General features: G+C 46.2%; 48 protein-coding genes, 1 tRNA gene and 1 pseudogene (2 of these 50 running past the window's edge). 22 read left to right on the forward strand and 28 right to left on the reverse strand.

Going from position 1 to position 57,671, the window contains the following annotated elements; all coding sequences use genetic code 11:
• The 6 genes from ITJ87_RS18275 to ITJ87_RS18300 all read right to left on the reverse strand — a co-directional run.
• Positions 1 to 529, reverse strand: partial view of an SDR family oxidoreductase gene (locus ITJ87_RS18275; protein ID WP_117964109.1) — the 5' portion only. The gene continues 311 nt to the left of window position 1, outside the view; 529 of the gene's 840 nt are visible here — the first part of the coding sequence; the start codon lies at positions 527 to 529; the stop codon falls past the left edge of the window.
• 36 nt (positions 530 to 565) lie between these two features.
• Entirely contained in the window at positions 566 to 1,789 is a 1,224-nt protein-coding gene (locus ITJ87_RS18280; RefSeq protein ID WP_117600026.1) for an NADH:flavin oxidoreductase, read from the reverse strand.
• Positions 1,790 to 1,854: 65 nt separating this feature from the next.
• Positions 1,855 to 2,625 carry a DUF1295 domain-containing protein gene (locus tag ITJ87_RS18285; protein ID WP_005827144.1) on the reverse strand — a complete coding sequence of 257 codons (771 nt, stop codon included), beginning with the start codon at positions 2,623 to 2,625 and terminating at the stop codon, positions 1,855 to 1,857.
• Between the two features lie 246 nt (positions 2,626 to 2,871).
• Positions 2,872 to 4,215 (reverse strand): citrate/2-methylcitrate synthase, encoded by a 1,344-nt coding sequence (locus ITJ87_RS18290; RefSeq protein ID WP_057097550.1) that lies wholly within the window; start codon positions 4,213 to 4,215, stop codon positions 2,872 to 2,874.
• Between the two features lie 12 nt (positions 4,216 to 4,227).
• The gene (gene icd, locus ITJ87_RS18295) at positions 4,228 to 5,388 is read right to left on the reverse strand and encodes an NADP-dependent isocitrate dehydrogenase (protein WP_117600023.1); all 1,161 of its coding nucleotides are present in this window, start codon (positions 5,386 to 5,388) and stop codon (positions 4,228 to 4,230) included.
• A 3-nt stretch (positions 5,389 to 5,391) separates the two neighbouring features.
• Positions 5,392 to 7,635 (reverse strand): aconitate hydratase, encoded by a 2,244-nt coding sequence (locus tag ITJ87_RS18300; RefSeq protein ID WP_117964108.1) that lies wholly within the window; start codon positions 7,633 to 7,635, stop codon positions 5,392 to 5,394.
• A 132-nt stretch (positions 7,636 to 7,767) separates the two neighbouring features.
• On the opposite strand from ITJ87_RS18300, the gene ITJ87_RS18305 reads away from it, so the two are divergent.
• A complete protein-coding gene (locus ITJ87_RS18305; RefSeq protein ID WP_117964234.1) occupies positions 7,768 to 9,663 on the forward strand; it encodes an AAA domain-containing protein in 1,896 nt (631 codons plus the stop codon).
• 61 nt (positions 9,664 to 9,724) lie between these two features.
• On the opposite strand, the gene ilvC is transcribed toward ITJ87_RS18305, so the two are convergent.
• From ilvC to ilvD, 5 genes are all read right to left on the reverse strand, one after another.
• Positions 9,725 to 10,768 (reverse strand): ketol-acid reductoisomerase, encoded by a 1,044-nt coding sequence (gene ilvC, locus ITJ87_RS18310; protein ID WP_005833131.1) that lies wholly within the window; start codon positions 10,766 to 10,768, stop codon positions 9,725 to 9,727.
• A gap of 50 nt (positions 10,769 to 10,818) precedes the next feature.
• On the reverse strand, positions 10,819 to 11,568 hold the full coding sequence (locus ITJ87_RS18315; protein WP_034523242.1) for an acyl-[acyl-carrier-protein] thioesterase: 750 nt from the start codon (positions 11,566 to 11,568) through the stop codon (positions 10,819 to 10,821).
• A complete protein-coding gene (gene ilvN / locus ITJ87_RS18320; protein ID WP_005833135.1) occupies positions 11,568 to 12,128 on the reverse strand; it encodes an acetolactate synthase small subunit in 561 nt (186 codons plus the stop codon). Before ilvN ends, ITJ87_RS18315 begins: the two co-directional genes overlap by 1 nt.
• A 32-nt stretch (positions 12,129 to 12,160) precedes the next feature.
• Positions 12,161 to 13,912 carry a biosynthetic-type acetolactate synthase large subunit gene (gene ilvB / locus ITJ87_RS18325; RefSeq protein ID WP_117964107.1) on the reverse strand — a complete coding sequence of 584 codons (1,752 nt, stop codon included), beginning with the start codon at positions 13,910 to 13,912 and terminating at the stop codon, positions 12,161 to 12,163.
• A gap of 84 nt (positions 13,913 to 13,996) precedes the next feature.
• Entirely contained in the window at positions 13,997 to 15,799 is a 1,803-nt protein-coding gene (ilvD, locus tag ITJ87_RS18330; protein WP_117964106.1) for a dihydroxy-acid dehydratase, read from the reverse strand.
• A 490-nt stretch (positions 15,800 to 16,289) separates the two neighbouring features.
• On the opposite strand from ilvD, the gene ITJ87_RS18335 reads away from it, so the two are divergent.
• Complete coding sequence (locus tag ITJ87_RS18335) at positions 16,290 to 16,862, forward strand: peptidylprolyl isomerase (RefSeq protein WP_117600018.1); 573 nt, start codon at positions 16,290 to 16,292, stop codon at positions 16,860 to 16,862.
• Positions 16,863 to 16,962: 100 nt separating this feature from the next.
• Here the strand turns inward: ITJ87_RS18335 and ITJ87_RS18340 are convergent, their stop codons facing one another.
• Together ITJ87_RS18340 and ITJ87_RS18345 are read right to left on the reverse strand one after the other, a co-directional pair.
• Entirely contained in the window at positions 16,963 to 18,243 is a 1,281-nt protein-coding gene (locus ITJ87_RS18340) for a serine dehydratase subunit alpha family protein (RefSeq protein ID WP_117964105.1), read from the reverse strand.
• 121 nt (positions 18,244 to 18,364) lie between these two features.
• A complete protein-coding gene (locus ITJ87_RS18345) occupies positions 18,365 to 19,717 on the reverse strand; it encodes a DUF4925 domain-containing protein (protein ID WP_117964104.1) in 1,353 nt (450 codons plus the stop codon).
• A 373-nt stretch (positions 19,718 to 20,090) separates the two neighbouring features.
• Here ITJ87_RS18345 and aroC point away from each other — a divergent pair, with 373 nt between their 5' ends.
• From aroC to ITJ87_RS18365, 4 genes are read left to right on the forward strand one after another with little or no spacing between them, the layout of a single operon-like run.
• A complete protein-coding gene (gene aroC, locus ITJ87_RS18350) occupies positions 20,091 to 21,167 on the forward strand; it encodes a chorismate synthase (RefSeq protein WP_117600015.1) in 1,077 nt (358 codons plus the stop codon).
• 9 nt (positions 21,168 to 21,176) lie between these two features.
• A complete protein-coding gene (locus tag ITJ87_RS18355; RefSeq protein ID WP_117964103.1) occupies positions 21,177 to 22,532 on the forward strand; it encodes a dipeptidase in 1,356 nt (451 codons plus the stop codon).
• A 15-nt stretch (positions 22,533 to 22,547) separates the two neighbouring features.
• On the forward strand, positions 22,548 to 23,627 hold the full coding sequence (locus ITJ87_RS18360) for an anhydro-N-acetylmuramic acid kinase (protein WP_117964102.1): 1,080 nt from the start codon (positions 22,548 to 22,550) through the stop codon (positions 23,625 to 23,627).
• A gap of 14 nt (positions 23,628 to 23,641) precedes the next feature.
• Positions 23,642 to 24,196, forward strand: coding sequence for an NUDIX hydrolase (locus tag ITJ87_RS18365; protein WP_005827192.1), 555 nt, complete (start codon positions 23,642 to 23,644; stop codon positions 24,194 to 24,196).
• An 11-nt stretch (positions 24,197 to 24,207) separates the two neighbouring features.
• Here the strand turns inward: ITJ87_RS18365 and ITJ87_RS18370 are convergent, their stop codons facing one another.
• The 3 genes from ITJ87_RS18370 to mutA form a co-directional block, all read right to left on the reverse strand.
• Entirely contained in the window at positions 24,208 to 26,397 is a 2,190-nt protein-coding gene (locus ITJ87_RS18370) for a DNA topoisomerase 3 (protein WP_117964101.1), read from the reverse strand.
• Between the two features lie 314 nt (positions 26,398 to 26,711).
• Positions 26,712 to 28,859 carry a methylmalonyl-CoA mutase gene (gene scpA / locus ITJ87_RS18375; protein ID WP_117964100.1) on the reverse strand — a complete coding sequence of 716 codons (2,148 nt, stop codon included), beginning with the start codon at positions 28,857 to 28,859 and terminating at the stop codon, positions 26,712 to 26,714.
• 1 nt (position 28,860) lies between these two features.
• Entirely contained in the window at positions 28,861 to 30,759 is a 1,899-nt protein-coding gene (gene mutA, locus ITJ87_RS18380; RefSeq protein ID WP_044467850.1) for a methylmalonyl-CoA mutase small subunit, read from the reverse strand.
• A gap of 270 nt (positions 30,760 to 31,029) precedes the next feature.
• Between mutA and ITJ87_RS18385 the strand changes: the two genes are divergently transcribed.
• Entirely contained in the window at positions 31,030 to 32,691 is a 1,662-nt protein-coding gene (locus tag ITJ87_RS18385) for a putative transporter (protein WP_044467851.1), read from the forward strand.
• A 77-nt stretch (positions 32,692 to 32,768) separates the two neighbouring features.
• Here ITJ87_RS18385 and ITJ87_RS18390 read toward each other — a convergent pair whose 3' ends face one another.
• Positions 32,769 to 33,398 carry an AAA family ATPase gene (locus ITJ87_RS18390; RefSeq protein ID WP_044467857.1) on the reverse strand — a complete coding sequence of 210 codons (630 nt, stop codon included), beginning with the start codon at positions 33,396 to 33,398 and terminating at the stop codon, positions 32,769 to 32,771.
• A 103-nt stretch (positions 33,399 to 33,501) separates the two neighbouring features.
• Positions 33,502 to 34,854, reverse strand: a complete 1,353-nt coding sequence (locus ITJ87_RS18395) for an MATE family efflux transporter (protein ID WP_044467852.1) — start codon at positions 34,852 to 34,854, stop codon at positions 33,502 to 33,504.
• A gap of 257 nt (positions 34,855 to 35,111) precedes the next feature.
• On the opposite strand from ITJ87_RS18395, the gene ITJ87_RS18400 reads away from it, so the two are divergent.
• The 5 genes from ITJ87_RS18400 (at position 35,112) to ITJ87_RS18420 (ending at position 40,711) form a co-directional block, all read left to right on the forward strand.
• Complete coding sequence (locus ITJ87_RS18400) at positions 35,112 to 35,519, forward strand: HU family DNA-binding protein (RefSeq protein WP_117600009.1); 408 nt, start codon at positions 35,112 to 35,114, stop codon at positions 35,517 to 35,519.
• Between the two features lie 93 nt (positions 35,520 to 35,612).
• A complete protein-coding gene (gene lysS, locus ITJ87_RS18405; protein ID WP_117974281.1) occupies positions 35,613 to 37,343 on the forward strand; it encodes a lysine--tRNA ligase in 1,731 nt (576 codons plus the stop codon).
• Between the two features lie 100 nt (positions 37,344 to 37,443).
• Complete coding sequence (locus ITJ87_RS18410; RefSeq protein WP_044467854.1) at positions 37,444 to 38,439, forward strand: NAD(P)H-dependent glycerol-3-phosphate dehydrogenase; 996 nt, start codon at positions 37,444 to 37,446, stop codon at positions 38,437 to 38,439.
• A gap of 48 nt (positions 38,440 to 38,487) precedes the next feature.
• Positions 38,488 to 39,825 carry a glucose-6-phosphate isomerase gene (locus ITJ87_RS18415; protein ID WP_117600007.1) on the forward strand — a complete coding sequence of 446 codons (1,338 nt, stop codon included), beginning with the start codon at positions 38,488 to 38,490 and terminating at the stop codon, positions 39,823 to 39,825.
• 130 nt (positions 39,826 to 39,955) lie between these two features.
• Positions 39,956 to 40,711 (forward strand): HAD family hydrolase, encoded by a 756-nt coding sequence (locus ITJ87_RS18420; protein WP_117964099.1) that lies wholly within the window; start codon positions 39,956 to 39,958, stop codon positions 40,709 to 40,711.
• A 138-nt stretch (positions 40,712 to 40,849) separates the two neighbouring features.
• On the opposite strand, the gene ITJ87_RS18425 is transcribed toward ITJ87_RS18420, so the two are convergent.
• Positions 40,850 to 41,476, reverse strand: coding sequence for a hypothetical protein (locus ITJ87_RS18425; RefSeq protein ID WP_117964232.1), 627 nt, complete (start codon positions 41,474 to 41,476; stop codon positions 40,850 to 40,852).
• Between the two features lie 203 nt (positions 41,477 to 41,679).
• Between ITJ87_RS18425 and ITJ87_RS18430 the strand changes: the two genes are divergently transcribed.
• Complete coding sequence (locus ITJ87_RS18430) at positions 41,680 to 42,117, forward strand: PepSY-like domain-containing protein (RefSeq protein ID WP_005833165.1); 438 nt, start codon at positions 41,680 to 41,682, stop codon at positions 42,115 to 42,117.
• 404 nt (positions 42,118 to 42,521) lie between these two features.
• Here the strand turns inward: ITJ87_RS18430 and ITJ87_RS18435 are convergent, their stop codons facing one another.
• From ITJ87_RS18435 to ITJ87_RS18455, 5 genes are all read right to left on the reverse strand, one after another.
• Positions 42,522 to 43,403 (reverse strand): alpha/beta hydrolase, encoded by an 882-nt coding sequence (locus tag ITJ87_RS18435; protein WP_117964098.1) that lies wholly within the window; start codon positions 43,401 to 43,403, stop codon positions 42,522 to 42,524.
• Between the two features lie 108 nt (positions 43,404 to 43,511).
• On the reverse strand, positions 43,512 to 44,342 hold the full coding sequence (locus tag ITJ87_RS18440) for a MerR family transcriptional regulator (protein WP_196096300.1): 831 nt from the start codon (positions 44,340 to 44,342) through the stop codon (positions 43,512 to 43,514).
• Positions 44,343 to 44,433: 91 nt separating this feature from the next.
• Positions 44,434 to 44,907 (reverse strand): low molecular weight phosphatase family protein, encoded by a 474-nt coding sequence (locus ITJ87_RS18445; RefSeq protein ID WP_117964096.1) that lies wholly within the window; start codon positions 44,905 to 44,907, stop codon positions 44,434 to 44,436.
• Between the two features lie 6 nt (positions 44,908 to 44,913).
• Positions 44,914 to 45,555: a peptide-methionine (S)-S-oxide reductase MsrA gene (gene msrA / locus ITJ87_RS18450; RefSeq protein ID WP_117964095.1), complete on the reverse strand. Its 642-nt coding sequence runs from the start codon at positions 45,553 to 45,555 to the stop codon at positions 44,914 to 44,916.
• 121 nt (positions 45,556 to 45,676) lie between these two features.
• A tRNA-Arg gene (locus tag ITJ87_RS18455) sits at positions 45,677 to 45,749 on the reverse strand.
• A gap of 212 nt (positions 45,750 to 45,961) precedes the next feature.
• Between ITJ87_RS18455 and asnA the strand changes: the two genes are divergently transcribed.
• Together asnA and ung are read left to right on the forward strand one after the other, a co-directional pair.
• Positions 45,962 to 46,999, forward strand: coding sequence for an aspartate--ammonia ligase (asnA, locus tag ITJ87_RS18460; protein ID WP_117600003.1), 1,038 nt, complete (start codon positions 45,962 to 45,964; stop codon positions 46,997 to 46,999).
• Positions 47,000 to 47,102: 103 nt separating this feature from the next.
• Positions 47,103 to 47,765: a uracil-DNA glycosylase gene (gene ung, locus ITJ87_RS18465; RefSeq protein ID WP_117600002.1), complete on the forward strand. Its 663-nt coding sequence runs from the start codon at positions 47,103 to 47,105 to the stop codon at positions 47,763 to 47,765.
• 3 nt (positions 47,766 to 47,768) lie between these two features.
• On the opposite strand, the gene ITJ87_RS18470 is transcribed toward ung, so the two are convergent.
• From ITJ87_RS18470 to ITJ87_RS18480, 3 genes are all read right to left on the reverse strand, one after another.
• Positions 47,769 to 50,546 (reverse strand): putative LPS assembly protein LptD, encoded by a 2,778-nt coding sequence (locus tag ITJ87_RS18470; RefSeq protein WP_117600001.1) that lies wholly within the window; start codon positions 50,544 to 50,546, stop codon positions 47,769 to 47,771.
• A gap of 79 nt (positions 50,547 to 50,625) precedes the next feature.
• A complete protein-coding gene (locus ITJ87_RS18475; RefSeq protein ID WP_117964094.1) occupies positions 50,626 to 51,162 on the reverse strand; it encodes an HD domain-containing protein in 537 nt (178 codons plus the stop codon).
• A gap of 20 nt (positions 51,163 to 51,182) precedes the next feature.
• Positions 51,183 to 52,910: a glycosyltransferase family 39 protein gene (locus ITJ87_RS18480; protein WP_117964093.1), complete on the reverse strand. Its 1,728-nt coding sequence runs from the start codon at positions 52,908 to 52,910 to the stop codon at positions 51,183 to 51,185.
• A 187-nt stretch (positions 52,911 to 53,097) separates the two neighbouring features.
• Here ITJ87_RS18480 and ITJ87_RS18485 point away from each other — a divergent pair, with 187 nt between their 5' ends.
• The 7 genes and pseudogenes from ITJ87_RS18485 (at position 53,098) to ITJ87_RS18510 (ending at position 57,269) form a co-directional block, all read left to right on the forward strand.
• Entirely contained in the window at positions 53,098 to 53,475 is a 378-nt protein-coding gene (locus tag ITJ87_RS18485) for a GtrA family protein (protein ID WP_005833184.1), read from the forward strand.
• A gap of 51 nt (positions 53,476 to 53,526) precedes the next feature.
• Entirely contained in the window at positions 53,527 to 54,498 is a 972-nt protein-coding gene (locus ITJ87_RS18490) for a glycosyltransferase family 2 protein (protein ID WP_022401421.1), read from the forward strand.
• Between the two features lie 358 nt (positions 54,499 to 54,856).
• Entirely contained in the window at positions 54,857 to 55,144 is a 288-nt protein-coding gene (locus ITJ87_RS18495) for a hypothetical protein (RefSeq protein ID WP_005833188.1), read from the forward strand.
• Positions 55,145 to 55,400: 256 nt separating this feature from the next.
• A complete protein-coding gene (locus tag ITJ87_RS18500; RefSeq protein ID WP_035449346.1) occupies positions 55,401 to 55,883 on the forward strand; it encodes a GNAT family N-acetyltransferase in 483 nt (160 codons plus the stop codon).
• Positions 55,880 to 56,236, forward strand: a complete 357-nt coding sequence (locus ITJ87_RS18505) for a DUF3795 domain-containing protein (protein ID WP_005827267.1) — start codon at positions 55,880 to 55,882, stop codon at positions 56,234 to 56,236. The genes ITJ87_RS18500 and ITJ87_RS18505 overlap by 4 nt, the downstream gene beginning before the upstream one ends.
• A gap of 34 nt (positions 56,237 to 56,270) precedes the next feature.
• Positions 56,271 to 56,850 (forward strand): annotated as a pseudogene (locus ITJ87_RS19040) (Crp/Fnr family transcriptional regulator).
• A gap of 143 nt (positions 56,851 to 56,993) precedes the next feature.
• Positions 56,994 to 57,269: a hypothetical protein gene (locus tag ITJ87_RS18510; protein ID WP_022401417.1), complete on the forward strand. Its 276-nt coding sequence runs from the start codon at positions 56,994 to 56,996 to the stop codon at positions 57,267 to 57,269.
• 12 nt (positions 57,270 to 57,281) lie between these two features.
• Here the strand turns inward: ITJ87_RS18510 and ITJ87_RS18515 are convergent, their stop codons facing one another.
• Positions 57,282 to 57,671 carry the 3' end of a transporter gene (locus ITJ87_RS18515; RefSeq protein WP_035449132.1) on the reverse strand. The gene runs 564 nt beyond the window's last position, so 390 of the gene's 954 nt are visible here — the last part of the coding sequence; its start codon lies beyond the right edge, outside the window — the gene reads right to left on this strand; the stop codon is at positions 57,282 to 57,284.

The following is a 57,671-nucleotide window of genomic DNA, read 5'->3' on the forward strand; positions in this document are numbered from 1 at the left end:
AGTCGATGGTGAACAGAGTCAATGCCAGCTTCGTGTTGCTATATATAGGAATGCGCCAAAAGCCACCCTTCTTTCCCCGGAGGAAAAAATCCGGAAAGTCAAGATGACCGATGGCATACGTACAAGATACCATATTCACAATACGGCTCCCCTCTCCCATCAATGGCAGCAGCTTGCGGGTCAGCAGGTAAGGCCCTACATAATTGACACTCACCGTCCGTTCCAGTCCGTCTTCGGTAATGCGGCGTTCCGTTTCCATAGTTCCGGCATTGTTCATCAGCAATGCCAACGGCTCTCCCCGCTTCAACAGATGCTCTGCAAATGCGGCCACTGAAGCCAGAGATGCCAAATCAACGGGAGCAATCTCAATACGCGGATTACCGGTTTCACGCATCAGCAGTTGCCGCTTGGGTTCGGCAGTTTGAGGGTCACGGCATGCCATGATGACCTGATAGCCGGCAGTTGCCACTGCGCGGGTAATTTCCATGCCCATGCCACCGTCTGCCCCGGTTATAACAGCTAAATTCACTTTAATAATTAAAAATTGAAAATTAAAAACTAAAAATCAGCCTTTCGCTTCGATTTTCTCTATCTCCTTTTTCAGACAAGGTGGAAGCTCCTCCTTCAAATGCTGATGGCATGCCATCTCGATGGAATACATCCGGGCAATGCAGTAATTACTATGCCGGCAGTTGCAACGTGCATTCTCTTCGGCACGCATGCGGTTGACGAACCCTGGCTCATTGAGCAGAGCGCGCGCCATTTGCACCGCCTCGAAGCCGTCATCCAGCACCTCATCTATCTTATCCCTGGAAACCAGGCCACCCACATAAACCAACGGTATCTTCAAGGCGGCACGGAATTTCAAGGCATCTTCCAGGAAATAAGCTTCCTTAAACGGTACGCTCGGTATCATCCATTTGCCTACCATGCGTACACCGTATTTCAACCACCAGCAGGTCATGTAATGCGTCATGCTGCGGATAGGCATTTCGCCCCGCATGACATACATCGGCGCCTTACTGACGAACCCACCGCTCAAGACCAGCGCATGTGCTCCCGACTGCTCCAGCCTCCGGGCCACCTGCATCGTCTCGTCCAGTTCCATCCCTCCACGGAAGCCATCGCGCATGTTCATCTTCACCAGCACAGCCATATCACTGCCGGCAGCCTCCATCACTTCTTCCATCACCATATCCATAAAACGCATACGGTTCTGCAACGAGCCTCCGAACTCGTCTTTCCGATGGTTGGTGGACGGGGATAAGAACTGGCTGATGAGATAGCCATGCCCTGCATGAATCTCTACAGAATCAAATCCGGCCTCCCGTGCCAGATTCACCGAACGTCCATAAGCACGCGCCATCTCCGGCAGCTCATCGGCACGCAGTCCGCGCACAAAGGTAGGAGAATAAAGATTGAAACCGGAAGATGCGCCGACGGGCATACAACCGCAAATGCTCTTATGGGACATGTTGCCACAGTGTCCCAATTGGATGCCTGCCGCAGCCCCCTCCGCATGTATGGCATCAGTCAGCCTACGGAGTCCGGGGATAATTTCAGGACGCATCCACAACTGGCGGTCAAAAGACAAACCGCTCTGAGTAACTGCCGCATAGGCAACAGTAGTCATACCTATACCTCCCGCCGCTACCGACCGATGATAGTCGAGCAACATGTCCGACGGAGCGTTTCCGGGACACATGCTCTCGAAAGCAGCCGAACGGATGGTACGGTTACGCAAGGTCAACGGTCCGAAAGTGACGGGGGTGAATAACTTGGATTCCATCGTTATGAGTTATGAGTTATAAGTTATGAATTATTCATTTTCCATTTTCAACTCTCCATTTTCCATTAATAAAGAAATGGAATGATGCGTTTGCGCTTTCCTACCGCCTCATCACCAAACTCCTCCCGATAACGGCGGTGAATGGCATCGGCACGGGGAACAAGGTTGGCAAACGTCCACCAGACGAACACCCAGGCGGCGGGAGAAGCTGTGAGTATGGCAAACCCCGTCCATTCCACCAGCTCACCGAAATAATTGGCAGAAGTGACGTATCGGTAAAGCCCTTTTCCGGGAAGATAATGCTTCGTATCACCCGGCCTGCGCAGATGACGTATCACATAGTCGGAATGCAAATTGACGAACATACCCGCAAAAAACAGAATGATTCCCAACAAGGCATGAGGTTTCAGCAAATAGGCCCAGCCATCGGCATACAAGCCTTCGGGAGCAAAATAGAACAAACCGCCCGCCTGCATCATCCCGTTCAAAAGGTTGAAGACGATACCCATCGCCATAATAGCTACCGGCATCCGGCTTTTACCTTTCAGCAGGAACGGAAAAATAAAGGCCCGCTGAAGATAGTGCAACTGAAACAGCAGGAAAAAGAAATATACCGGCACGGCAAATCCCGCTCCACTCTTCCCCCACAACCCAAACATGACGATGAATACCGGCGCTTCCATAAGCACCCACGCCAGTTTATTATTGATGGAGATTCCCCACGAGGCAGTACGGAACATGCCATAACCCGCTTTGACAAAATAGAGCGCAATAAAGACAACCAATGCCACAGCACTCATTACCCACAGAAATATCTGAAAAGTTTCCTGATTCATAGTTCTTTATTTATGCGAAGCAAAGATAAAGAAAACTCACAACAAACAAATCGTTTTCCCCGGATAATTGTTTTTTCATGCAAAAACCAGTGTTTTTTACTGAGAAGATTAAGCAGTAGAGATACAAAAATCTAATCGTTCCATCATGGAGTAAATTTCATTCCACCATGGAGAAAAAATCGTTCCACCATGGTGGAACGATTTTTCCCCCGTGATGGAACGATTTAAAAGATACAAGTCTAATCCTTACCGTTTCTTAATGGGCACATAAGTCACCTCATCCAAAACATTCTTATAGGCAGGACGGATAATACGCTTACCTTCAAAGTTCAATTCTTCATTGCGATGTGCACACCAACCGACAATACGTGCCATAGCAAACAAAGGCGTGAAGATTTCCTGCGGCAGTCCAATCATCTCGTAGACAAAGCCCGAATAGAAATCCACATTGCTCGAAACCGTCTTTCCATTATTCTTCACACGGCCAAACACATCAATGGCGCGCTCCTCGAGCAGTTCAAGGAAAGCGAACTCACGTTCTTTCCCTTTTTCGCGGGCAAGGTCGCGGGCAAGCTCCTTCAGCAGAATGGCGCGCGGGTCGGAAATGGTATAGACGGCATGTCCGATACCATATATCAAACCGGTCTTGTTATAGACTTCCTTGTTGAGCATGCGGGTGAAGTAAGTATCAATCTCATCCACGTTCGTCCAGTCCTGAATGTTTTCCTGCAGATGGTGGAACATATCGGCAACCTGAATATTGGCACCTCCATGAAGCGGCCCTTTCAAGGAACCGATACCTGCCGCTATCGAAGAGTAAGTATCCGTCCCGGTAGAAGAAGTGACACGTACGGTAAAAGTGGAGTTGTTACCACCACCGTGCTCGGCCTGAAGAACCAACAGCAGGTCGAGTGTGCGGGCATCCAGCTCCGTGTAGTCCTTCTTCAGCATATAGAGGAAATTCTCGGCAATGGAAAGGTTTTCCTGCGGATGGCGGATATGCAATGAACGGCCATGGGTGGCATGGCGAAGCATGTTATAGGCATACGCAATGATGGTCGGGAATTTCGAAATAAGCTCAATGCTCTGCCGCATCAGATTATCGCGGGAAGTGTCATCTGCATCAGGGTCAAAACGATACATCTCGAGCACGCTGCGCGCCAGGATGTTCATAATGTTGTTTCCTTCAAGTTCAATGATATTCATCTTGGTCTTCTGTTCCAGCGGCATGTTGTCGTTGATGAGCTCACGGAAAGAAGAGAGTTCTTCCTTGTCGGGCAGGCGACCGGAAAGCAACAAGTAGGCAATTTCCTCAAAACCGAAACGCTTCTCTTTGATGATGGCGTGTGCCAAGTCATCCACATCATAACCGCGGTAGAACAATTTGCCGGGAATAGGCTTCAGCCCTCCACCGGGGATGCGTTCATAGCCGACCACATTGCCTATTTTGGTCAACCCCACCAAGACTCCCGTGCCGTCCTCATTACGCAAACCGCGCTTCACATCAAACTTCCTGAACAGTTCATTCTCAATCCGGGTAGCTTCCTTCAAATCTTCGGAAAGCTTGTAAATCAGATACTCCTTCTTCATAATCGTTTCGTTTTATTCGTTATTCCCATTTTCTATTCTCCTTACAATCTCCCGGGTGAAAGCCGAAGTGGACAGCGAGACGCCACCCGGCATAAAACGGGCCAAGTCGGCAGTAGCACGGGCTTCTGTGAAACTTTGCTCCAAGGCGTTCTCTATAAGAGAGGCTGCTTCCTTCCAACCCAGATATTCAAGCATCATCACAGCGGAAAGGATGATGGAACAGGGATTCACAATGTCTTTCCCGGCAATGTTCGGAGCCGTCCCGTGAGTAGCCTCAAAAATGGCATGCCCCGTTTTATAGTTGATATTCGCACCCGGTGCAATGCCGATGCCGCCTACCATGGCAGCCAGTTGGTCGGACACATAATCGCCGTTCAGATTCAACGTGGCAATCACGGAATATTCTTCGGGGATAAGCAACGTGTTCTGCAAGAATGCATCGGCAATGCAGTCCTTGATGACCAGACGCCCTTCTGCCAGTTCTTTACCAAACTCACGTTCTGCCAGTTCGTACCCCCACTTCTTGAAGCCGCCTTCCGTAAATTTCATGATGTTTCCTTTGTGTACCAACGTCACGGAAGGCAGATGATGCTCAAGGGCGTATTGGCAGGCGGCACGCACCAAGCGCTCTGTTCCTTCTCTTGAAACGGGCTTCACGCCAAACGAGGAAGTTTCGGGAAAACGGACTTTTGTCACCCCCATGTCATCACGGAGAAAACGATAGAACTTTTCAGCCTCCGGAGTTCCGGCTTCCCATTCGATGCCTGCATAAATATCCTCGGTATTCTCACGGAATACGCACATATCCACCTTCTGTGGCTCTTTGAGTGGAGAAACAATGCCCTTATACCAACGTACCGGACGTTGGCAGACATACAAATCGAGCGTCTGACGCAAGGCTACGTTCAAGGAACGGATACCTCCACCGACGGGAGTTGTCAAAGGACCTTTGATGCCCACCTTATAGGTGCGGAAGGCTTCCATGGTTTCGTCCGGCAACCAGGAGCCGGTTTCGTGGAAAGCACGTTCTCCTGCCAGCACTTCTTTCCATTCAATGCCACGCCGGTCACCATAGGATTTCTTGACAGCGGCATTCACGACAGCCTGCATGGATGGGGTCACTTCTGCTCCCACTCCATCGCCGGTAATAAAAGGTACAGTAATTTTTTCCATATTCTATCTTGCATTAAGTGCAGAACCGGCCCGGAACCAGGCTATCTGCTGTTCGTTATACGTATGTTGTACTTCAAAACTTTCTTTACTCCCGTCCTCGTGATGAAGAACCACCTTCAACGTACGTCCCGAAGCAAAATCTTTCAACCCCATGACAGAAATCAGGTCGCGTTCCCGAATCTTGTCATAATCGGCCTTATCCGTAAAGGTCAGCGCCAACATGCCTTGTTTCTTTAAATTCGTCTCATGGATACGGGCAAAGCTTTTCGCCAAAATGGCGTGTACATTCAGGAAGCGTGGTTCCATGGCAGCATGCTCACGGCTGGAACCTTCACCATAATTCTCTTCGGCAACGACAATGGAAGGGATGCCTTCTGATTTATACAGCTTCGCAGTGCCTGACACTGTTCCATAAGTATTGGTGGAGCGGTTCCAAACCTTGTTCGTCTCTCCATTGAAAGCATTGACAGCCCCCATCAGCATATTGTCCGAAATATTCTCCAAATGTCCCCGGAAACGGAGCCATGGCCCCGCCATAGAGATGTGGTCGGTGGTACATTTCCCTTGCACTTTAATCAATAAAGGCATATTCAGCAAGTCCATGCCATCCCAGGCAGGGAAGGGAGTCAGCAGTTGCAAGCGCTGTGAATGAGGATTGACCGTAATTTCCGTCTGTCCTTTGCCTGGAGCAATGTATCCTTCCTTTCCTCCTATAAACCCGTGTGCCGGCAGTTCTTCACCGACCGGTTCGGACAGTTTCACAACCTCTCCTTTGGCATTGACCAGCGTATCCCTCAACGGGTCGAAACAAAGGTCACCGGCAATGGTCAGCGCCATCGTTATCTCCGGGGAAGCGACGTAAGCAAAAGTGTTGGGATTTCCATCGGCACGTTTGGCAAAATTACGGTTAAAAGAGGTGACGATGGAATTTTTGCGTTCGGGGTCATCAGTATGGCGCTTCCACTGGCCAATACAAGGTCCGCAGGCATTCGCCATTATCGTTGCGCCAATATCTTCGAAAGCGGCAATCATGCCGTCGCGTTCAGCAGTGGCACGTATCTGCTCCGAACCGGGGTTGACAATCAGCGGAGAAGCAACCTTCAAATTCTTTTCCTTTACCTGCCGGGCAAGGGAGGCTGCGCGGCTCAAATCCTGATAGGACGAATTGGTGCACGACCCTATCAGGCCGACTTCCATCCGGCGGGGATAGTTATTGGTTATCACTACCTCGGCAAATTTCGATATCGGTGTTGCTGCATCCGGCGTAAAGGGCCCATTGACATACGGTTCCAACAGCGAGAGGTCTATTTCAATGATGCGGTCGTAATATTTTTCCGGATTTGCCAGCACTTCGTCGTCGGCGCGAAGGTCGGCAGCTACGGAAGCAGCCATTTTTGCCACTTCTTCACGTCCGGTAGCCTTCAAATAAGTACCCATGCGCTCATCGTAAGGGAAAAGGGAGGTAGTCGCCCCCACCTCTGCCCCCATATTGCAGATGGTAGCCTTTCCAGTGGCAGACAACGAAGCGGTTCCCGGTCCAAAATATTCAATGATGGCATTGGTTCCCCCTTTTACAGTAAGAATACCCGCCAACTTCAGAATAACGTCTTTGGGAGCTACCCAGCCACTCAATTTACCCTTCAAGTGTACGCCTATCAGACGCGGCATTTTCAGTTCCCATTCCATGCCGGTCATCACATCCACCGCATCGGCACCACCCACACCAATGGCCACCATGCCCAAACCTCCGGCATTGGGCGTATGAGAGTCCGTACCTACCATCATTCCACCCGGAAATGCGTAGTTCTCCAATACCACCTGGTGAATAATGCCTGCCCCCGGCTGCCAAAAACCTATACCATAGCGGGAAGAAACATCACGGAGAAAATTATAGACCTCCTCGTTGGTCTTCGTAGCAGTCGCAACATCTTCTTTTGCACCTTTATATGCTTGAATCAAATGGTCACAATGCACAGTGGAAGGCACGGCAACCTGCTCACGGCCTGCATTCATAAATTGCAATAAGGCCATTTGAGCCGTTGCATCCTGCATGGCCACACGGTCGGGACGGAAATTCACATAGTCTTCTCCCCGTCTGTAGTTCTTCACTTTATCCCCATCATACAAATGAGCATACAAAATTTTCTCCGCTAAAGTCATCGGACGCCGCAGTACGTTCCGTACGCGTTCTATCTTCTCCGAATAAGCAGCATAAAACGTTTTGAGCATCGTTAAATCATATACCATAACCACTATTTTTTAGTTTTTCATTATTGTAAAGATTACAAATTAATATCATAAACAAATAAAAAGGCTGAATAGTTTAACAAAATAAAGCATTTTTTCCGTCGGAAGCGAAGAATGATTACCTTTGCAACCATGAAGGAACAAGATTCAAATAGTCCTATTATTCACCTCCAACAGCAGCAACTTTTGCTGCGCATGGAATACGAATACGAAAAAGAGGAATTCAAACGCCAAACCGAAAACATGGGGATTGCCCGGAAAGTGAAACGGGGACTTTGCTGGTATCCTGCCACTCCGGGACGAAGTTACTATAATTCACTGAATCAATTAGTAATAGAAATTACACACACAGAAAATACCGATATAGAACATAATTTTGAGTTCGGCCGTCCCGTATGTTTTTTCCGCCAGTCTGCCGATGGAAAAATAACCTATATGAACTTCACCGCTACCGTAAGCTATGCCGACGAGACACGGATGGTAGCGATAATGCCCGGAGCCGGTGCCGTTATGGAAGTGCAGGAAACGGACAACCTCGGCGTGCAACTTTATTTCGACGAAACATCCTATCGGACCATGTTCGAAGCCTTGGAAGATACGTTACGCTCCAAAGGCAACCGCCTGGCCGAATTGCGGGACATATTGCTGGGAACCTCGAAAGCCGGTTTCCGAGAGCTCTACCCCGTACGGTTTCCCTGGTTGAACTCCACGCAGGAGACAGCTGTAAACAAAGTGCTGTGTGCCCGCGACGTGGCCATTGTACATGGTCCTCCGGGAACCGGAAAAACGACCACCTTAGTGGAAGCCATCTACGAAACCCTGCATCGGGAACCGCAGGTACTGGTATGTGCCCAAAGCAATACCGCCGTCGACTGGATTTCGGAAAAACTTGTGGACCGTGGCGTCAATGTCCTGCGTATCGGCAATCCGACCCGTGTCAACGACAAGATGCTTTCCTTTACCTACGAGCGTCGTTTCGAGAACCATCCGCTTTATCCGGAGCTGTGGAGCATCCGGAAAAATCTCCGTGAACTGGGCAGCCGTGCCCGCCGTGGCAGCTATGACGAACGCGAAGGAGTACGCAGCCGTATGAGCCGCCTGCGCGACCGCGCCACCGCATTGGAAATACAAATCAATGCAGAGCTTTTTGATGGGGCACATGTCATAGCCTCCACGCTAGTAAGCAGCAATCACCGGCTGCTGAACGGACGCCGTTTCGGCACCCTTTTCATTGATGAAGCAGCCCAGGCCTTAGAAGCTGCCTGCTGGATAGCTATCCGAAAAGCAGACCGCGTGGTGTTGGCGGGTGACCACTGCCAACTTCCGCCCACTATAAAATGCTACGAAGCTGCCCGTGGAGGTCTGGAACGAACATTGATGGAGAAAGTGGTGTCCAACAAACCTGCCGTTGTCTCTTTGCTGAAAGTACAATACCGCATGCACGAGGAAATCATGAAATTTCCTTCCCAATGGTTTTATAATGGCGAGTTGGAAGCCGCTCCCGAAGTGCGTTACCGGGGCATCCTGGACTGGGATACCCCCATCCACTGGATTGACACCTCCGAAATGGATTTCAAAGAAGAATTTGTGGGAGAGACTTTCGGGCGCATTAATAAGGCGGAAGCGGACCTGCTCCTATCAGAACTGAAAATCTACATCAACCGTATCAGTGGCAACCGCATTCTGGAAGAAAAAATAGACTTCGGCATCATCTCCCCTTACAAGGCACAAGTGCAATATCTCCGCAACAAGATAAAGGCAGACGCTTCACTCAAGCCTTATCGCAGCTTGTTCACTGTAAATACGGTGGATGGCTTCCAAGGGCAAGAGCGCGATGTTATCTTCATCAGCCTTGTCCGTGCCAACGAAGAAGGGCAGATAGGATTCCTGAATGATTTAAGGAGAATGAATGTAGCCATCACCCGGGCACGTATGAAGCTGGTGATATTGGGAGAGGCAGAGACGCTGAAACATCACGGTTTTTACCGGAAGCTATTGGAGTTTATTCAAAATATAGGGAATCAATAATAAAGAAATACCCCCTCCGGTAACACCGAAGAGGGTATTTCACCTATTTATATAAAGCTGATTAATTGTTTTCCGGACGAAGTTTACGAACTGTAACAGCTGTCTGCCACATTTCGCTTTCACGCAAGGCTTTCAATTCTGCATTCAGCTTCTCACGATAATCGGGTTTGGAGTTACTGTCGATAGAAATCTGAGCTTCGTTGCCCGACTTCACACTTGCATACAATTTCTGTACAACCGGCTTGATGGCATCATGGAACGGGGTCATCCAATCCAGCGCACCACGCTGTGCCGTAGTAGAACAGTTGGCATACATCCAGTCCATACCGTTCTTGGCAAACAATGGCATCAAAGATTGAGTCAACTCTTCCACTGTTTCATTGAATGCTTCAGAAGGAGTATGGCCGTTTTCGCGCAATACTTCATACTGAGCCAACAGCAATCCCTGGATAGCACCCATCAATGAACCGCGTTCACCGGTCAAGTCGGAAGTGGCTTCGCGGATGAAAGTTGTCTCGAACAAATATCCCGAACCGATACCGATACCCAGTGCAATCGTCTTGTCAAAAGCCTTACCCGTAGCATCCTGATAGACGGCATATGATGAGTTCAAGCCACGCCCTTCGAGGAACATGGTACGAAGTGAAGTACCGGAACCTTTGGGAGCAACCATAATAACATCAATATCTTTAGGAGGAACCACGCCGGTACGGTCGTTCCAGGTAATAGCAAAACCATGAGAGAAGTAAAGAGCCTTTCCGGGAGTCAAATAAGGTTTGATAGTCGGCCATACAGACATTACAGCTGCGTCAGACAACAGACACATGACGATAGTACCTTTCTGACAAGCCTCTTCGATGCCGAACAAAGTCTCACCCGGTACCCATCCGTCAGCCACAGCCTTTTCGTATGTCTTACCCGGACGTTGTCCTACAATCACATTGAAACCGTTATCACGCAAGTTGCAAGCCTGGCCCGGGCCTTGTACGCCATAACCGATTACTGCAATTGTTTCATCTTTCAAAATCTCACGTGCTTTTTCCAAAGGAAATTCTTCGCGGGTCATTACATTCTCAATAACACCGCCAAAATTCAATTGTGCCATTTTTTGTTTTAATTTTTATTTGTGGCTTACGCCAACGTTGATAAATTTATTTATTTCTCTGTAAATATCACTTTAGAGCGACAGACCACTTCGCTGCCATTCTTTTTCACCTCCACATCGTAAACGCCCTCACCGGCATCATCCATGAACAAAGTCAACTCATCCCCATAATAGCTTTCGGCTACATATGCCATTTCAAAACGACGGATGCGCTTCTCCTTATACATCTCTATCGGGAACAAATCAAGGATATGCTCGATGTAACGGATGCTGTTCACATGCCCGTTAATGTCAATATCACTGTATTTGGCTACCAAAGCAGCAACCGGTTCCTTTGAGGCCACCTTTATCCGCGAAGGTTTTTCTATCGGGCAAGGCTCATCGCAAACATAATCTACAATGCTGCCACTATGAAGAGCCAGCAAATCTGCCGGCTTACGGGTATTCATGCTAATCATCGCCCAAACGGAACGTGCATACCCAATCTTCTTACCCTCCTTATCGATGATAGCGAAATTACGGTCTGTAAAAAGGCGATAGACATTCTCCACCCAAGTCTGAATGGAGAAATCTTCGTACTGATAAGGCATTTCATCCAGTTCGACAGCCAGACGGGACAATACCCAAGTATAATTGTCCTCGTTTAGAGTCGCGATGCCAAAACCGCGGTCGCTGGCATGGAAACCCGCACAATTCAACAAATGGTTGCCCAATACTCCCATTGTCAGCCGTCCGGTAAAGTCGACATGAAACGGTTCGGCAACAAACTTGTAGGTACCTATCTTATTGTTCTCGCTCATCATGATTCCTGGTGTTTACTTTGACGATATTTTGCTTCACGGTCTGCCAGATATTCATTGACACGCTCAAAGCAGCTGGTCGTAATGGCTACGCGACCCGAACGGACGAACTGAAGTACGCAATCCAACTGGCGCAACTCCTCATAAAGATTGGTTATTTCCTCACTCATGCCATTCTTCTCAACAATGGCAAATACAGCATTCACCTCCACAATACGGGCATTGTACTTACGGATTACTTTGGACACCTCCGGTTTTTCTTCCAGCGTAGGGGTCGTTATTTTATAAAGGGCAATCTCGTGCTGATAGATTTCATCATCCGTGAAATAATGGGCTTGCAGCACATCTATTTTCTTGGTAATCTGCTTGGTCACCTTTTCAATGGTATCCTTGTCCGTCCAAGCGGTAATGGTATATTTATGTACCCCCTTGATGGAGGAGGCCGATACATTCAAACTCTCGATGTTTATCTGCCGGCGGGTAAACACAGCCGTCACCTGATTCAGCAAACCGGCAAAGTTTTCCGAATGAACAATGATTGTATATAGTTTTTTATCCATAGATAGAGTAAATTCTTTAATTTCGCATGACTTCAGCATTCCAACAACATCTGATTGACCGAACCGCCCGGAGGTGTCATCGGCATTACATTTCCTTCTTCCTCCACACAAGCTTCGAGCAGGAACGGTCCGTCAGTCGCTATCATCTCGTCAATCGCTTTTGCCAGCTCCTCGCGGGTCATTACCCTGCGTGCAGGAATATCATATGCCGAAGCAATCTTCATATAATCCGGATTCATCATCGGAGTAAACGAATAACGACGATTGAAGAACATCGCCTGCCATTGACGAACATTGCCCAAGAAGTTATTGTTCAACAGAATCATCTTCACCGGAGCCTTTTGTTCCATGATGGTACCCAGTTCCTGCAGGTTCATCTGCAAGCCGCCGTCTCCCATGAATACGCATACCGTGCGGTCCGGACGTCCAAAAGTGGCACCGATAGCTGCCGGAAGGCCGAAGCCCATAGTACCCAGGCCACCGGAAGTAACAATGCTACGTTCCTTGCTGTATTTGAAATAACGGGCGGACATCATCTGATTCTGGCCGACATCAGTCACCAATATCGCCTCGTTATGGGTAGCCTCACTCACAGCACGCACCACCTCACCCATGCTTAGCGCTTTTCCTGCCGGATGTAATTCCGGACGGATTACCTTTTCCTCTTCCACTTCCTCGTATTGCCGGAAACTGTCAATCCATTCCTGATGGTTGGCGGGTTCCAGCAATTGGGTAACGGCAGCCAGTGTCTCTTTGCAATCGCCCAGGACAGCAACATCGGTCTTTACATTCTTATCTATTTCGGCAGGGTCAATATCAAAGTGGATAATCTTCGCCTGCTTGGCATATGTTTCCAATTTACCCGTCACACGGTCATCAAAGCGCATGCCTACGGCGATAAGGACATCACATTTATTGGTATTGATATTGGGTCCCAGGTTACCGTGCATACCAAGCATTCCTTTGTTCAACGGATGGTCCGTAGGCAATGCGGAAAGTCCCAATAAAGTGCATCCGGCAGGCATTCCGGCTTTCTCAATGAAAGCACGAAGCTCTTGCTGGGCTTCTCCCAGCTCCACGCCTTGTCCTACCAGCACCAAAGGCCGTTCCGCACCATTTATTAATTCAGCAGCCTGCCGTATGGCCTCCGGCTCCATTTCGGGAACGGGAAGATAGCTACGGACATAGTCCACCTTAGTAGGCGCATATTCTGTTTTCTCCACTTGGGCGTTTTTAGCAAAATCCAGCACGACCGGTCCCGGACGTCCGCTCTTTGCCACATAGAAAGCACGTGCCACTGCCCAGGCCACATCTTCTGCACGACGAATCTGGTAACTCCATTTCGTGATAGGCTGAGTAATGCCTACCAAGTCCACTTCCTGAAATGCATCCGTACCCAAGAAGTTCGTCCCTACCTGGCCGGCAATGACAACGATAGGCGTACTGTCAATCATGGCATCTGCAATGCCCGTGATAGTATTGGTAGCACCCGGTCCACTGGTAACCAGACAAACGCCAACCTCGCCTGATACACGTGCAAAGCCTTGTGCCGCATGGGTTGCTCCTTGTTCATGGCGAACCAAGATGTGGTTCAATTCCTTCCGGTGGTCGTATAAGGCATCGAATACCGGCATGATGCTCCCTCCCGGATAGCCGAAAATGGTCTTTACCCCCTGATGCTCCAGAGAACGCATCAATGCTTCTGCGCCTGTTATTAGAGCCTCACCCCGCCCCTCTCCTAGGGAGAGGGAGGAAAAGTTACTCTTTTTATTATTATCAGCCATACTTTATCTTTTTATTAAAAACTTCGGAAATTTGTATCATTCCCTCCTCCCCTCTCTTTCGGAGAGGGGTCGGGGGTGAGGCCTTTAATCAATCAGCCTCACAGCCCCTTTGTCAGCGGAACTCACCATACTGGCATATGCTTTCAATGCTTTGGAGACTTCACGGTTACGGGTTACCGGAGTCATAGGGCGTGCTGCAAGCTCTTCATCCGTCAACTTCACATTGATAGAACGGTTCGGTATATCAATTTCGATAATGTCCCCATCCTTAATCTTACCGATATTACCACCGGCAGCCGCTTCGGGAGAAACATGTCCGATACTTAGTCCGGAAGTACCACCACTGAAACGCCCGTCGGTAATCAATGCACACTCCTTACCCAGATGGCGGGATTTGATATAAGAAGTAGGATAAAGCATCTCTTGCATACCCGGTCCACCTTTCGGCCCTTCGTGAGTGATGACGACGACGTCTCCACTGATCACCTTTCCACCCAGAATACCGTCGCAAGCCGCATCTTGTGAGTCGAAGACTTTCGCCGGCCCCGTAAATTTCCAGATACTCTCGTCTACACCGGCAGTCTTGACAACGCAACCGTCCTGAGCTATATTTCCCTTCAAAACCGCCAGACCGCCATCCTTGCTGTATGCATGTTCCAAATCACGGATACAACCGGTCGCACGGTCCGTATCGAGTTCCTTATAAGACGCATTTTGTGAACCAAGTACCAGATTGAACTTTCCGGCTGCCGCACTGGAGTATTTCTTGATTGCCTCTTTACATACATCAGGGCTGGTAATACTATACCGGTCGATTGCCTCTGCCAACGTCATTCCATCCACACGGCGGACATTTGTATCGACCAATCCGCCCTTGGCTAGCTCATCCATGATGGCAATGATGCCACCGGCACGGTTAACGTCTTGTACATGATACTTTTGGGTATTGGGAGCCACCTTGCATAAGCAGGGGGTCTTGCGGGAGAGCATGTCAATGTCGTCCATCTTAAAATCCGCTCCGGCTTCGTGAGCCACAGCCAACAAATGAAGTACCGTATTAGTGGAACCGCCCATCGCAATATCCAGCGTCATGGCATTCAAAAATGCCTCGCGGGTAGCAATACTGCGCGGGAGTACACTCTCATCCCCTTCTTCATAATATCTAAAGGCATTCTCTACAATCAACCTGGCTGCATCCTCAAATAGTTTCTTGCGATTTTCGTGAGTGGCTACAATCGTGCCGTTACCGGGCAGTGCCAATCCAATCGCTTCATTCAAGCAATTCATGGAATTAGCGGTAAACATGCCTGAGCAGCATCCGCAAGTGGGGCAGGCATGTTGCTCAATCTGTGCCACCTCTTTATCGCCCACACTTTCATCAGCAGATTTAATCATGGCATCAATCAAATCCAAATGCTGTCCGTTCCATTCCCCGGCTTCCATCGGACCGCCTGAAACAAACACAGTCGGTATATTCAGCCTCATAGCCGCCATCAGCATCCCCGGAGTAATCTTGTCACAGTTACTGATACAAACCATAGCATCTGCCTTATGGGCATTTACCATATACTCCACACTATCGGCAATGATATCCCTTGAAGGCAGGGAATAAAGCATTCCGTCGTGCCCCATAGCGATACCGTCGTCAATGGCAATCGTATTGAACTCCGCAGCAAAACATCCCCGCTTTTCAATCTCTTCCTTTACAAACTGGCCTATTTCGTGCAGGTGTACATGCCCGGGGACGAATTGTGTAAAGGAATTGACTATAGCTATAATGGGCTTACCCATCTGTTCTTTCTTCATACCATTCGCCGTCCACAATGCACGGGCTCCCGCCATGCGACGACCTTGTGTGCTGAACGAGCTGCGTAACTGATGCTTCATTTTCAAATCTCCTTTTAATGAAAAAGCCTCTCCCACTATAGTGAGAAAGGCTTAATAAATTATCTTCTAACATACGAATACATACATAACCTTTCTCACGCTCTTGATGCCACCACCACGACGCGAATAATATGCAGGACTGCCAGGTTAATAGATGTATGTAAATTCATAACTTAATTCTTCTTTTTTGTTTCAAATGTGCTGCAAAGGTAAGGGCTTTTTTATAATCTCCAAACAAATTGAATAAAAAAATAAGATAAATATGAATAATCGTAAGAAAATATCGTCCTAAAATCCTATTTTATCACTTAACAGTTCTAAATAGAACCATTCGGACAGCCAATGTAAATGTATTGCCAATCATTGAAACCATTTAATAATCTGAAAATTACCAAAGGCTCTCTACATCCCGAAACAAATAATTCGTATCTTTGTCTCTTCAAATACTCAAAAAAACAGTATTTACTAATTAAATAAAGATAGAAAATTAATGGAAACAGTAGAAAACAAGTACATCACCGTAGCATATAAGCTGTACTCAATCGAAAACGGAGAAAAAGATTTCGAAGAAGAAGCACCCGTAGAGCATCCTTTTCAGTTTATCTCAGGGCTGGGAATGACACTCGAACCCTTTGAAGCCCAGATAAAAGACTTGCAGATAGGCGATAAATTCGACTTTACCATTCCGGCATCAGAAGCTTATGGTGAATATGACGACGACCATGTTATTGACCTCCCCAAAGAAATCTTTATGATAGAAGGGAAATTCGACAGCGATCGTGTAGTAGAAGGTGCCGTTATCCCCTTGATGACTTCTGAAGGTCAACGCATCAACGGAAGTGTGGTAGAAGTGAAGGAAGATATCGTCGTAATGGATATGAACCATCCGCTCGCAGGTTGTGACTTGAACTTCACTGGAGAAGTAGTGGAAAGCCGCCTGGCTACAAACGAAGAACTTGCCGAAGTCGCCCGTATGATGGGTGGCGGTTGCGGCAGCTGCGGTTGTGGTGACTGTGGCGATGGATGCGGCGACCATGAATGTGGAGGCGGATGCTGCCACTAAAGAATTAAAAATTAAAGAATTAGAAATTAAGGAACCAAGCTACACTGTATTAAGCATGCCGCATGGTAATTCTTTAATTTTTAATTCTTTAATTTCTATATTATTTACTTGTCATTATTTCCAATACCAACTTATCCGTTTCATTCATTCCTTTGGAACCTATTTTTGTCAGATTGCGGATACTCTGATCCACATCCTCATCAATAATACCTTCTACGGAAGTTACACAACGGTTTTCCATGGCCATGATGGCTGAAAGCACTGCGGTTGAAACTCCGGTAGTTACTTTCAAGGCACAACTGGGTTTGGCACCATCACAAATCATTCCGGTAAGATTGGCAATCATGTTCTGCACAGCATATGCCACTTGTTCATAAGTTCCTCCCATTAGCCAGGTTATACCGCAACTGGAACCCGTGGCAGCAACCACACAACCGCATAAGGCGGATAACCGTCCCAAACTCTGCTTGATATAGATTACTGTCAAATGGCTCAACATCAAGGCACGTATCAATTCTTCTTCTGATTTCCCGTTTTCTTCGGCATAGACTAGTACGGGAAGGGTAGCGGATATCCCTTGATTACCACTGCCGGAATTACTCATCACTGGAATCATAGCTCCTGCCATACGGGCATCACATGCTCCCGAAGTGTAAGAAAGGATATGAGAGAAGACACTGTCGCCCATAATCCGGTGTTCGTAAGTGCCACGTAGGATTTTACCCAGACCATGACCGTATTCACCTTCGAAGGAACGTTCAGCGGCAGTCTTGTTCAGTCGTGCCGTATCAAGAATAAAACGGATGTCGTCTAATGGGGTTGTCATGGCGAAGTCATACACTTTGCGTAAAGTCAAGTCCAATACATCCTCCTCCTCTTCGAAGCAAGAAGCGGTTTGTTTGTCCAGCAGGATGTCCCCGTTGTGCGTTATATAAGTAAAGCAAGTATGTCCACCAGCAATAATGGCGGTTGCCTTGTCCGTATCGGCTTCACAGCAGACTTCTATATAAAGTTTCTCTTCTATATCGTCTTTTAAGGATATATGGATACGCTTTTCTTCTATGAAACGCTTTCCTGCCTCCACTGCATCAGGGGTACTGTCTTTCAAAACCTCCAATTGATATGCCGACTTGCCTATTAAAGCGCCAAGTGCCACAGCAATCGGTAATCCAATCATCCCCGTACCAGGAATACCCACTCCCATTGCATTCTTCAGAATATTGGCACTCAGCAATACGGTTATCTTTTCGGGACGCTTATTCAACACTTCCACAGCCTTTGCTACACACAATGCTACAGCTATAGGTTCTGTACAACCAATGGCAGGGACGACCTCGTTCTTGACAAGGGTAATGATTTGCAGTCTTTCCGTTTCAGTCATATTTATTCAAATTTGATGCAGGCAAAGATAATGTATTTTATTCTATAATAAAACGAACAAAAAAATAAAAAAGAGGATTCCAAGCACAGAACCCTCTTTATAGATAAAGAAAAATCTTTTCTTATTTTTTATAAGAATTGTCACCAAGACTTATACCTAAATTGAATCTGGTAGTAACATTCCAAATTTCTTCTATTTCAGTCATTGAGTTCAAGGCTGTCAGCATCTGGATCATATTCCACAAAGGTATACTCTGTCCCCAGAATTCAATGTTCGTGTTCTTTAACAACATATCTACATCAGGTAACATCGGATAGAGAGCAGGCATAAAAATATCAAATAAATCCTTATCCAGATAGATAGAGAGATCATTTACCGTTCTTACGAGCTCTTCCTCGTTCTTTATCTCCAATTGGGTAGTTCTATAGTTCAAGGGGAAACCATCGATTACATAGCCAATCAGTTTTTCAATATCACTATCGGAAATTTTAGAAATATCTAACTTTTTCAGCATATTATCATCTTCAAGTCCAGCCAACAACTGACCCAACAGATTCTTGATGTCAGCTCCACTCATGCTCTTCACCATTTCTATAATCTGCAAAATAGCTTCCGGAGTCACTTGAGAATCCTCAGCATCTTTCAATGCTTCGGTTACAATGGCAGGAATATTCAGCACAACATAGATATGCTCACCCTTCACATACCAATAAGCCAGATTTGCAGGAGAAGATTTCCAAACAATGCCGTCCGTTGAAGGGAGCTGTCCCATACCGGCCATAATCATCTGATCCATAGTAATGTTTATTTCTTCTGCATAGCTGGCTACAATAGAACCGTCAGCTTTGAACTCCACATCTTTCAAAAGCTGTATCATAGCCGCAGATAGGACATTTGTCCCTACTGTCGAGATATTATCCGCTGCAATCCCTGCATTACCACCTTCTCCATAAGGCGATACCCAAGTCAATCTTCCCGGAGCATAAATATTGGTTCTATCTTTAGAATCAGCATAATAAACAGCATCACACAACTGATATTTCTTCACGATATCTCCTACAAACTCCGTAGAAACCGTAACTGCAGCTTTCCCTTCTAATGTGATAGTACCCGAAACTTTCACATTCGTAGAGCTAAGCAGCACCCAAGCCGCCTTAGTAGCAGGCGTTACACTTTTCTCGCCTTGAAACTTAAAAGTACCGTCTGTCTGTTCAACAACAGTCACATTAATTTCTATTTCATCTGCACCTCTAACCACTTTATTCAACGTCAAAATACCATTCTGCGCATCGGTCATCGCTAATTTCATACTAGCATCAGAACTTGTTGGAATATTAGTTTCCAGTTCCAGATTTTCAGCTGTAATAATCTGATTAGGCACTTTCTTCCAATTTTCATCGTCATCATCACTACAAGCCGTGAATAAACTCATTGAACAGATCAATGCAAATAAATAAAATAAATTCTTTTTCATACTTTTTTGAGTACTTGTTTAGTTAATAAAAAGCTTCCCAAGGGAGCTATTAATTTCCCATTTTAAATTAAAGGTGCAAAGTAACACTTTTTAAGGTTACAGTACAAGGTCTTTTCTAAAAAATAGATGTTCCTTTTTTCATCATTACGAGTGAAATTCCGATGTATATTTCATAAAGAGTAAGCCATTTTTATAAAGAACAAACCATTAGCCAAACTCTGGTAAAGGCAGGCAACTTTATACGGAAAGGATTTTTTATCTTATTTCCTTAAACGTTTTATGAAAAAAGTTGTTATCTTTATAAAGTCAAAAGCATTTCCTATAAAGCGTATTGGCACATTAACCTCATATATAAACCTTTAAAGCATTTGATATGTTCAACTCATTTGGAAATATTCTCCGTCTTACCAGTTTTGGGGAATCACACGGTAAGGGTGTGGGAGGAGTGATAGACGGATTCCCTGCAGGAATAGCCATTGATATGGATTTCGTCCAGGCAGAGCTCGACCGACGCCGCCCCGGACAGTCACGTATCACTACTGCTCGGAAAGAGGGTGACAAAGTGGAGTTCCTCTCCGGCATCTTCGAAGGAAAATCCACAGGCTGCCCCATAGGATTCATTGTATGGAACCAAAACCAGCATTCTGACGATTACAATAATCTGAAAGAAGTCTACCGCCCGTCACATGCCGACTATACTTATAAGGTAAAATACGGCATCCGAGACCATCGCGGAGGCGGACGTTCATCGGCCCGTGAAACAATCTCGCGTGTAGTGGCGGGCGCCTTGGCCAAATTGGCACTAAAGCAGTTGGGTATACACATCACGGCATACACTTCACAAGTAGGCTCTATCCGCCTTGAAGAGAACTATACCGCATACGACCTCGACCTGATAGAGACCAATCCGGTCCGCTGCCCCGACCCGGCGAAGGCGAAAGAAATGGAAGAACTCATCTTCAAGATAAAGGGAGAAGGAGATACTATCGGAGGAGTGGTGACCTGTGTCATCAAAGGATGCCCCATCGGACTGGGACAACCCGTATTCGGCAAGCTCCATGCGGCACTCGGAGCAGCCATGCTCAGCATCAATGCAGCAAAAGCATTCGAGTATGGAGACGGTTTCAAGGGATTAAAGCAAAAAGGCTCAGAGCAGAATGACGTGTTCTACAACAACAACGGACGTATCGAGACCCGCACCAATCATTCGGGCGGTATACAAGGTGGAATCAGCAACGGACAAGACATCTATTTCCGTGTAGCCTTCAAACCCGTGGCAACCGTACTGATGGAGCAACACACCGTGAACATTGACGGTGTAGACACCACCCTGAAAGCCCGCGGACGCCATGATCCGTGCGTATTGCCACGCGCAGTACCCATCGTGGAAGCAATGACAGCAATGACATTGCTGGATTATTACCTGATTGACAGAACAACTCAGCTATAATATTCACCTATGGAAATAAAGAAATATATTACAGAGAACGAGTCTAAAATGCTGGAAGACTTGTTCAGCCTCATCCGTATTCCAAGCATCAGTGCCAAACCCGAGTATCACGACGATATGCTTGCCTGCGCCAAACGCTGGGCACAACTGTTGCTCGAAGCCGGAGCAGACGAAGCTCTGGTAATGCCTTCAAAAGGAAATCCAATTGTTTTTGGACAGAAAATCGTAGACCCGGACGCCAAGACCGTATTGGTATATGCCCACTACGACGTGATGCCGGCCGAGCCTCTCGAACTTTGGAAAAGCGACCCCTTTGAGCCTGAAATACGCGACGGACATATCTGGGCACGTGGTGCTGATGATGACAAAGGGCAGTCTTTCATACAAGTGAAAGCATTTGAATACCTCGTCAGAAACGGACTGCTGCAAACCAACGTGAAATTCATCTTCGAAGGAGAAGAAGAAATCGGCTCGCCCAGTCTGGAAAGCTTCTGCCAAGAGCACAAAGAACTGCTAAAAGCAGATGTCATACTGGTTTCGGACACCAGCATGCTTGGCGCCGACCTGCCTTCACTGACCACTGGATTGCGCGGACTTGCCTATTGGGAAATAGAAGTGACCGGCCCTAATCGCGACCTGCACAGCGGACACTTCGGCGGTGCCGTCGCCAATCCCATCAACGTGCTTTGCCAGATTATCGGCAAAGTAACGGATGCGGAGGGACGTATCACCGTACCGAGTTTCTATGACGATGTGGAAGAAGTTCCCCAAGCTGAGCGCGACATGATAGCCCGCATTCCTTTCGACGAAGAGAAATACAAAAAGGCTATCAATGTAAAAGCGCTTTTCGGAGAGAAAGGTTACAGTACGCTGGAACGTAACAGTTGCCGTCCATCTTTCGACGTATGCGGCATCTGGGGCGGATATACGGGTGAAGGGTCCAAGACCGTGCTCCCATCCAAGGCATACGCCAAGGTATCCTGCCGGTTAGTTCCCCACCAGGACCACCATAAAATATCCAAACTGTTTGCCGACTATATCTTAGACATAGCACCGGATTCGGTGCAGGTAAAAGTCACTCCGATGCACGGCGGACAAGGATATGTATGCCCCATCAGCCTGCCCGCCTATCAAGCCGCCGAAAAAGGTTTTGAAAAAGCATTCGGAAAGAAACCGCTGGCAGTGCGTCGAGGTGGAAGTATCCCCATCATTTCCACCTTCGAGCAAGTGCTGGGTATCAAAACCGTATTGATGGGCTTCGGGCTCGAATCCAACGCCATCCACTCACCTAATGAGAATATACCATTGGACATCTTCCGTAAAGGAATAGAAGCCGTTGTCGAATTCTACCTCAATTATAAATAAAACAAGAAAATCAGGATGAAAGACTTCCAAATTCAAGCCATCGGCCTGATGTCCGGCACCTCTCTTGACGGACTGGACGTATGTTGTTGCACTTTCCGACGACAAGCTGGAAAATGGTCTTTCCACATAGCCTGTGCGAAAGGCTATAGCTACCCCGACGCCATGAAGCAGATATTGGGTACCGGTGCACAGACAATGAGTGCTTTGGAGTTCATCACTTTCCACAGCTCCTATGGAAAGTTTCTCGGTGAACGTGTCAACGAGTTCATGCAAGAATTTGGAGTCCACCCCGATATTATCGCCTCCCACGGGCATACTATCTTCCATGAGCCTCAAAAGAGAATCATGTACCAAATAGGTGATGGAGCCGCCATTGCCGCTGAAACCCATATACCTACCGTTTCGGATTTCCGGCGGCTGGACATCATGCTAGGTGGGCAGGGCGCTCCACTCGTACCTATTGGCGACCGGTTGCTTTTTGCTGACTACGACTTCTGTTTGAATATCGGCGGCTTCTCCAACATCTCATTCGAGCAGGACGGGCGGCGCATCGCTTTTGACATCAGTCCGGTGAATTACGTCATCAACCATTACTGCCGTCAAATAGGATTGGAATTTGACCGTGACGGCGAGATAGCACGGCAAGGCAACATTTGCCAAGAACTGCTGGACGAACTGAACGGAATGGATTTCTACCATCAGTCCGGACCGAAATCATTGGGACGGGAGTGGGTGGAAACGCTGGTATATCCCATGCTCGAGCGTTATGGCTTGAGTATGGAGAATATGCTACGTACCTTTTACGAGCATGCCGCCTGGCAAATATCACGCATCATCACCGCCCACCCCTTGCCCGATGGCAATGGAAAGCTACTGATTACCGGTGGAGGTGCATTCAACAAGTTCCTCATAGAACGTATCGACGCCTTGTGTCCGTGTGAAATCGTGATTCCCAGCCGGCAAATCATAGAGTACAAGGAAGCCCTAATCTTTGCTTTCTTGGGTGCCCTCTATATGGCGGACACACCCGGATGCCTCGCCTCGGTGACGGGAGCCACGGCAGATAATATCGGAGGGATGCTGTTTAAAATATAGTCAATTCTACCATTATGGAAAAATCAAAAGACACCTGGACCGTCTTATCCAGCGAATACCTTCATCGGGCCCCGTGGCTCACTGTGCGTAAGGACCATGTAGTGCTACCCAACGGCAACCACATCCCCTCCTATTATATATTGGAATATCCCAACTGGGTGAATACCATTGCCATCACCCGTGATGGACAATTTGTCTTTATCCGCCAATACCGGCATGGCATACAAGAAACGTCCTATGAGCTCTGTGCAGGGGTATGCGAAGAAGAGGACGGCTCTCCGATGGTTTCCGCACAACGGGAACTTTTGGAAGAAACCGGCTATGGAAACGGAGTATGGAAAGAGTTCATGCAAATCTCTCCCAATCCAAGTACCCACACCAACATTACCTACTGTTTCCTGGCTACGGACGTGGAGAAAATCTCCGAGCAACAGTTGGAAGATACAGAAAACCTGACCGTACACCTGCTTTCCTTGCAAGAGGTCAAGGAATTGCTGCAGCAAGGAAGCATCCGCCAGGCGCTGATGGCTGCTCCCCTCTGGAAATACATGGCGGAGAGAATTATTTAATGTGATTACCCTTATTCAAACGGCTTGCGGAATGTGCATCCGGATTTCCATTCAGAACAACCGTAAGCTGTTTTCCCCTTGATAACGGTACCTTTTCCGCAAAGCGGACAAGACTGACCGACGAAATCGTCAGCTTGTACGGGAACCTCCACACTTGAAGCTGCCACAGCGCCCAAAGCCTGTTCCGTCTTTTTACCTGCGGCGGCAGACTTTCTCGGTGCTCTTTTCTTCGGCTCCTTTTTCGGCTTATCGGCAGCCTCTGTCTTGGCAGAAGCCTTACTGCCCTTTTCGGGAGCAGACGCTTGGATGGTGATGTGGCGGTTGCTGTTATCAGAAAGTACACTCATCACGATTTCCGATACCATCTGCTTCAATTCTTCCAAGAATTGTCCGGCATTATATGTCCGCCTTTCTATCTCACGTAGTTTTTTCTCCCAAATACCGGTCAATTCCGCCGACTTCAACAGCTCCTCATGAATAATCTGTATCAGCTCCACACCGGTAGGAGTGGCTATCAGATTCTTCTTTTCCTTGCGGATATAATTCCGCTTGAACAGCGTCTCGATGATGGCTGCACGGGTAGACGGACGACCGATGCCGTTTTCCTTCAGCGCATCACGCAGTTCGTCGTTATCCACCAGCTTGCCCGCCGTTTCCATAGCACGCAGCAGGGTGGCTTCCGTATAAGGCCGGGGCGGTTGCGTCCACTTCTCGTATAAATCGGGGACGTGTGGCCCGCTTTCTCCTTTCACAAAAGCCGGAAGCACATTCTCCTCTTCTCCCTTCTCCTCTTTCTCCTCCTGCGATTGTACCGAGGGGGTGCCGAAGATAACACGCCAACCCGGTTCCAGAATCTGCTTGCCGGTGGCCTTGAACTCTATGCTCTCTACCTCGCCCAATACGGTGGTAGTGGCAAACTTACAATCAGGATAGAATACAGCAATGAAACGGCGTGCTATCAAATCGAATACGCGACGTTCCATATCCGTCAGATTCTGCGGATGCTGGCCGGTAGGAATAATGGCATGGTGGTCTGTTACCTTCGAGTTATCGAAAACCTTTTTGGATTTCAACAATGCAGTTCCTGTCAAAGGGGCTGTAAATGTCTCGTAATCACGCAGACCTTTCAAGATGCCGGGGCATTTGGGATAGATGTCATCACTCAAATAGGTAGTGTCTACACGTGGATAGGTAGCCACTTTCTTCTCATACAAAGACTGGATAATTTTCAGTGTCTCATCAGCGGAATAGGCAAACTTCTTGTTGCATTCCACTTGCAAAGAAGTCAAGTCAAACAAGCGAAGTGGCGCCTCCCTCCCCTCTTTCTTAGTGACATCCGTCACAGTAAAAGGAAAATTCTTAATCTGATCCAATAGAGCAAGCCCACGTTCGCGGTCGGTAATGGGGTCGATACCTCGATTCTCTTCTTCTTTTTTAGGTTTCTTCCCAGCAGCTATGGCCTCTTTCTGCTTCCCGGCTTCCAGTATCAGTTCCTCCTCACTTTTCCGGAGGATGGCGGAAAAAGTGGTATCACGATAGACGGTCTTCAGCTCCCAGTATTGCTTGGGAACAAAATTCTGTATTTCCAACTGACGGTTTACAATCAACGCCAGTGTCGGCGTCTGCACACGGCCGATAGAAAGTACCTGCCGGTTCTGCCCATACTTCATGGTGTAGAGGCGGGTGGCATTCATCCCGAGCAGCCAGTCGCCAATGGCACGCGACAAGCCTGCTTCGTACAAAGGCTGGAAATCCGACGCATCACGCAGCTTGGCAAACCCCTCACGAATAGCTTCCTCTGTCAATGAAGATATCCAAAGACGTTTCACCGGACAACGTGCCCCGGCCTTCTGCATCACCCAACGCTGTATCAATTCTCCCTCCTGCCCGGCATCACCGCAGTTTATAATCATATCGGCATGTTGCATGAGGTTCTCTATCGTATGGAACTGGCGCTCGTATGTGGGATTACTAATCAGCTTAATGCCGAAACGGGGAGGTATCATGGGCAGGCTTCCCAAGCTCCATGACTTCCAATTAGGAGTATATTCATGCGGCTCTTTCAGCGTACAAAGATGACCGAATGTCCAGGTCACCTGGTATCCATTTCCTTCGATGTATCCGTCTTTCTTTTCTCTCGCTCCCAATACATCGGCTATGTCACGCGCCACAGAGGGCTTTTCGGCAATACAAACTATCATTCGCTATTTTATTTAGTGGGACAAAGGTAATAAAAAGGGGGCAAGAACGAAACGATAAGCAAGGAACGATAACATAGACCTGGTAATTTTTTCTCCCCAAAAGCTGACATATGAACATAAAAAAAGGAGTACCGCCGTACTCCAACCTTTGTTAACCTTAAATCTAATACTATGAAAAACACATTGCAAAGATACGTACTTCTGATAAATCTGCAAATTATCCAACTAAAAAAGTATGTTCTATAACACAGATTAAGAAAAAAGGACGGATATGCAAACGCACACCGTCCTTTTTTAACATTTAACGTGTCGGATTATTCTTCATCCAACAAGATTTCCAATATCTGGCAAGCAGCCTTGGCAACCGGAGTACCGGGGCCGAAGATGGCAGCTACGCCTGCCTTGTAAAGGAAGTCATAGTCTTGTGCGGGGATTACACCACCGGCAATCACTACGATGTCCTCACGTCCCAACTTCTTGAGTTCTTCGATAATCTGCGGAACCAATGTCTTGTGTCCGGCAGCCAATGAAGAAACCCCCACTACATGAACGTCGTTCTCAACTGCTTCGCGGGCAGCCTCGGCCGGTGTTTGGAACAAGGGTCCCATGTCCACATCGAAGCCACAGTCGGCATATCCGGTTGCAACAACTTTGGCACCGCGGTCGTGACCGTCCTGCCCCATCTTTGCTACCATGATACGAGGCTGACGTCCCTCTTTCTTCGCAAACTTCTCAGCTAATTCACAAGCACGGTGGAAGTCGCTGTCATTCTTACTTTCTGATGAATACACGCCTGATATAGTTCTAATTACTGCTTTATAACGTCCTACAATCTTTTCGCAAGCATAAGAGATTTCCCCCAAAGTGGCACGGACACGGGCTGCCTCGACTGCCAGTTCCAGCAAGTTGTCCTTACCTGTCTTCACACATTCAGTAATAGCCTCCAAAGCCTTGTCCACTTCTGCCTGGTTACGTCCTTCCTTCAGACGCTTCAAGTTTTCAATCTGTTCCTGACGGACAGCCGTATTGTCGATTTCAAGAATATCAATCGGAGCTTCTTTCTCCAGACGATACTTGTTCACGCCGACAATGGTCTGTGAACCGCTATCAATACGGGCTTGTGTACGTGCAGCAGCCTCTTCGATACGCATCTTGGGAATACCGGTTTCGATGGCTTTTGCCATACCGCCCAGCTTCTCTACTTCCTGAATCAATTCCCAAGCCTTGTGAGCCAACTCATTGGTCAAACTTTCCACATAATAAGAGCCACCCCATGGGTCTACATTCTTGCAAATGTAAGTTTCTTCCTGAATATAAATCTGCGTATTACGTGCAATACGTGCAGAGAAATCCGTCGGCAAGGCAATAGCCTCGTCAAGAGCATTGGTATGCAGTGACTGAGTATGTCCCAATGCAGCAGCCATCGCCTCAATACAAGTACGGCCCACATTGTTGAACGGGTCTTGCTCTGTCAGCGACCAGCCGGAAGTCTGAGAGTGCGTACGCAAAGCCAGCGACTTCGGATTCTTCGGGTTGAACTGCTTCACAATCTTTGCCCACAACATACGTGCGGCACGCATTTTGGCAATTTCCATAAAGTGGTTCGTTCCGATGGCCCAGAAGAAAGAGAGACGCGGTGCGAAAGCATCGATGTCAATACCCGCAGCCGTTCCGGCACGCAGATATTCCAAACCGTCTGCCAGGGTGTAAGCCAACTCGATGTCTGCCGTAGCACCCGCTTCCTGCATGTGGTAGCCGGAGATGGAGATAGAGTTAAACTTAGGCATCTTTTGGGAAGTATATTCAAAGATGTCGGAGATAATCTTCATAGAGAATGCAGGCGGATAAATATAGGTATTACGCACCATGAATTCCTTCAAGATATCATTTTGGATAGTACCAGCCATTTCTTCTAACTTGGCACCCTGCTCCAGACCTGCGTTGATGTAGAATGCCATAACAGGAAGTACGGCACCGTTCATGGTCATGGAGACGGACATCTTGTTCAAAGGAATTCCATCGAACAGCACCTTCATATTCTCCAAGGAACAGATAGACACACCTGCCTTACCTACGTCACCCACTACACGTTCGTGGTCGGGGTCGTAGCCACGGTGAGTGGCCAAGTCGAAAGCTACGGACAGACCTTTCTGTCCGGAAGCCAAATTACGACGGTAAAAGGCATTTGACTCTTCCGCTGTAGAAAAACCTGCATACTGACGGATAGTCCAGGGACGCAATGTATACATTACAGAGTACGGACCACGCAAATAAGGAGGAAGTCCGGCAGCATAACCCAAATGTTCCATTCCCTCAAGGTCTTCTTTTGTATAAACAGGCTTCACCTCAATGTGTTCCGGCGTTTTCCAATCAGCATGGATGCCGTTAGCCTTTTGCCACTCAGCACCATTGACGGGTTGAAAAGCGGCATATATATCTAAGTTTTTAAAATCTTTTCTCATCTTACTTCAAAAGTTTAGCGTTGTATTCCTTTAATGTTTCCAGCACGTTGACACGGACATGGATAAAGTTCTCGATACCGGCAGCCTTCAAGTCGTCCATGCAAGCAGGAGCACCGGCTACGATAAACATGGCACGGCCATTCAGAGCCTTGAAGGCGGGAACAGCATATTCTGCATATTCATCATCACTTGAACACAATACCACGATGTCGGCCTTGGCAGCCATTGCAGCTTCTATACCTTCTTCTACGGTGGAGAAACCGAGGTTGTCTACAACTTCATATCCGGCACAAGCCAAGAAATTGCAAGAGTACTGTGCACGTGCTTGGCGCATGGCCAAATTACCGATAGTCAGCATAAACGCTTTCGGACGTTTGCCGGAAGCCTCTGTTTCGAGACGCAACGCTTCAAATTCACTGGCAGCACGGTCAAAGTTCAGTGTCGGAACATCTTTCTCGCACGTATGTCCGCCGCCGCAACAGCAAGTAGCCTCAACCGGTTTCTTATCCCCGGCCTTTTCATTGAAGTTGGGGAACTGGTTGGTGCCCAGCAACACTTCCTTACGCTTGGCGACTGCAGCATGACGTGCCTTGTTGCTCTCGTTTACGGCAGCCTGCACTTTTCCGGCTTTCACGGAAGCATAGAAACCACCGTCTTCTTCTACAGCGAGGAAGAGGTCCCAAGCCTGCTTGGCAATAGAGACGGTCAAGTTCTCGATATAGTAAGAACCTGCAGCCGGGTCTATAACCTTATCGAAGTGCGATTCTTCTTTCAACAGCAATTGTTGGTTACGCGCCATACGCTCAGAGAATTCGTTAGGAGCATCATAAGTCTTGTCGAACGGAGTAACCGTCATTGAGTCAACACCGGCAAGGGCGGCACTCATCGCCTCAGTCTGCGTACGCAACAAGTTTACGTGTGCATCAAACAAAGTCAGGTTGAATGAAGAAGTTTCCGCATGAATCTTCATCTTGGCTGCACAGCGACACTCGTTATCCTTACCCTTGTTTTCGCAGTCGCGCAGACACTCAGGACTGTAAGAAGCCACAATATTAGCCCACAGCATACGTGCAGCGCGGAATTTGGCTATTTCAAGGAAGTAGTTGGAACTGATACCGAAATTAAACTTAATCTTCTTGGCTACCATTGCAGCCGGCAGACCGGCATCAACCAACTGATTCATATATTCATTACCCCAAGCCAAAGCGTAACCCAACTCCTGGAAAATATAAGAACCTGCATTGTTTAATGTCAACGCATTCACATTCAACACACGGTATTTCGGAAGGGAAGCGGTAGCCTCGAGCAGTGCCTTGGCTGTTGCCACCATATCACCTTTTTCTTTACCTTTGGCCAGCATCTTGTTGAAGTAGTCATAGTTGATGGAACCCTGCAACTTCGTCAAATCATAATCCTTTTTCTGGAAATAAGCGACAAGAAGTTCCGCAAGTTCCACCACATGCCCTTGGCAGGTAGAGAAATTCAACTCAACACATTCTGCGCAGATATCTTTCAACAAAGTTTCAATATACTCTGCGTTCAATTCCTTGGCCTTTACATGGAAAGAGAGTGAATCTACACCTTTATTCAAGATATCCAACGCCTTGGCATTGGCCTCTTTGGGGCATTCCACTTTGATTTCCTGACGCACAAGCCATTCATTGTTATCTTTCTTGGTACCTCTGAGATAAGGGAACTCGCCGGGAAGAGCATCTGTCGTCTTCAAACCTTCCAGGTCCTCCATACGGTAGAAAGGTTTCACTTTAAATCCTTCGTTTGTCTTCCAAACGAGTTTCTTCTCGAAATCCGCCCCTTTCAGGTCTGCGGTAACTTTCTCCATCCACTGCTCAGTGGAAACGGGAGAGAAGTCGGAGAAGAGTTTTTCTTTACTGTCTGCCATAGTTTATTTAAAATTAAAATAGATGAATACTATTCATTTTTGTCATCAAGAGACTTGCAAATATAAGGAAATACTTAGAACAAAATCTTTTTTTAGAGAAAATTGCACTTACAGATGACTCCGCATCCATACGGATTCAGCGTATTCACCGGAAACACACCCTATTTTTGCAAAGTTGATATAGCAAAAAGTACCACAAAGCTTTTGTCACCTCCTTTTTATTAAGTAATTTTGCGCGAAATTTTAAAAAACGACATATTAAAAGGTACTATGAATTGGTTAGAAAGCTTGTTATGGGACCCTTCATCTGTCGCTCACATCGTTTGTTTGTATGCATTCGTAATATCTGTGGGCGTATTGCTGGGTAAGATTAAGATTTTCGGGGTATCGTTGGGGGTTACATTCGTCCTCTTTGCGGGTATCCTGATGGGGCATTTTGGCTTCACGGGCGAAACACACATTTTGCATTTCATCCGCGAATTCGGTTTGATTTTATTTGTATTCTGTATCGGTCTGCAAGTCGGGCCTTCCTTCTTCTCTTCCTTTAAGAAAGGGGGGATGCGGCTGAACATGCTTGCTGTCGGTATCGTGTTGCTGAATATCGCAGTAGCATTGAGCATCTACTTCATTGACGGAGGGATAGACTTGCCAATGATAGTAGGTATTCTCTATGGTGCCGTAACCAATACTCCGGGTCTGGGTGCCGCACAAGAAGCCCTGAACCAAATAAACTATACGGGAGACCCCATCGCATTGGGATATGCCTGTGCCTATCCGCTTGGTGTGGTAGGTATCATAGGTTCCATCATAGCCATCCGTTATATCTGCCGGGTGAACCTCAAGAAAGAGGAACAGGAACTCAATACGCAGGAAGCAGATGTAAAGCATCAGCCGCACATGCTTCACCTCGAAGTACGCAACGAATCAATTTCCGGAAAGACCCTGCTCCAGATAAAGGATTTCCTGGGACGTCCGTTTGTCTGTTCACGCATACGCCATGAGGGGCACGTCAGTATCCCCAACCATGAAACGGTATTCCACGTAGGAGACCAGCTCTTCATCGTATGCTCCGAAGAAGATGCCGAAGCGGTAGCTGCCTTTATCGGAAAAGAAATACATGTAGACTGGGAAAAGCAGGACACCCCAATGGTTTCCCGTCGTATCCTCGTCACTAAGTCCGAAATCAACGGTAAGAAGCTGGGAAGCCTCCACTTCCGCAGTATGTACGGTGTAAATGTAACCCGTATCAACCGCTCAGGTATGGACTTGTTTGCTGATCCCAATCTGGTACTTCAAGTAGGTGACCGCGTAATGGTGGTTGGCCAGCAAGATGCCGTAGAGCGTGTAGCCGGTGTATTGGGCAACCAGTTGAAACGTTTGGACACTCCGAATATCGTTACTATTTTCGTGGGAATCTTCCTAGGAATCCTGCTGGGAAGCCTCCCCATCGCATTCCCGGGTATGCCGACACCGGTTAAGTTAGGTCTCGCAGGTGGTCCGCTGGTAGTGGCAATCCTTATCGGACGTTTTGGTCACAAAATGCATCTTGTGACGTACACCACCATGAGCGCTAACTTGATGTTGCGTGAAATCGGTATTGTACTCTTCCTTGCCAGTGTAGGTATAGAAGCCGGTGAGCATTTTGTACAAACAGTAGTAGAAGGCAGCGGATTACTGTATGTAGGCTATGGATTCCTGATAACCGTCATCCCTTTGTTGATAATCGGCATGATAGCCCGTTTCTATTGCAAAGTGAACTACTTCACCCTGATGGGTTTAATAGCAGGTAGCAACACAGACCCTCCTGCATTGGCATACGCCAATCAGACATCAGGCAATGATGCTCCGGCAGTAGGTTACTCCACGGTATATCCATTGACAATGTTCCTGCGAATTCTGGCGGGACAGATGATACTGCTGACAATGATGTAGGAGGAAATTAAGGAATTAAAATTAAAGGCTGCGCAATGTTGGTTTAACCCAACTACGCAGCCTTTAATTTTAATTCCTTAAAGTCTTAGCTTCTTCTTGACGAACTCTTCTATAAAGTCCACCGTAGCCTCAATACCTAATACGGAAGAATCGATACACAAGTGGTATGTTTCGGCAGCTCCCCATTTTTTGTAGCTGTAGTAGTTATAGTATTCGGCACGCTTCTTGTCCGCTTTGTTCATCATCTCCTCCGCTTCACGCTCAGAAATGGAATACATTCGGCAAATACGCTTGATGCGCTCCTCATTGGAGCAGGAAATGAAGACATTGGCACAGCGTGGATGTTCTCGCAGAATGTAATCGGCACAACGCCCCACAAACAAGCAGGACTTCTCCTCCGCCAATCTGCGTATCACGTCACTCTGCACTTTGAACAGAGCATCATTACTCAGGCAATTCGTGGCCGGAATAGCCCCGTCACTGACAAAAGGGAAACGCATGCCGAAGAGCCCTCCAATAATACCTTGTGAAGCTTTCTCATCAGCTTTCTCAAAGAACTCACAACACAGTCCACTCTCTTCAGAAGCCAACCTAATCAGTTCCTTATCATAAAAGTCAATACCCAGACGGGCAGCCAGTTTCTCGCCTATCTCCCGTCCGCCACTGCCCAGTTGACGGCCTATATTGATTATAAAATTATTGCCCATACGCTTATTCATCTATTGGTTTGCAGATAGCAAATATAAATATTCTTACGGAATATCTGCAGAAAGTAGGAAGAAAAATTCAGAGCCTCTCCCCGACCTATCCCTACAAGGGAGAGGTTCTGAATTTGCGGAATTGACAAACCAACATCACCAATGCTATCAAACTTGCAAGCAAATCGGATACCGGCATGCTGTACCACACTCCTGCCACTCCGAAGAACTGCGGCAGGATAAGCAGGCAAGGAAGCAGAATCAGCATCTGTCGGGTAAGGGAAAGGAATATCGCTTTGCCTGCCATGCCTATGCTCTGGAAAAAGTTGGAAGTCACCATCTGGAAACCGATAATCGGGAAGAACATTACCGTAATGCGCAGTCCCGTGACCGAAAGCTCTGTCAGTTCCGCATCCGATGTAAAGATGCCCACTACCAGGTCCGGCACCAGCATACCGACCAAAAAGCCGAAAGTGGTCACTGCCGTGGCATAGATTATCGTCAGTTTCAGCACCTTGTTCACCCGTCCGTACAGCTTCGCCCCGAAGTTATATCCGGCAATAGGCTGCATACCCTGATTCAGCCCCATCACAATCATCACTACAATGAAAACCAGACGATTCACGATGCCGAAAGCCCCAATAGCCAAGTCGCCGCCATACTTCTTCAACCCCTGATTGATAATGATAACGATGAAGCAGGCTGCCAGGTTCATCAGGAAAGGAGACATGCCGATAGCGAGCGAATCGAATACAATCTTACGTTTCAGACGGAATATCCCCCGGTGGAAATGCAACAGCTCATCCTTATTGCTGAAAAGCTTGAACTGCCACGTCAAAGAGATGATTTGCGCCACAATGGTAGCGACGGCAGCACCACGTATGCCCCAGCCAAAACCATAGATAAACACCGGGTCGAGTATGGTATTGATAACCACCGTGGCTATAGTGGCGTACATCGCCTTCTGTGGATGCCCTGAAGAGCGCAGCACTGCATTCAGCCCCAGATAGAGGTGCGTAACGGCATTTCCCAAAAGGATAATCTGCATATAATCCCTCGCGTAGCCCACCGTCTGGTCACTGCCTCCGAAGAAATAGAGAATCGGGTCGAGAAAGAGCATGACAATGATGGTAAAGGCAATTCCCAGTACCATGTTCAGCACAAAAACATTGCCCAGCACACACTGTGCCGTGTCATAATCCTTCTGCCCCAGCTTGACGGAAATCAGTGTAGAAGCCCCCACTCCTACCAACGAACCGAACGCCGCAGCCAGATTCATCAACGGGAAAGTCAACGCCAATCCCGAAATAGCCATCGTCCCAACGCCGTGACCGATGAAGATACTGTCTACCATATTATATAAAGAGGATGCCGTCATTGCGATGATTGCCGGAACGGCATATTGCATCAAGAGTTTACCTATACTTTCCGTTCCCAACGCCGTGGGAGTCTTTTGTCCTGCCATATTATATACCTATTTCTTTTTAGCGGGTGCAAAGGTACTCTTTTTTTAAAACAGAACAGCAGAAAAAACACCTTAAACCTGCACACTATGCGGATGATTTATGCTATCTTTGCGATTCAATGATAAATCATAAGATATGATTACCATAATCATACCGTATGATTGATATAATCATACCGTATGATTGGCACATTCATACCGTATGAACCATGCCTGACCTACCGGTTGAGCCGGACACATAATAACAACAAGCCCCCATGGCATTCTATAAGAAAGTAAAACAGAAAGGCGACGACAAATGGCACCCAAGAGCCGTCACCAAAGGACATCCCTATACAACGGATGAAATAGCCCGATTATTGTCGGAAATGTCTACGGTAACCCCGGGAGATACCTATGCAGTATTAATGAACCTTGGTGAAGTGCTGGGCAAGCTGATGAGCTCGGGGCACTCCGTAAAGCTCAAGGGCATCGGGACGTTCTACTACACCTGCCGTTCGGAAGGCACCGGGGTAGACACCCCAGAAGAAGTGAGTCCGGCGCAAATCACTGCGGTGCAGATACGCTTCATCCCCGAATACTACCGCGGGCAATGCGGACAAGTGACGGAACGCACCCTCCTCTCCCCGCACATCGAATGGGTGGATGCCGAAGGAGAGGGTTAATGTCACCCCCGTTCCCTATATTTCAAGGAAAAAGGTTCTCTATCTGAAAAATGTTTCGTACTTTTGTACCCAAATTGAGTGAAATATAGCGAAATGAACGTATTAGAACTAAGTGAACAAGAAATCATTCGTCGCAACAGCATGAATGAACTTCGCGCGATGGGCATCGAGCCTTATCCCGCAGCAGAGTATGTAACAAATGCTTTCTCTACCGATATTAAAGCTGAATTCAACGACGATGCAGAGCCTCGCCAAGTGTCCGTTGCCGGACGTATCATGAGCCGCCGTATCATGGGTAAAGCATCTTTCATCGAATTGCAGGACTCCAAAGGACGCATCCAGGTATATATCACCCGCGATGACATCTGCCCGGACGAGGACAAGGAGATGTACAACACCGTGTTCAAACGTTTGCTCGATTTAGGCGACTTCATCGGCATCGAAGGATTCGTATTCCGTACTCAGATGGGCGAAATCAGCATCCATGCCAAGAAGCTGACCGTACTTGCAAAGAGCATCAAGCCCCTGCCTATCGTGAAATATAAGGACGGCGTGGCTTACGACTCTTTCGAAGACCCCGAACTCCGCTACCGCCAGCGTTATGTAGACCTTATCGTGAACGACGGCGTGAAAGAAAAATTCCTGAAGCGCGCCACCGTCATCAAGACCATGCGTGCCGTGCTGGATGAAGCCGGCTACACGGAAGTGGAGACGCCGATTCTTCAATCCATCCCCGGTGGAGCAAGCGCCCGTCCGTTCATCACCCACCATAACTCTCTGGATATGGACCTCTACCTGCGTATCGCCACCGAGCTTTACTTGAAGCGACTGATTGTGGGCGGATTTGAAGGTGTATATGAAATAGGCAAGAACTTCCGTAACGAGGGTATGGACAAGAACCATAACCCGGAATTCACTTGTATGGAGCTGTACGTGCAGTACAAGGACTACAACTGGATGATGAGCTTTACGGAGAAATTGCTGGAACGCATCTGTATCGCCGTAAATGGCTGCACAGAAACCGAAATAGACGGCAAGGCCATCAGTTTCAAAGCTCCCTACCGCCGTCTGCCCATCCTGGAAGCCATCAAGGAAAAGACCGGATACGACCTGGAGGGCAAGAGCGAGGACGAAATCCGCCAGGTGTGCAAGGAACTGAATATGGAGATTGACGACACCATGGGCAAGGGTAAGCTGATTGATGAAATCTTCGGAGAATTCTGCGAAGGAACTTTCATACAGCCCACTTTCATCACCGACTATCCCGTAGAGATGAGCCCGCTGACCAAGATGCACCGCAGCAAGCCGGGACTGACCGAACGCTTCGAACTGATGGTGAACGGCAAGGAACTTGCCAACGCTTACAGCGAGCTGAACGACCCGATAGACCAGGAAGAACGCTTCAAAGACCAGCTTCGCTTGAGCGAAAAGGGAGACGACGAAGCGATGTTCATCGACCAGGACTTCCTGAAAGCATTGCAATATGGTATGCCTCCCACATCGGGCATCGGTATTGGTATCGATCGTCTGACAATGTTGATGACGGGCGAATCCTTCATCCAGGAAGTGCTTTTCTTCCCGCAGATGCGTCCGGAAAAGGTTGTCCCCAAAGATGCTCCTGCACGATACACGGAACTGGGCATCCCCGAAGATTGGGTGGCTGTAATCCAGAAGGCCGGCTACAACCTGGTGAGTGACATGAAAGATGTGAATCCGCAAAAACTCCACATGGACATTTGCGGTATCAACAAGAAATATAAATTGGAACTGGCAAACCCGACCGTAAACGAAGTTGCTGACTGGGTCGGAAGAATTAAGAATTAAAAATTAAAGAATTAAATAGGCAAAATTAAAGATAGGAGGAAGGTGAAGGCGCGCTCCTTCACCCCCTTTTAATTTTTAGTTTTTAATTATTAATTTCGATATGAAACTACCCGGTAAGATAGCCATCATGGGCGGAGGAAGTTGGGCAACTGCCATTGCCAAAATGGTACTGGCCCAAGCTGAGTCGATAAACTGGTATATGCGGCGAGACGACCGTATTGCCGACTTCAAACGGCTTGGCCATAACCCTGCCTACCTGACGGGCGTCAAGTTTGATACCAAGCGTATCAACTTCAACTCCAACATCAATGATGTCGTGAAAGAATCTGATACGCTCATCTTCGTTACACCTTCCCCTTATCTGAAGGTTCACTTGAAGAAACTGAAGACTAAGATTAAGGATAAATTCATCATAACTGCCATCAAAGGTATTGTACCCGATGACAACTTGATTGTCTCGGAATATTTCACTAAGGAATATGGCGTCCCGGCTGAGAATATTGCTGTATTGGCAGGTCCCTGCCATGCGGAAGAAGTGGCTCTGGAACGCCTTTCTTACTTGACCATTGCTTGTCCCGACACCGACAAGGCTTGCACCATTGCCCGCAAACTGGCCAGTTCATTCATCAAGACCTCTGTCAGTAATGACGTTGCCGGCATTGAATACAGTTCGGTGCTGAAAAATGTATATGCCATTGCAGCCGGTATTTGCAGCGGTCTGAAATATGGCGACAACTTTCAGGCTGTGCTTATGTCCAATGCCATACAGGAAATGAACAGATTCCTGCAAACGGTACATCCACTGAACAGAAACGTAAATGATTCCGTTTATTTAGGTGACCTGCTGGTGACGGGATATTCCAATTTCAGCCGTAACCGCACATTCGGCACGATGATTGGCAAGGGATACTCCGTGAAAAGCGCGCAGATTGAGATGGAAATGATTGCTGAAGGATATTACGGTACAAAATGTATCAAGGAAATCAACAAGCATTATCATGTCAACATGCCTATTGTAGATGCAGTATACAACATTCTGTATGAGCGTATCTCGCCGACGATTGAAATCAAGCTGCTTACCGATTCATTCCGGTAAGCGCGAAAAAAGATAAAACGAAATACTGAATTTAAAACCTAGAATATTATGATTAGTTTGAACATTGAAAAGACTCTTGGATTCATCTCCAAAGAAAACGTTTTCGCCTATGAAGCCCAAGTAAAGGCTGCACAGGAAGCATTAGAGAATGGTACCGGTAAGGGCAACGACTTCTTAGGCTGGCTGCACCTCCCCTCTTCCATCACTAAAGAGCACCTGGCTGACCTAAAGGCTACCGCACAGACGTTGCGTGACAACTGCGAAGTAGTAGTAGTTGCCGGTATTGGCGGAAGTTATCTCGGTGCACGTGCGGTGATAGAGGCTTTGTCAAACAGCTTCACCTGGTTGCAAGACAAGAAAACGGCTCCGGTCATTCTGTATGCAGGACACAATATCGGTGAAGATTATCTATATGAGCTTACCGAATACTTGAAAGACAAGAAATTCGGTGTTATCAACATCTCCAAATCCGGTACTACTACTGAAACAGCCCTGGCGTTCCGTCTGCTGAAAAAGCAATGCGAAGACCAACGCGGCAAGGATATGGCAAAGAAGGTTATCGTTGCCATCACCGATGCCAAGAAAGGCGCTGCCCGCGTAACGGCCGACAAGGAAGGATACAAGTCCTTTATCATCCCCGATAACGTAGGCGGACGTTTCTCTGTATTGACTCCGGTAGGCTTGCTGCCCATCGCAATAGCAGGTTTCGACATTGAGAAACTGGTTGCAGGTGCAGTTGCCATGGAAAAGGCTTGTGGAAAAGATGTTCCGTTTGCAGAAAATCCCGCTGCCATCTATGCAGCTACACGTAACGAGCTCTACAAGAACGGCAAGAAGATTGAAATCCTCGTAAACTACAATCCCAAACTGCACTACGTAAGCGAATGGTGGAAACAGCTTTATGGTGAATCCGAAGGTAAGGAAAACAAGGGTATCTTCCCTGCTGCCGTAGATTTCTCCACCGACCTGCACTCCATGGGACAATGGATTCAGGAAGGCGAACGTACCATCTACGAAACTGTCATCTCCGTGGAAAAGACACAGCACTCCCTGCAGGTACCTTCGGACGAAGCGAATCTCGACGGACTGAACTTCCTGGCAGGCAAGCACGTGGACGAAGTGAACAAGATGGCCGAATTGGGAACACAGCTTGCCCACGTTGACGGCGGCGTACCCAACATGCGCATCGTTATCCCTGCACTGAATGAAGAAAGCATCGGAGGTCTGCTCTACTTCTTTGAAATAGCTTGCGGCATCAGCGGTTACATTCTGGGAGTCAATCCATTCAACCAACCGGGTGTGGAAGCATACAAGAAGAATATGTTTGCACTGCTGAACAAGCCGGGCTACGAAGAAGAGTCCAAAGCCATCCAGGCAAGACTTTGATAAATCAGGAATTGAGAGTTGAGAATTGAGAAATGACTGTGCAATAAGCGCAATGAAAAGCCGTTTCCCGATTTTCAACTCTCAATTTATTTACCCTGCATTTCTTAATTTTTAATCCTCAATCTACCAAGTGTTCGAAAACTCTATCGCCCGTTATCTGGAAAAGCACGGGCATTCCAACATCCAATTGAAAGCAGTTCTTTTTGACATGGACGGCGTACTGTTCAACTCCATGCCCTACCATGCCGATGCCTGGCATAAAGTAATGAAACGCCATGGCCTGCACTTGAGCCGTGAAGAGGCATACATGCACGAGGGACGTACCGGAGCCTCCACCATCAATATCGTTTATCAACGCCAGTATGGCAAGGATGCCACTCCCGAGATGATAGAAAGCATCTATGCAGAGAAAAGTGCCGAATTCAGTACCCACCCGGAACCGGAACGTATGCCGGGTGCTTGGGAAGTACTGCAAAAGGTAAAAGCGGCAGGACTTACTCCGGTACTTGTCACCGGTTCGGGCCAACACTCCCTGCTGAACCGCCTTGCCCATAACTTCCCCGGTATGTTTCAGCGCGACCACATGGTGACCGCCTTTGATGTGAAATACGGGAAGCCCCATCCTGAGCCTTATTTGATGGGACTGGAAAAAGCCGGAGTACAAGCCAATGAAGCTATAGTTGTAGAAAATGCACCTATCGGAGTACAAGCCGGAACAGCAGCAGGCATATTCACTGTAGCAGTCAATACAGGTCCACTGGACAAGCAGGTATTACTGGATGCCGGAGCTGATTTATTGTTTCCTTCCATGCAGGCGCTTTGTGAGGACTGGGAAAGGTTGCAAACCGCATTAGATGCCAGTAATAGCCTTCGCCACAAAGATTGACGGCGACCCAAACAATAACAGTTGATTCAGTTTATATAACAAAGTACTACTGCATACTTTATCGGTATACAGTAGTACTTTACTGATTTTTATAGTTTAATCAATATCTAACATTCTGCCGTATCGCTCTAAATGTCATTACTTGATGTACAGAAGGCATCTATTGTCTTTCTTCTTAAAACGCTCCAATCTACTCATTTTCTCCTTCTCGGTTTCTTTAATAGGGAACGTTATCCTACGAGTATCTTTATCATAATCGTACAATTCTCTGGCAGGAACTACATAAACAGATTCCGGACCGTCACCACACCATCCAAAGCCAAAAACATAAAACAAGTTTTTTATCGGACGGTTCAACAGATTAGAGTTCATATACCTTTCGTACTTTTCAATGTCTTTTATATCGAGATAAAAACCTATCTTACTTCGCCATTTACATTCTACAGCTATAATATCTCCAACTTCATGAATGGTACTCGTAGTGGTAACACACTCCATCAACAAATCCGGAGATGATGAAGACAGAGGTCTATAACCCTCAACGTATTTATCACCTCTCCAATCTAAAAGCCGCCAAAATATTTTCTTGTCACAGAGGTCCGGATAACCCTCTTTACTAATATTAGAGTTCTTCACAACCCATTCCTCAAATCTATCTCCCAAATATTTACTTTTCTTCCTTTCTTTAAAATATTGAAAGGTATCCATAAACCGATATTGGAAAACACCTACAAAATCATCGATAAACTGATTTAATATTTTCATAGCCATAATAGTCTATTGTGTCTTTAAATAATATTCATTGCAAACAAAAATTCATAGGTGAAGAGCCACAACACCCATTTTCAAAATAGATTTTTTTTTTCATTTCCAAAAATAGAGTTTTTTCCCAATTCTTTCCAGATTTCCTTCTCATCTTTGCAATACAAAAAACAAATAAAGTATTAATTATTAAAAAATAGAGAAGTATGAAAAAGTTAGTTATGATGTTGGTTTGTATGTTTGCAGTGCATACAATGGTAATGGCGGATAATGATAAGCCGATAGAGGTGAGCCAGTTGCCCGCGAAGGCGCAGACATTTATTAAGACTTACTTTAAAGACCATAAGGTGGCAATGGCTAAATTAGAGTCGGGAATGTTTTATAAAAGCTATGATGTGGTGTTCACGAATGGGGAGAAGGTAGAATTTGATAAATCGGGAGAATGGAAGGAGGTACGATGCAGACAAAGTGAAGTTCCTGCACAGATTGTACCGGAAGCGATACGTAACTATGTAAAGACCAATTATCCGGATGCAAGAATTCTTCAGATTGAGTACGATGACAATGAGTATGAGATAAAGTTGTCTAATCGTTGGGAAATTACATTTGACTCTAAAATGAGGGTGATTGACATTGACGATTGATGACAAGAAAGATTTTTATAAAGTATCAAGAAGCTGAAAAGAGTTGCTTGGAGAGGGTTTCTCCAGGCAACTCTTTTTTTTATGCACTTCCGTACGGTAGCAGGGCATATGGTGCTGCGCTCATTGTACAACAGTGGTTGTACTACTATTCCAATTGCCCGGAGTCAACGAAGCCCCGGCTGCACTTTTGCAGTTTTTTAATCAGTGTGTCCGGAGAAGGACACTCAACCTTCTCCGGAGCTGAAAATACTGATTTATAAGGAAACGGCGCTTCTCGGCGCTTTCTGCCGGAAGGCAACTCAGGCTATGACGCTTTCAGGATTTTGGCAGACCTCACCATCGTATAGGTAGTCCCCTTAGTACAATGGCCATATCATTCAGCTTACTGAAAAATAGAGTTTTTTTCAGAGAGGTTTGTTCGACAGAGAAATTCCAACCGCAGAACGGAAGAACAACGTTTTCAGTCCGTCATAAAATCCCGGAAGAGCAACCGTTCCATGCGTCTCTTCCGGGAACTTTTTTAATACCACCCGCAAATGCCGCTTCTCCATACGAGGAACTGCACTCCCTATAAAATCATCTGTCAGAGGAAAGTGGATCAGCTTCCTATCAGGACGCGGCTGAGTGGCAAACGCAACATACAGTTGCTTTCCTGAAAAGTCAACCTTATCTACCTGCCGTTCTACCTGTTTCTGAAAATATCCTTTATCCCACCATAAACTGGGGTCTATGGCGATGTATGTATCAAATGCACCGGGATAATTCAGCAAAACATGCAGCGTGAACAACCCGGCATAAGAATGTCCGGCCAACAAGTGTTGTCCATTCACCGGCAAGTCTTGTTCTACTGCGGGGCGTAGCTCCTCCGTCAGAAAACGGCAAAATTGTCCTGCCCCACCCCCTTCCGGTTTATCGCCCGGACGGACAGTTCCGTCACGCCGGGCAGCGGAACAGGTTGGCGTAAAGTCTCTGGTTCTGTCTGTATTCAGGACAGCCACAACGATACAGGGCGGTAAGGAAGAAACTTTGGAGGTGGAAAACAAGCGAGTAAAACCTACCACCGAATGAAAAAAAGAATCACTGTCCAGCAAATAAAGAACCGGATAACTTTCCTCTTTTTCACCCGGGCGGATTGCAGGTACATACACCCAATACTCCCTAACCTCATTCAAGACATGCGAAAACAAAGTGTGGCGAGTCCCGATAGAAATAGCTTCTTGCGCTCTCAGCGGAAAACCGAGCCAAGTGACAACTACCAATATGAACAGAATATGCAGGCTTCTCATTTCAATTCTTTTTTCAGTCTGCAAAGTTCGCAGAAAATAAGTTGACTACCTATCCCTATTTTTAGGTATTCTCACGGTTGAAAGCTTTCCGCAGAAATCAAAGGCTGATTAAGAAGGTTTGATGGGCAACTGAATTTCCGTCATCCATTCATCCACCGTTTCTTTGTTCCAAATGCCGTCAATATGGCAAAACCGGGGACGGTCAATAACCTCGTATCCATTTGCCTCGGCATACGCAAAAAGCTCGGCGAAAGTTTCGGGCATATGCTCATAAGCACCGTAATGGTTGACACAGAGCGCAACCGGTACTTCCGGAAGTTCCTTGAATTTAATCAGCTCCGAATCTTCCTTGCGTTCAGCCACCGCTTCAAAAAACTCGATATCAATATCAACCCCATATTCCTCATTATATTCCACCGTGAAACAATATTCCGGGGCAGGACATTCACAACCCAAACGGTACATTTCAGGCCCGATGATATTCGGACAAAGATTGAACAGCTCCTGATAAGAGTCTATTTTACGGCGATGGGTAGCAAAAATTCTTGAAGGGAGGGATTTCTTAAACACTTTTTCCATAACATTCTCTTGTTTATGGAGTAAATTTTCCAATTTGGCAAGTTCGGTCTGCCGCCATATCAAGTGTTCAATCTCGTTTTTGCAACGTTCTATTTTAACCTTCAACAATTCAGCATCCGGAAATTCCTTGCCATCGGCAAACAACTCGGATATCTCTTCGAGGTTGAACCCTAATTGCTTGAGGTAAACAATACGGCTCATACACCGGAGCTGGCTGATGTCGTAATAGCGATACCCCGTCCACTCATCCACTTCAACGGGTATCATCAATCCTATCTCTTCATAATGACGAAGCGTCTTAATGGTCACTTGGCAAAGTTTGGAAAACTCTCCGATTTTAAACTTCATTTTATTCTTCATAAACTCATGCGCATTTTGTTTATGATGCAAAGATAGGTCCTGCCCTTAGGTACGAGTCAAGAGATTGCTTCAAAAAAAAACACATATTTCACTATTCGCAACGGCAATAGGTATTTGCACCGCACGTACAACGAGGCAACAGCTGCTCGCTCAGTTCATTACGGTAAAATTCATACAGCTGCCGGTACATGATTTCATAGAGTGCGGCAACTTGTTGCTCCTGCTCACTTTCATTTTGAAAACGATTTTTAAAGGGATCTTCAAAATCAAAATGCGCCTGCTGCTTGGCATCCAGAGTGATAAATTTCAGTTCTTCTCCGGCTTCTTTACACAGGGGAATCACGTAGTCCCATGACCGATGCGTATAGGCCCCGACACCAGAGGGTTTCTTGCGAGACACGCTGAAACCATTCTGTTCCATCACATTGCACACGGCATCGGGAACGCAGTTCCCCTCCATAATTCCTGCCGTAGAGATATTCATTCCCCTGCCAAATGCATGCAGGAGTTCCTGCGCGATACGGCTGCGGCACGTATCTTCATTACTTATTAACAGTATATCCATTGTCCGTTACTTTTCCAGATTTAAATACTCGCCATCTCCTTCTTTCTTCATCTTCGCTTTACGCGCCAAGTCGAACAAGGCGGGGTTAATGTGGCAATATCCACCCGGATTTTTGTCCAGATAGTCTTGATGATAATCTTCGGCAGGATAGAAGTTCTTCAAAGGCTCTATCTCTACCACCAACGGACGGGAGTAGTTGGCAGCCAGCCGGTCAACAGTTTCACGAATAACGGGCAGGTCGGCGGTATCCGTATAATAGATACCCGTGCGATATTGTATACCTCTATCACCTCCTTGCTTATTGAGGCTGGTAGGGTCAATCGTTTTGAAATAAAGGTCGATAAGGAAAGGCAAGTCCACCTTATCGGCGTCATACTGTACTTTTACGGTTTCGGCAAAGTCCGTGGTGCCGGTACATACCTGCCGATAGGTAGGATTGGCTATATTTCCATTGGCATATCCCACCTGGGTAGCCTCCACACCTTCTATTTGTTTCAGGAAATGTTCGGTACCCCAAAAACATCCTCCTGCCAGATAAATCTCTTTCATTGGTTTCATGTCTGTTCTCCTTTCTGACCGTCCTTCCGGCTTACCGGCATAGGACAGACCAATCACTAACATTGCAAAAATAAATATTATTTGTTTCATACCTCTGCCTCTATGGAAATTATAACAAGAAAGAGAACCGTATGGTTGACTTTTCTGGATGTATTGTATAAAAAAGGACTCCCTTTGCAAAGTATTCATGCAAAGGGAGTTCCTTTCTTTGTGACCCCGGTGCGATTCAAACGCACGACCTTCAGAACCGGAATCTGACGCTCTATTCACTAAGCTACGGAGCCAAATGTGGATGCAAAAGTATAAAAAAATTAGCAGATTCCTAACATTCAAACGCTTTTTATATCAAACCGAGGAATATTTTTATTATTACTTTGAGAAGAGCAACCGCAATTACACAAACATTTTGCTATTTTTTTTCACAAAATAGAAGCAAGTATTAATATTATTCCTATCTTTGCCGAACAATTTAATAGAAGTTATACTGAATAGATTTATGAGCTACCTGATAACACCTGAAGGTTACAAACCTTTATTGGACCTAAAACAGACTGAATTAGGGATTAAACAAATTAAAGAGTTTTTCCAATTAAACCTCTCTTCCGAACTGCGCCTGCGACGTGTGACAGCTCCACTGTTCGTATTGAAAGGAATGGGTATCAATGACGACCTCAATGGAGTGGAACGTGCCGTGACTTTCCCTATCAAAGATTTGGGTGACGCCAAAGCTGAAGTGGTACACTCCCTCGCCAAATGGAAACGCCTCACGCTTGCCGAATATCATATCGAACCAGGATATGGCATCTACACAGACATGAATGCCATCCGTGCCGATGAAGAGCTGGGTAATCTGCATTCCCTTTATGTAGACCAGTGGGACTGGGAACGCGTCATTACTGCCGAAGACCGCAATGTGGAATTCCTCAAGGAGATAGTAACCCGTATCTATGCAGCCATGGTGCGCACAGAATATATGGTATATGAGATGTATCCGCAAATCAAGCCTTGCCTGCCCCAGAAACTTCACTTTATTCATGCCGAAGAATTGCGCCAACTATATCCGGACTTGGAACCCAAATGCCGCGAACATGCCATTTGCAAGAAATACGGTGCGGTGTTCATCATCGGTATCGGATGCAAGTTGAGCGACGGAAAGAAACATGACGGACGTGCTCCGGACTATGATGACTATACCAGCAAAGGACTGAACGACCTCCCCGGACTGAACGGTGACCTCTTGCTATGGGACCACATCCTGCAACGCAGCATCGAACTTTCCTCCATGGGTATCCGTGTAGACAAGGAAGCCCTGCTTCACCAGCTCAAAGAGGAAGGCGAAGAGGAACGTCTGGAACTTTACTTCCACAAACGCTTGATGAATGATACACTGCCGCTTTCCATCGGCGGCGGTATAGGACAGTCCCGTCTCTGTATGTTCTATCTGCGCAAGGCGCATATCGGTGAGATACAAGCCAGTATCTGGCCGGAAGATATGCGCAAAGAGTGTAAGGAACACAATATACACCTGATTTGATATACATTTATCCCGTCATATAATATAAAGTTCAACCCTCAAAAGGTTGGACTTTATTTTTTATTTTGTACTTTAGCATCCGAAACTACTAACAGATCCAATTATGAATGTTCAAATAGAAGAAAGCTGGAAAGCACATCTGCAACCTGAATTTGAGAAAGATTATTTCCGTACATTGACTGATTTTGTACGGGACGAATATGGGAAATATGCCATATATCCTCCGGGAAAGCTGATATTCAATGCATTCAACCTATGCCCTTTTGACAAAGTAAAAGTCGTGATAATCGGTCAAGACCCCTATCATGGTCCGGGACAAGCACACGGACTTTGCTTCTCCGTAAATGATGGTGTTCCCTTCCCTCCTTCCCTACTTAATATTTTCAAGGAAATAAAAAATGACATTGGCACTGATGCCCCCACTACCGGAAATCTGACACGCTGGGCAGAGCAAGGCATATTGCTGCTCAATGCTACCCTCACCGTACGTGCACACCAAGCCGGTTCTCACCAAAACCGCGGTTGGGAAACATTTACAGATGCGGCCATCCGCATTCTCGCCGAAGAAAAAGAGCATCTTGTATTTATTCTTTGGGGGGCCTATGCCCAACGCAAAGGGGCATTCATCGACCGTAACCGACATTTGGTACTTACCTCGGCACATCCATCTCCCCTATCCGCCTATAACGGCTTCTTCGGGAACAAGCATTTCAGCAAAACGAATGATTACCTGAGAGAGCACGGGGAAAAGGAAATCGTTTGGTAAACATCAATACCACTGAATATTACTCTGAGTCTGGCTTCTCTGTTCCCATTTCAAGTCCTGCAGGATACTTGCATTGGCACGAATGGTAAAGTTATAGTATTTCCATCGTCCGAAAGGTGATATGGCAGCCGTCATGCTGAAACAGTGTAGGTCACGTGTGATGTTAAAAGCGGTCTGCGTTATCTCCTTCGCATTGAAGTCATAACCGGAATTGAAGCTGACAGCCCATTTATTGGTAAGCTTGACGTTACCGTTTATATTAAGGGAATTCAGGCTGAATTTGTACGGATAGCGCATGTTCTTACGATTAATGGGCTTACTAGTGTCTTCTGTAATATTAAAACCAGTACTAAAATTGATTGACCAAGGCATCTTGAATACCTGATAACCGTCAGCGTCAGCAGCAGCTTTCTCAGTCTTCTTCTTCGGAGCACCGCCCTCAGTGGCTTCCCCCTCCATATCACCGTCTTCCTCCGTCGAAGCATTCTGATCCTGATCCTGCTCCTCATCATCCTTCTGACCGGTGAAGAAGTTCCTTATCTTCTTCCACGAATCATTGTTCACAGTCCAACTGAAGGATGTACCATATCCAGACCAACGGCCAAAACGACCATAAGACCATTCTGTACGGTTACCGGGCACCACCCTTCCGTTCTCGTCAAACTCGTAGGCATAAGTGGCAAAGGTAGAGTTCATACTCAAAGTATAACTCTTACTCAACTTCAGACGAAGATTAAAGGTCAAGTCACTCCAAGGACGCACCTGGGCAGCTGTGTTGTAACTGATACCCATAGTCAAATCGTCAATCAGGCTCACCTTGCGGATAGAGTCATTCTTATCCTTGAACTTCATTTCAAGGTTGTTAGAGATATTGAAACTGATAAGTCCCTGCTTTCCCCCACTTGGCGGAGTGAATACCTGACCAGCATAATAAGAATACTGCACAGTATCACGGACACCATTCTGATCCTTTATATAAGAATCGTAATAGCCATAACGGGATGAAGTAAAATCGGGCGCAGCGCTGAAACTGATAGAGGGGGTGATGACATGACGGATCTGTATCTCCTTCTTCTTCATGAACAGCGGCTTGTACATGCCATAAAGTTTAGTGTTGATACCCAAACTGGCACTGTAGTCATACACACGGTGAAAACCGTAAGTCGTATCGTTTACCTCCTTGCCTTGCTCATCATCCCAGTCCTTCTTCACCTTGCGGGTGTACCAACGCTCTGTATAATTCACAGAAGGTGTAACATTGAAGTATTTGAATAAAGTAAACGTGGCACTTACAGGAATCTCATGCTGCATACCGTTCTCCCAATCGCGTATCAAGTTCTTTTTGAACAACAGATTGTCTTTCGTCTTGATGCTGTTCTTCAGACGACCGGTATAACGTACTGAAATCTTCTCATACCACCTTTCATCTCCAACAGCATGTTTACGTTTAAAAGGGAAAATAGTACTCAAGGAAATGGTCATGTCAGGCAAAGTCACAGCAATAGAAGAGTCTTTCATACTTTGTGCAATATTACTTGACATGGAAATATTCAAATGCTGGTCAGGAAAGTTGCGCGAATAGCTGACACTGGAAGTCTTGGTATTCTGAGACATAGCCTGCGAATTGTACATATTGTCAATATTGGTACGCTCATAACTACTAGTAGCAAAGTTCACACTGGCAGAAAAAGTAGAATTAGGATTTGCTTTAGGATCCTGCCGATGAGACCACACCACTTTGAAGTCTTTGGCAACTGAGTAGTCGGGCAAGCCTTTGTCACCGGTCTTAGTCACCTGATAGCTCGCCTGAAGCAAACCGGAATATTTATAACGCTTCACATAGTTCGACTCCATATTAAGCGCCCAAGAGCCTTTCGTAAAGATATCCGCCCTCAGCTTCAAATCCATTTGATCACTGATGGCAAAATAGTATCCACCGTCAGTAAGACCAAAACCACGATTAGAGTCATCCATATAGGTAGGCATCAGAAAACCAGACTGGTAACTGCTTGAGAACGGAAAAAAGAAAAACGGAACGGCAAGAGGGAGCGGTACATCCTCTACAACCAGATAGGCAGGTCCCGTCACTACATTCTTTTTCGGACGCACTTTGGCATAGGTCATCTGCATATAAAAGTGAGGATGATCATGATGATCACAAGTCGTGTAACGCCCACTTTTCATATAAAGCTCATCATTATTTCCTTTTTTTGCATTGTTACCGGTCACATACCCTTCACCCTGCTGGCTAACAACATTACTGATAAGCCCTCTTTTACTCTTGAAGTTATAACGGATAGTGTCAGTTTCGTAAGAGGTGTCTCCATCTTTAAAAACCGGACGTCCTTTAGCTGTCCCTACAGAATCGACTACACCACGAGCAAAAACCGTGCTATTATCCATATCCATAGAAATAATCTCAGCTTCCAAATCAGCTCCTGGATAACTCACTTTCCCTTGACCGTAAAGATGAGCAAAACCACTCTGTGTAAACACAATGGAGTCATTGGCTTCATAAGCGACGGGAGCATCCAGCGCATCCTTCTTGGGAGGAGGGGGAGCTATCGTATCTTGTCGCAACGAGTCATTGGGCAATCCCGCCCCATGTTGTAAAGTGTCTCCCACCTGCAAGGTGTCGCCACGTTGCAATGAATCCGTCCGTTGGGTATCCGGAGGTACAACCTTCCCTCTACGATGCTGAGAAGCAGCTCCACCAGAGAGAAGAAGCAAGACGAATAGTAGTATGAATGATATGAATGTATTTGCTTTCAATGGCGTCATTAACTAATAGTTTACGCTTGGAGGGGCAAAAGTACATAATTTATACGGATAATCTCCCTTTTTAAAGAAATTTAGATTGCTACAAGAACTGTTCGCACCAATTATCAAAGCGCCGTACCCCTTCTTCACCATAACGTTCCAAACTTTTACGGGCTTTTTCTACACTTTTCTCCTTTTCCAAATGAGTTTTTGAATAAAACTTATCGGCAAAACAGATAACTTGTTCTTCCAAGCTGACCGGGACCATTTCACGATGCGGTACGGGCAAATCCTGCGCAATGATTCCCTCCAATGAAAGTCCGGCACCCGTATGGCGTTCACAAACCAAAGCATGGCGGGGATAGCCTTCGCCGCGTATCAGGTCGGCTCCCAAATAACCGTGACAGATATAAGGCTTGTCGCCAAAACAATGGATACCTGCCGCATCTGTAAGAAAAATGCCTATATCGTGCAGCATGGCAGCCTCGTACAGAAAATCCTTATCCAATGAAAGTTCCGGATGGCGGTCGGCAATCCATAACGACTTGTCGGCTACGGAACGGCTGTGCGTCAACAGTATATGCCGCAACTCATTCTCTTCCGGATAATATTTGTTAATGATATCTATCGGATTCATTTTAAGTTATAAGTTATGGGTTATGAATTGTCAATCACCCTGAATTTATACATGCAGATTTCATTACGCATATCACAACTGCGTCTGTCTGTACGGAATATCTTTTCCAGATGATACGTCTGTTCCAGCTCTCCCAACATATTCTCCTCCTCCTTTACAGGAACCAACAAATATCCCTCCCCACTGGACGGACGTTCCTTTTCAATGTGCCGCATGCGGTCTTTCAGATAGAAGTTAACACCATAAAAGCTCATTTTCGAGTAAGAATAGACCATACCTTCCGGAACATACATATTGATCCTTTCAGCCAGATGTTTATCAGATTTCACAGCCAGCACCGTCGGTTGATAAACAGAATCCAATGATACGAAAAGACAAAGCATACATCCTGCTATACCATATAATAATGACCGGCTATCTGCACGCTTAACCACCATGCGTAATGTGCAGACAGCGGCTACTACGGGAAGCGCTACCAGGAGCCACTTGGGAACAGACAAAGCCACATCCTCCAACGCATGCATAAAGGCTACATTCTCAGCGGCATGGCGTCCGCTTCCAAAAACGCTGTCGGGAACCAGGCCGAGACGAACTACGACAAAAACAAGCGTAAGCAACAAGCCCAAAGAAGCAAAGATGATTGCACAAATCCTGAAAACTCGTGCCCCCTTTTGTACCAAAGCCAACAGATACTCAGCTATCAGCACTGCCATAAACGGATAGATGGGAAGCAGATAAACGCTCCGCTTACTCTTGGGGATGCAGTAGAAGACAAAGATTATCAGAATGACCAGCCACGTGAACAATTGTACCGGAGACTGGTTGCGGAAAGCAGTCCAGCCCTTCTTCAACCGCAACAGCAGGGTCTCCCCTTCCGGCAGACAACGCATGTTTTTCCACTTCAAGCCAAACAAGGAAATTACCAGAACCAACGTCCAGGGAATCCATCCCCAAATCAAAGTCAGGAAATTATACCATATAGGATTTTCATGGGACTCGTAGGACATTTTGCCCATAAACCGCCCGGTATTCTCCTCCAGAACCAAATCGAGGAACGGTTGTCCACCTTGTCTGTAAGCTACGTATACCCAAGCTAAATAAGGAACAAAAGAAAGCAAGCCGATACCTACCAACGAGAAAAACGCTTTCCAGAAAGAACGTCCGCGCAACAACTGATACACACCGATACACGCGCAAGGGAATATGGAGCCTACCGGCCCTTTGGTCAACGTGGCACATCCCATCAGCAACACCGCAAGCCAGGGCACTCCGCGGCATCCCTTCTCATCCCAGCGGAACAGCAGACAAAGGGAAATAACGATAAAGGCAACCTGAACCATATCGACCCGACAAGCGACAGCCGCCCGATGCACCTCGAAAGAAGACAAAAGAAGAATAGAGGCCAGAAACGCCGTTTGAACGTTTTTACGTTTTGCCACAAAGGCAAAGAACATCAACTGCATGGCTAAAAAAGCCAATGCAGACGGGAAACGGGCGGAAAACTCCGTCACCTCTCCAAAAAGGGAAGAGACGGCGGCTATTGACCAGTAGAAGAAAGGGGGTTTATAAGCAATATCAGTACCATAGTTCACCGGAAGTATCCAGTTTCCACTTTCCAGCATAGAAAGGGCAACAATCGCCTCCCGCGGTTCCCCCTTGGAATAAAAAATGGTTTCTCCCAGAAAGGGAACAACCACAAGCACACTCAGCAGCGCAATAAACCAGAACGCCTTCTTTCTGTCCGACATACCTTATTTGTTTTTTATGTTTTCTGGACGCAAAGATAGCGCAAACCGAAAGCAGATGCAAATTTATTTGCAATTTGCTGAGATGCAGCTTAATTTCGCAAAGCAAAATTACAAATAATTCTGAAACAATGCCTAACTTTGCCGCCCCAATGATAATGGCAACAGAGAGTAGATATTTAATGTTAAGATGAAGCGGCTGAAACAACTACCGGAATTTGTACGCTTCGTAATGGTGGGCATCTTTGCGACAGCTCTGCACTACGGATTGTATTTTGTATTACAACGGGTTATCAATGTAAACATAGCCTATACACTGGGATATGCTCTCAGCTTCATCGCCAATTTCTATCTGACTGCTTACTTTACCTTCGGCCGAAAGCCCTCATGGAGAAAAGCCTTCGGATTTGGAGGGGCACACTTATGCAGCTATCTGCTACACATGGGGTTGCTGAACCTCTCTCTCTGGATGGGCATCCCCAAACCTCTGGCCCCCATTCCGGTTTTCGCCATCGCCATTCCGGTCAACTTCTTACTCGTACGTTTCGTTTTCAAAAGAAAAGAGTGATAATTTGTTTTTCTCCCGATTTCTTACGAATATTGCAAAAAGATTTGTTCTATGATGGAAAACTCTCCCATACTCGCCGTTGTCGTACCTTGCTACAAAGAAGAGGCAGTGCTGCATGAAACCCATAAACGATTGAGCCAATTATTCGACCGGCTGATACAAGCCCGGCAAATTTCCCCGGAAAGCTATATATTATATGTAAACGACGGAAGCACCGACCAGACATGGGCTATCATCAAAGAACTGCACCAAAATACGGCCTATGCCTGCGGACTGAACCTGGCAGGAAACGTAGGACACCAGAATGCCCTGCTAGCAGGACTCAATGCAGTAAAAGAGCGTTGCGAGATAGCCATCTCCATTGATGCAGACTTGCAAGATGACATCCAGGTGATTCCGGACATGATAAACAGCTATAAAGCGGGCAATGACATCGTTTATGGCGTACGTAAAGAACGGAAGACCGACACTTTCTTCAAACGCAACACCGCTTTGGTCTTTTATCGGCTGATGAAGGCAATGGGGGTAAAATCCGTCTACAACCATGCCGACTACCGCCTGATGAGCCAGCGGGCTATACAACACCTATGCCGCTTCCGCGAGCGCAACCTTTTTCTTCGAGGGCTGGTTCCCCTCATCGGCTACCAGACGGACAGCGTGTACTACAATCGTGACAAGCGTTTTGCCGGAGAATCAAAGTATCCTTTCCGGAAGATGCTTAATTTTGCCATCGACGGTATCACTTCCTTTTCCGTCAAACCGGTCCGTATGATTTTTTGGATAGGCTGCATCTTTATTCTTGTGGCACTGTGTGTCACCGGATGGACACTTCACTCTTACACACAGCATAACGCCGTCCCCGGATGGTCATCACTGATGATTTCCGTCTGGCTGGTAGGAGGTGTGATACTTGTGTCGCTGGGGATTGTAGGCGAATACATCGGCAAAATATACATTGAGGTGAAGGACCGACCGCGCTACAATGAAGAAGAACTGCTGATGCCGTCCGGCAAAACAGAATAAAAGAAGCCCATCATCATTCTACACAAAAGTTTTAAAAAGGAAAAACACTTGTCACGCTATCACACTATAATAAAGGTATAGGGAACAGTGTATGTCTTTCTTGCCGACAAGTTGGCAAGATTTTGCCACCCTATTGGCAAGACTTTGCCATAGGCATGGCAAAAGTTTGCCAAAAGCATGACAATGGGTTGGCAAAATTACTCTCTGGCAGACAATGAGTTAACATAACTATCAAAATCGTATCGTCACATCAGTTTATATCAAAAAACACAAAATCGCTTGCGAAAGCGACATAAATGCCGTATCTTAGTACACGTGCAAGCAAACCATTTTGCTTACACATGATAAAAATCTGCTTATGGGAACATTAGGCTGCATCAATGACATGCTACAAAGGGATAAAGAGAACCGTGCTCTCCGCAAGTTGAGCAGAGGACGGATGCGGGAGCACTACAAATACCTTGTAGAAAGGAAAGGTCCTGAGAGAGCCGATGTAACCATTGAGAAAATAGAAGAAATCCGAAGAAATACTACTGAAAAGGAATTATCAGATAAAGAACATCTATTCAGGGCAAAGACGATTCTTGCAGCATATGCTTTAGTCTTGCTTTTATTGGGAGTACTTTGTTATAAATTGTTCTTATAAGCAGGTCTGAAACCGATTGACAAGAAATCTACCCGGTTAAATTCATCAGCCATTGGCTGGCGATTGAAAGCAGATTCCCATGCTTCATAAAAAATTCGCATACTTTTTATATTCGAAGCAGAGAATCAACAACTTGGTTTCCTAAACCAATAAATTAGAAATGAAAAAATTATCTTTGCAAACACAATAAATACATTGAAAAACTTTCTGTTAGAACATGGAACATCTAAAAGCATACATTTTAGCACTTAAAAACATGAATACAGATTTTACAATTAGAATTGCCCAACAGTCTGATGCCCTTGAACTTATGAGTTTGTTTCAAGAGACAGTCCTCCATATAAACAAGCGTGACTATTCAGAAGCAGAAGTGGCAGATTGGGCATCGTGCGGAAACGACCTCTCCCGCATAAAAGAAATGATTAAGACACATTATTTTATTGTAGCAACCAATCAACAGTCACAGATTGTCGGCTTTTCATCCATTACCCACCAAGGATATTTGCATTCTATGTTTGTTCATAAAGATTTTCAAGGTAAAGGCATTGCTACCATACTTCTAAATGAGATAGAACGGTATGCAACCGCAAGAGGAATCATGCGAATTACATCAGAAGTAAGCCTGACAGCCCGTCCATTCTTTGAGAAAAGAGGCTATATAGTAGAAGTGGAACAGAAACGCAAAGCCAACCAACTTTATCTCACCAATTTTTGGATGGCGAAAAGGCTGGCTGAATGAAATCGTATAACGGACGTATTCCTGCTTGTGGTGTCTTTTGTGGTGGTTGTCCCATATACACAAGAGAAAAAAGTCCCTGCAAAGGAGCAGAACAGAATGGTTCTCGCTGTGAAAAATGTAAAACATTCCATTTATGTTGCTTGGAAAAAAGAATAACACATTGTTTCCAGTGTTCTGATTTCCCATGTACTAAATTCAAAAGATTTACCAAACGTTGGCTAAAATACGGACAAAACTTCATTGAAAACCAAAAGCTTTTAAAAAACGTAGGTGAAGTTAAATTTTTAAAGTATTATAATAAGAGAATCCACAACCAACTTACCAACAATGACAAAAAATCAGGAATAAAATAATAATTTTGTACCTTTCGAAAAACATGTGTTGTAAATGACAGATTTTAATTCATACATGGGCAATATAGACACTGACTTTTAGGGAACTGTGTTTAAGAAACGGAGAACTACGGTATTATAAAAGAAATGAATTTATCCTCCGAGAGGGAGAAGTCGGTTCTTTCTTCGGGTTTATTGTATCCGGTGTAATCAAATATACCTGCATCAACCAAACTGAAAACAAAACATATAATGTAGGTTTTTCTTTTGCCAATGAATTTATCTCTGATTATCCCAATTGTTTATACGACATAAAATCTGAATTGAATATACAAGCAATAACCCCATGTAGAATCTACATCTGTTCTTCCGAATTACTTCTACAAGAATTTGAAGAGAACAAAGAAAATCAACGAATAGCCCGCATTGCAGCCGAACAATTATTTTTTCAGTCGTATTCACGTTACTTGGATTTGTTCAGATTTACATCGGAAGAACGCTATCTCCAACTTCTTAAAAAATGTCCAGAAATCCTACAAATGGTACCCCTAAAAGAAATTGCGTCTTACTTGAAAATAACCCCTATTCACATGAGCCGCATCAGACACAAACAGAGTTTTGACAGCAAAGAATAAACATAGGTTTAGAAATTCAATCATTTAACAATATTCCAAGACAATATTGATTCTGTCAGGAAGTTCTCTTTTATTTTTGCCCTATCCTTTGGCTGATTCAGCGAAAGGCAGGAATGAAAGGAGTTAAACATAGAGTCCTATATATGAGAACAAGAAAAGTATTTAGAATGCCACTTGATAAAATTCTTTGTTTATCAGCCAATGCTATATTAACCATTATTGCACTATGGAGTATTGCATCAGTCTTTTTCGAAAACGCCACAATTGATTCTATAATAGCCCGTTTCAGCGTGGCTTCTGCCTGCATGGCCAACCTATTTTCAAAACATCGTCTTATCCGGATAATATTCCTCATTATGGCATTTGTACTGATAATTGTTGCAACCACCCTCTATGTCCATAAAGCAAATAAGATGTAAAATACTCAGCAGTTATTCCGTCTCATTTTTCCTTTTCTTCCACAGCTGATAACTATTGATGATGTTTTGCCACAGCACATACGATCCCGGACCGACGGAAGATAACGGATTAAGATAAGTATATGCCATCCAGATGGCAAGCACCGTATTCTTTTGCCCCAGCGCCTGCCCTCCACTGATGCGCTCACCATAATGACCGCCGATTCTCTTTCCCAAATAGAATTGTATACAGCAGGTTATCAGTCCCGCCAGGGCTATCAGCAGTTCAACAAATACCGGTGCATCACTATTGACCAATGAACGTACCGTCTGCCCTGAGACAATGGCAAGAGCTACCGCCCACAAATAGAAGGCTGCATCATGGAAACCCAACAGAAAATGATGCACCTTCGGCACAAACGC

Origin of the sequence: Bacteroides sp. HF-162, assembly GCF_015679285.1 — a bacterium.
Lineage (GTDB): Bacteria > Bacteroidota > Bacteroidia > Bacteroidales > Bacteroidaceae > Bacteroides > Bacteroides uniformis.

What these genes read in the sequence shown, in the direction of transcription:
- ITJ87_RS18355 (WP_117964103.1), top strand. Translation starts at nt 21,177, where the DNA reads ATGGAAATAAAGAAATATATTACAGAGAACGAGTCTAAAATGCTGGAA.
- ITJ87_RS18410 (WP_044467854.1), top strand. Translation starts at nt 37,444, where the DNA reads ATGAAACTACCCGGTAAGATAGCCATCATGGGCGGAGGAAGTTGGGCA.
- ilvC (WP_005833131.1), bottom strand. Translation starts at nt 10,768, where the DNA reads ATGGCACAATTGAATTTTGGCGGTGTTATTGAGAATGTAATGACCCGC.
- ITJ87_RS18435 (WP_117964098.1), bottom strand. Translation starts at nt 43,403, where the DNA reads ATGAGAAGCCTGCATATTCTGTTCATATTGGTAGTTGTCACTTGGCTC.
- ITJ87_RS18505 (WP_005827267.1), top strand. Translation starts at nt 55,880, where the DNA reads ATGAAATCGTATAACGGACGTATTCCTGCTTGTGGTGTCTTTTGTGGT.
- ITJ87_RS18395 (WP_044467852.1), bottom strand. Translation starts at nt 34,854, where the DNA reads ATGGCAGGACAAAAGACTCCCACGGCGTTGGGAACGGAAAGTATAGGT.
- ITJ87_RS18315 (WP_034523242.1), bottom strand. Translation starts at nt 11,568, where the DNA reads ATGAGCGAGAACAATAAGATAGGTACCTACAAGTTTGTTGCCGAACCG.
- ITJ87_RS18390 (WP_044467857.1), bottom strand. Translation starts at nt 33,398, where the DNA reads ATGGGCAATAATTTTATAATCAATATAGGCCGTCAACTGGGCAGTGGC.
- aroC (WP_117600015.1), top strand. Translation starts at nt 20,091, where the DNA reads ATGTTCAACTCATTTGGAAATATTCTCCGTCTTACCAGTTTTGGGGAA.
- msrA (WP_117964095.1), bottom strand. Translation starts at nt 45,555, where the DNA reads ATGAAACAAATAATATTTATTTTTGCAATGTTAGTGATTGGTCTGTCC.
- ITJ87_RS18400 (WP_117600009.1), top strand. Translation starts at nt 35,112, where the DNA reads ATGGCATTCTATAAGAAAGTAAAACAGAAAGGCGACGACAAATGGCAC.
- ITJ87_RS18280 (WP_117600026.1), bottom strand. Translation starts at nt 1,789, where the DNA reads ATGGAATCCAAGTTATTCACCCCCGTCACTTTCGGACCGTTGACCTTG.
- ung (WP_117600002.1), top strand. Translation starts at nt 47,103, where the DNA reads ATGAATGTTCAAATAGAAGAAAGCTGGAAAGCACATCTGCAACCTGAA.
- ilvN (WP_005833135.1), bottom strand. Translation starts at nt 12,128, where the DNA reads ATGGATAAAAAACTATATACAATCATTGTTCATTCGGAAAACTTTGCC.
- ITJ87_RS18430 (WP_005833165.1), top strand. Translation starts at nt 41,680, where the DNA reads ATGAAAAAGTTAGTTATGATGTTGGTTTGTATGTTTGCAGTGCATACA.
- ITJ87_RS18290 (WP_057097550.1), bottom strand. Translation starts at nt 4,215, where the DNA reads ATGAAGAAGGAGTATCTGATTTACAAGCTTTCCGAAGATTTGAAGGAA.
- lysS (WP_117974281.1), top strand. Translation starts at nt 35,613, where the DNA reads ATGAACGTATTAGAACTAAGTGAACAAGAAATCATTCGTCGCAACAGC.
- ITJ87_RS18470 (WP_117600001.1), bottom strand. Translation starts at nt 50,546, where the DNA reads ATGACGCCATTGAAAGCAAATACATTCATATCATTCATACTACTATTC.
- ITJ87_RS18385 (WP_044467851.1), top strand. Translation starts at nt 31,030, where the DNA reads ATGAATTGGTTAGAAAGCTTGTTATGGGACCCTTCATCTGTCGCTCAC.
- ITJ87_RS18365 (WP_005827192.1), top strand. Translation starts at nt 23,642, where the DNA reads ATGGAAAAATCAAAAGACACCTGGACCGTCTTATCCAGCGAATACCTT.
- ITJ87_RS18495 (WP_005833188.1), top strand. Translation starts at nt 54,857, where the DNA reads ATGGGAACATTAGGCTGCATCAATGACATGCTACAAAGGGATAAAGAG.
- ITJ87_RS18415 (WP_117600007.1), top strand. Translation starts at nt 38,488, where the DNA reads ATGATTAGTTTGAACATTGAAAAGACTCTTGGATTCATCTCCAAAGAA.
- ITJ87_RS18305 (WP_117964234.1), top strand. Translation starts at nt 7,768, where the DNA reads ATGAAGGAACAAGATTCAAATAGTCCTATTATTCACCTCCAACAGCAG.
- ITJ87_RS18300 (WP_117964108.1), bottom strand. Translation starts at nt 7,635, where the DNA reads ATGGTATATGATTTAACGATGCTCAAAACGTTTTATGCTGCTTATTCG.
- ITJ87_RS18360 (WP_117964102.1), top strand. Translation starts at nt 22,548, where the DNA reads ATGAAAGACTTCCAAATTCAAGCCATCGGCCTGATGTCCGGCACCTCT.
- ITJ87_RS18485 (WP_005833184.1), top strand. Translation starts at nt 53,098, where the DNA reads ATGAAGCGGCTGAAACAACTACCGGAATTTGTACGCTTCGTAATGGTG.
- ITJ87_RS18335 (WP_117600018.1), top strand. Translation starts at nt 16,290, where the DNA reads ATGGAAACAGTAGAAAACAAGTACATCACCGTAGCATATAAGCTGTAC.
- scpA (WP_117964100.1), bottom strand. Translation starts at nt 28,859, where the DNA reads ATGAGAAAAGATTTTAAAAACTTAGATATATATGCCGCTTTTCAACCC.
- ITJ87_RS18340 (WP_117964105.1), bottom strand. Translation starts at nt 18,243, where the DNA reads ATGACTGAAACGGAAAGACTGCAAATCATTACCCTTGTCAAGAACGAG.
- ITJ87_RS18500 (WP_035449346.1), top strand. Translation starts at nt 55,401, where the DNA reads ATGAATACAGATTTTACAATTAGAATTGCCCAACAGTCTGATGCCCTT.
- ITJ87_RS18490 (WP_022401421.1), top strand. Translation starts at nt 53,527, where the DNA reads ATGATGGAAAACTCTCCCATACTCGCCGTTGTCGTACCTTGCTACAAA.
- ITJ87_RS18475 (WP_117964094.1), bottom strand. Translation starts at nt 51,162, where the DNA reads ATGAATCCGATAGATATCATTAACAAATATTATCCGGAAGAGAATGAG.
- ITJ87_RS18345 (WP_117964104.1), bottom strand. Translation starts at nt 19,717, where the DNA reads ATGAAAAAGAATTTATTTTATTTATTTGCATTGATCTGTTCAATGAGT.
- ITJ87_RS18370 (WP_117964101.1), bottom strand. Translation starts at nt 26,397, where the DNA reads ATGATAGTTTGTATTGCCGAAAAGCCCTCTGTGGCGCGTGACATAGCC.
- mutA (WP_044467850.1), bottom strand. Translation starts at nt 30,759, where the DNA reads ATGGCAGACAGTAAAGAAAAACTCTTCTCCGACTTCTCTCCCGTTTCC.
- ilvD (WP_117964106.1), bottom strand. Translation starts at nt 15,799, where the DNA reads ATGAAGCATCAGTTACGCAGCTCGTTCAGCACACAAGGTCGTCGCATG.
- ITJ87_RS18285 (WP_005827144.1), bottom strand. Translation starts at nt 2,625, where the DNA reads ATGAATCAGGAAACTTTTCAGATATTTCTGTGGGTAATGAGTGCTGTG.
- ilvB (WP_117964107.1), bottom strand. Translation starts at nt 13,912, where the DNA reads ATGGCTGATAATAATAAAAAGAGTAACTTTTCCTCCCTCTCCCTAGGA.
- icd (WP_117600023.1), bottom strand. Translation starts at nt 5,388, where the DNA reads ATGGAAAAAATTACTGTACCTTTTATTACCGGCGATGGAGTGGGAGCA.
- ITJ87_RS18425 (WP_117964232.1), bottom strand. Translation starts at nt 41,476, where the DNA reads ATGAAAATATTAAATCAGTTTATCGATGATTTTGTAGGTGTTTTCCAA.
- ITJ87_RS18440 (WP_196096300.1), bottom strand. Translation starts at nt 44,342, where the DNA reads ATGAAGAATAAAATGAAGTTTAAAATCGGAGAGTTTTCCAAACTTTGC.
- ITJ87_RS18480 (WP_117964093.1), bottom strand. Translation starts at nt 52,910, where the DNA reads ATGTCGGACAGAAAGAAGGCGTTCTGGTTTATTGCGCTGCTGAGTGTG.
- ITJ87_RS18445 (WP_117964096.1), bottom strand. Translation starts at nt 44,907, where the DNA reads ATGGATATACTGTTAATAAGTAATGAAGATACGTGCCGCAGCCGTATC.
- asnA (WP_117600003.1), top strand. Translation starts at nt 45,962, where the DNA reads ATGAGCTACCTGATAACACCTGAAGGTTACAAACCTTTATTGGACCTA.
- ITJ87_RS18510 (WP_022401417.1), top strand. Translation starts at nt 56,994, where the DNA reads ATGAGAACAAGAAAAGTATTTAGAATGCCACTTGATAAAATTCTTTGT.